Origin of the sequence: Pseudomonas sp. (assembly GCF_030147005.1) — a bacterium.
Classification (GTDB): Bacteria; Pseudomonadota; Gammaproteobacteria; order Pseudomonadales; family Pseudomonadaceae; genus Aquipseudomonas.
This window is the reverse complement of record NZ_JASLAW010000129.1, coordinates 1-50,418: the sequence shown is the minus strand read 5'-3', so window position 1 is coordinate 50,418 and position 50,418 is coordinate 1. Positions and strand designations below refer to the sequence as shown.

Sequence of the window (50,418 nt, the reverse complement as noted above, 5' to 3'; positions counted from 1 at the left end):
GGGGCATCGAACAGAACAGAGGTCGTCAGGTTTAACTGATCGAATGCCATTAAAGAAGGACCACTTTATGAAAAAGTGCGTAGGAACGCTCCTGGTTTTCAGCTTAACAGGCTCAACGGCGCGTCCGTTATAACGATTGGGTGTAAATGCAAAAAGCCGAAACGCCCGCCATACGGACTTTTCGGCTTCCAATGCAGCACCGCGCAGGTCAGACGTTGGTAAATAATCCGCTCACCGGATCGATGTTTCCATTGTAAGGCACACTGGTTCCGGCCGCCTGAGCAATGGTGGCCCAGATCCGCTGCATATCGACCATTTTATTGCCAATGACCGGATTGCCTTCCTGCTGACGGTCACCTTGGGCGGTGATATTGAAATAGCGCCCCGCGCCCTCGCCGCTCTTCAACAACCCACTGGCCCCCCCCATCAGTACCAACGGCATATCCTTCGTATGCTCAGGCGCACCATCGGCCATTTCGCTGGTAAACACGACAAGCGTGTGTTTAAGCAGACTTTCACCCGGCACATCAGGGTCAGCATGGCGTGCCAATTCGTCCATGAAGAGCTTGACTCGTTGGGTGTACCACTGCCGGGATTTTTTCCATACGTCCAGCCCGGCATAACGATGGGCACAATCATGGGGGTTGGTCACCTCACTGACGTCCAGGATATTGAGCGATTCCGCCGAGCGTCCGACTTGAATCGTCGCGACACGCGTGATGCCACACGCCAGCGCCGTGGCAACCACTTGATGATGGTGATGCTGTACCTGGTTACGAAACTGCGCGGATTTGAATGGCACCGTGTCCAGTTCCAAAGGCGAGCATTCACCGATGGGCGGCAGCGTTTGCTCCATGTCCTTCATGGCCTGCTCCACTGAATCAAGCTGCATTTCGAGCTTTTGCCTTTGCGCCCCGGCAAGCCTGCCTCGCAACTCATTGATATCCGCCAGCACCGGATCAAATACATGCGCATTGCGCACTTGTTGCTCGCGTACCTCACGACTGACCGTGCCAAAAACTTTTTCGTACATCAACACCGGGTCCTGCTCGGGCCTGCGCATTGCACCGCCATTCTCCGGCCCCTCCCAGGATACCTGCCAGGCGGTGCCGTCAATGCCCGAATGCGGTCCGGCAAAAAGGCTGCGTTGAGACGGATCAGTCCCCGGCATATGCCGACCCAGCAATACGTCAATCGAAGCCATCACCTTCTCGCGGTCGCGCAACGCCCACGTCCAACCGTTATGGCCTTCATTGCCTGGGCCCAGAATCGTCCCACGCAGGTACAAGGATTGGTTTTTATAGGCCGCAAGCTCCTGGCTGACCTCATTGAGCTGGAAGTCCGACGTATCCAAAGCGTTGGCGGAGGGGTGCCAGAGGCCACGACCATCACTGGAGTAAGCGGTTGCAGAGTCAACCGCCAGGCCGTCAGGCACCACAAAGAAAACCACTTTAAGCTTGGCCTGCTGGCGTTGCCCGGCCAAGGCCATGCGCGCCAGGCCACATTGGGTGAGCGGGCCGAACACCCCTAGCGCAGCCAGGCCGGCCAGAAAGCGACGACGACTTTTCAAGATATCCATGATTAGTCCCTCTGCGTCTTGAATTGGAACGCGTTGGAAGTGCCCAGCGTGCGCAACATTGCTGGTAATGAGCCATTCCCTTTCAATCCGTCGGTCAATGCCTTCACCGTCGCGGAAGTGGACTTGTCGGATTTGTTACCCGAAGCGAAACGGAAATAGCTGTCTGCCATGCAGAACAGAGACGCCGAGTTATGCGCGATCAACTTTGAGATACCTCGCACATCGTCAATTGGCACCGTGCCATCAACCCCGATGAACGGGCCGGACGACTTGATCGGCACTTGCACAGGGAACTGGGCGTAGTTGTAGGCAGGCTCCTGCTGGCGATAGCGCCCGGCGGCATCGTAATGCTCCATCGATGCACCGGTATCGTTCATGTACTGATGGCACTGCCAGCAACGCCCTCCCGAAGCCTGCTCACCATTGACCAGGTCCCAGCGCTCTCGGGTACTGATCGCTCGCGGTGGGTAGGTCGGTTCCGTCGGTTCGGCTTCGACCGGCGCCCCAAACTCCCGGCAAAAAAGCTGCTCGCGAATCGCGATACCGCGCTTGACCAATGACGTGACCTTGTAGTCCGCGGTAGAGGCCTGGAAGAGGCCCAGGTGCAACAGGCCACCACGTTTCTCATCCACGGCGACTTTATGCAGCGTGTCACCGGTTACTCCGCCAATACCGTAGTGTTCGGCCAGTGCCTTATTGAGGAATGTCACGCCCGGATTGAACAACTCGTCCAGCGTCCCTTTGCCGTCGAGCATCACATGACGGGTCAACATGGCCTGTTCCTGGATCATCAACTGGATCATCTGTGCACTCAGCCCAGGCTTTTCCTGCACCCCGCGCTGAGTCCTCATGTAGTAGCCGATGAACCGATTGAACTGCTCAAGCCCCCGTTCAGTGCGCATCATCCGGTCAATTTCTGCAGCGATTTGCTGCGTGGTCTGCAACTCATTGCGCTCAGCCTTGGCCAATAGTTGCGCGTCCGGCGTGGTGCCTTGATAGGTATAGGACAACGCGGCTGCGGTCTCATAAGGGGTCAGTTTGTAGACGTCGGCCTGCCCCACGACAGCCTGACCCAACTCCGAGCGATACAGGAAGTTGGGCGACAACAGCAGCGCAGTGATCAGCGCCCCCTCTCCGTGCTCATCCAGCACAGCCTGATAACGCGACAACTCAGACGGGCTTAAATGACGGCGGAACACTTGATAGCCCAAGGCACTCACCTCGAGGGTACCGGCAGTCGATCTGAAGCGTTTTACGCGTTGGGGTGTCGCCTGCTCGGCGATCGACACAGCCATGCCATACAACTGCTTGATATCTTCTGCCTGCAAAAGGCCTTTGCTGGCCTCACCCGGGAATTTGAAGTCCTTCTCGGATTTATCTGTGGGCAGCTTCTGGGTATCGACCTCCACGCCCAGTATGTCCTTGACGCTAGCCGCGTATTCATCGCGTGTCAGCAAGCGCAACTGCCGATTACCGCGAGCCTCGTTCGGGCTCAGGTAGGGCGCCCACACCACCTCAAACAAATGCTTGCTGATCTCGGTCGCACAGGTGGTGTCGCAATGCCCGGCCACCGGCATGCTCTGGATTTGCCGCACCAACGCATCCTGGCCGGCACTGCTCCATGCCACCGCCATGCGCAGGTTATCGAAGAACTCCACCGCGTGGCATTTGGTACAGGACTCGGCAAGCACCGTCTCGCCCAACTTCGGTTCATGACGGTAACTGATGGGTGTCAATTGCTCGTCCTGGCTTTCCTCGTTTATGCGCAGTGAGACCTGTTCCGGCTGCGGCATTTCCTGTGGGTAAAAGGGGAAGATGACCTCGTAATCCCCGTAGTCCAGAATCTCGGTGACGCTCTCACCCCATGGCACCTGCACCACTTTGGGCTCGGCGCTCGTAGAGCCCTTGAGCTTGAGGGTGTAATGCCAAGTGGAATCCGTCACCGACGCAGGCTTGGGAGGCGCCAACAGTGTGATCTTGACATCCAGCTTGATCGGCCGCAGACGATACTGCATGTACAACTCTCGCTTATTCTCGTCGGCAGACAAGGTGATCGAAGTATTGCGCGTCTGTGGAATCCAATTTTTCACATCGTTGAGTCGAACCTGATAAGTCCCGTAGGGCAAACCCTTGAGGACCAATGCGGCATAACTGTCAGCAGGGTTGAAGGAAGCATGGAACTGCCGGGTATTACCGCCCGGAGAAATCAGCGTGCCACTGACCATCTCGTCCTCCAGCTCATGCGCCGGGGCGAGCGCCGGCCGCAGAGTCAATTCTGTGTCCGGCAAGCCTGTAGGGTCATAACTGGCGCGATAGATCACCCCGGCGACGTCATCGGAGATCAACAGGCTGTTGTCGGGCAATATCAGGAAGTCAGCAGGCCGACCGATGCAGGAGTCATCCAGGCAGTACACGTCGAAACGTTGTGGGTCCTGGATAAACCCATTGATCAACGGGATCTGATTGACCACCCGCTTTCCGTCCTGGATCGAGACGACTCGCACATCCATACCCGGTCGCTCCGCCGTGCCCGCACCATGCACGGCAACCAGCATGTTCTGCGAGTTTGTTTGAGACGGGTAGCCACTCCAGAACTTCAGCCCCAGGGGTGCGGTGTTGGTACCCAGTTCAAAGGCTGCCGGCACGTAGTCTTTCGGGTCGATCTGCTGTTGGGGCTTATCGGAAACAATCGCTCCCTGGACCAGGGGCGGCTGGATCACACCCGGGTTGCCGAACTCTTCATCGGTGAAACCCGGCGTGCCTTTGCCAAACAGGTAGGGCACACCGAAGTGCAGGTCGGGGCCGCTGATGCGGTTGATTTCGTCCGGGTTGGGGTAGCCCTGCCGGTTGTTATCGGTGAACCAGATTTCACCGGTCTGCGGATGCCAGTCGAACCCCACGGAGTTACGCACCCCTTTTGCAAGAATCTGCGCTTTACCGGTCACGGTGTCGTAACGCAGCAATGTACCGTAACGCGGGTCAGGCGGGATCATGCACAAGTTGCAAGGAATGCCAACGGCGGTGTACAGGCCGGTGTCGTCAGGGTCCAGCGGATTGAAATGCAAGGGATGCTTCATATGCCAGAAGCGCGTACTGGAACCGGAAGACAGGGGAGGCAACGGAAACCGCGCATCATCGGCGGGGAATTTGAACACCAGTTCAGGCGAAGGATCCTTGTAATGCGCATCGGCGTCACGCAAACGATAGAGGCCGCCAGTGGTCGAGAAGTACAGATCGCCGTCACGATAGACCACGCCATGAGGCTCCTCCAACCCGCTGGCAATCACGTAGATACCGGTTGGTTTGCCGGCATTGTCCAGGGGCAAGGCGTAGATCATATCGGCGATTTTCCCGTCATAGACGTAGGATGGAATCGCACTGGAGCCTACGTAGAGAACGTTCTTGCCCATCGCCATCTGCCGAGGCTGGATCAGCCCCTGGGCAAACAGTTCAATCTTGACGCCGGGCAGGCCGCTGAGCCTGCTCACCTGCACCGGTGGCCGATACTTCAAGGTGACTGTCTGTTCCTCGCCCTCTTCTCGCTGAAAGGAAACGATACGCGGCGTGTTCAAGGGCACAAACCCACTTGCGGGGTTCATCACCAGTTGGTAGTCGCAGGCCTTCAGATTATCGAGGTGAATGGTTTCGCCCGACTTGGCGCTGATCGGTATTTCCTCGGCTTTGCAGCGCAATACTCCAGTGACCACCTGATCGGCCCGCGCCACGCCCGGCGCTGGCTGGCTGATGGGGCCCCGGCCGCTCAACGTAGTGAAGTTCAAGGTCAGCCGGTTACCCTGGTTGCCACCGCACTCACCGAGGTATTTCCAGGCATCACCCCAAATAACGGCGCCGTTGGAGGCGGGCAAGCCAGGGTTGTAGTCGCTCTGCCGGCACCATTGCCAACTGCCCGGCCCTAACGGCGATTCGTCACTGTCCTTCCAACACTCAAACTGCTTTTTTTGGTTCTGCACCTGATCGCCTTGCTCGTAGAGTGTCCCCGCTTTGTAAGCCGGTGCCGTACAGGCTGCCGCAGACACCTCCACACCCAGCAACGCAAAGAACAAGCCAGGCAAAGCCCAACCACAGTACGAAACAAGCGCACCCCAACCGTTCGACATCCTCATGATCACCAGCCTCAATGGCAGGCCAGGCATATTCCCATCGAAGAAAGACTGCGCAGTTTCACGTTCCCGTCAGAAAGCACCCGGCACGGATTTACACGCCGCGAACGGCTGATGCAACCCGAAGTTCACCCGATTGGAATGTCCTGCACTGCTATTTCGCTGCAAAACTACGACATGGCAAGAAGCCAAAGAAACAGGAAAAATCAGACACTCGACTCAACCATCCGCCTGCCCGCGCACTGCAGCAGTGATGAGTTGCTAATGCTAAGTTCTAGCCCACAGATATCACATCGTCAAACCTGATGACGTACCCGTCGCCATCTGGGTCTCAACTCGCACGACCGCAGCACTGTGCAGCACGTTGCGCATTCATTTCGGCCTGTTGATCAAAGCCGAAGGCTTTCTGTGGCCGACCAGTCAGCGCGGCGCGGCGCTGTTGATATTCATCAAATGACAAGCCCCGACGACTCAGCGCTTCCAGTGCCAGTTGTTTGGTTTCCTGCGCCGTGTAGGGACGCAATTCCGGCGACGGATGGCTCGTACATCCGGCGAGGACGGAGGTGACAAGCAGTAACGAGATAGCGAGTAGTCGATTCATGGGAGCGGTCCTGCCGAAGAGGTTTCGAGTCAATGAACACAGGCTACTCCCGCCCCTTCGCAGCGAAAAATCATCGTCCGTGATAGTCGCTATCAACCGTTACGCAACCTTCAATAGCAACCCCCTAATATTCTAGACAGCCCCCCCTCGGTTGACGGCCACGAATGGCCGGTTGCGCCGGGCGCTGAGGTTATGGACGTACTCGAGCAGCGCTTGGATTTCAGGTGGCCCGTGGCAAGGATCGAGGTCGCGAGGGGGGGCGGCGTTGGCGTTCCTGCAGGGCGGGCGGATGCTGCGCCTATCCATTCAGGCGGCAGTGCAAGGCATCGTCATGGCTGCGCTCAAAACTTCGCAGCACCTGGAACGCATCAAAGATCACAGCCCTGGCCTGGTGCACCCGGATCAGCGTCCAGAAATCCTCGCCGCCCTGCTCCAAGCGCTTGAATGCCGCCTCGCCATCCTCACGGGTTTGCCATCGGAGGTAGTTGAGCACCCGCCGCGCGTCATCGCTGACCGGCACGCTTGCACTCAAAAAGCCGCCATGGTTCCTGGCCGGTCGCTCGCCCTGAACCGCCAAGGCCGCCACCCGGGCCGATTGCTCAGTCAGCGCGGGCCGGGAGCGTAGTTGCTGGAGCCCAGTTGAGTCTTCGCGTCGGGACGCCGCGCTGACCATGATTGACGGTGCGCCCAGCCACGGGTGTTCTCAACGCTTGGGCGGTGTACCCGACACGTCTGGCGTACGCCGGTAAGCCGTACACCCCAGCCATAGGGTCATCACCAACAACGCCGTCAGCGGTAGCCCGTGGAACAGCACGATCACCTGGGCCGGCGTCCAGGTCACGTAAAACGGCCCGACCACCAGCATCCCCACGCCAAAGCCCGCCATCTGAATCAGGGTCAACAAGCTGAACAGCGGCAGACGCAAGCTATCCGGCTCACTTTGCGCACGGGAAACCAACGCAACTTCGGACAGCCCGTCCCCCAGCCCCGCCCACACCACCAACAGCAGCGCCAGCCACAATTCGGTTTGTTGGAACGTCAGGATAAAGCCGCTGGACATCAGCGCCACGCCAAACATGAACAGGCGCTCCATGCCTGGAGTGCCACGGCCCTTCAGCAGCGCACTGGCGATGCGCGCCCCGATAAACTTGCCACAGGCCCAAACCGCCAGCAGATAACCCATCACCGTTTTGGCCGTGTCCGGGGAAATGTACTGGGACAACACCGGCCAGCCGACGTTATGCGCCGCGCTGCCAAGGGTGTCGAGCATGCTGATCAACAACATGGCGGCTAACACCGGCGCGCCTTTCAGCCCTATGGTCAACGCGTGCCATTCGGCCGAGAGCCCGCGATGCGTGGCGACGGCGGCACGGTACAACGCACGCAATGGCAGGACTAGGCAAGCGGCTATCACATAAGTCCCGATATTCACCGCGAATACCGCCTCAAATCCCCCTGTGGCAATCAGCAACCCCGACAGCAAACTGCCGAACACTGCGCCGGTGGCGGCCGCCGAGGTGATCCAGGCGTTGGTGTTCACCCGCTGCTCAAGGGCTACCCAGGTGAGCAACTGACTGTTGAGGCCGATGGCAAACAGCGAATTGCACAGGCCGATACCAAAGGCAATGAACGGCAACAGGCTGAGTTGATGCGCAGGGATGAGCAGCAATAGCGGCGTCAGCAACAGCGCTCGCGCCAAATCCAGCCCCGCCAACGTGCCGCGCCCGGCGAAGCGCCGGAAAAACGGGATGCCGAACAGACTGGCGACAATCCCACCGGTTACGCGGCACGCCAGAAAGATGCTGACGAACACCACGCTTTGGCTGAGCCAATAGACATAGGTGGACAACGCCACCATGTTGAGGAAGGCGCCAAAGTCCGAAACGCCACGAGCAAATATGATCAGCCGCGCGTTACGCGTCGACAAGCGCAACTGTTGATCCTGGCTCATGCGGTCGGCACCTCTTCGTCACAGGGTACGCTGCGCAGGCTGACCAACAGCATATCGCGCCAGGCCGGTGTCGAATCGACCTTCGGCCGTACAGCCCCAGCGCGGTGATAGAGCCCCCGATCATTGATCACGATGGTTTCCAGGAAGCGCTCCATGGGCAAATTCAACACCCGACTGTGCTCCGCTTCACTGGTAAAGACTTCCGAAACCACCGGCATCGTGTTGTGCTCGCCGATAAAATGCATGAATACCCAATCCAGGCCATCCTGATGAATTCCCGACGTGGTCGGACTGCACGCTTGCGCGTCCGCACGTACGCGGAACTGGTGGATGTCGATGGTATAGCTCTGTTCGCCCAAGTGCGGCGCAAGCACCGCCAGGTCGGCGGCCAGCAGCTTGTGCGTCAGCGGATGATCGATAAAACCCTGCTCGCTATAGCTCAAGTGGTTCACCCCCTGGCGATAGTTGACGGCATAGGTGACAGGCGACTCGAACGCGGTGTTCCTGTCGATCTGCAACTGCCGTGAAGGTAATAAACGATAGCGCAAGATACGCCGCTCGCGATGGGTGTACGCCTTGAACGCCTCGTCGCGCACCAGGTTGGCCCAGTACGCCCGGAAGCTTTGCTCCTCCGCGGGCTCGACATTGAGCAATTCGTCAAAGTCACGGCGGTGGCAGTAATGATGCTCGCGCAAATGCGCCGAAATCCGTGGGATGTCCATATCGCTATCCTGCCACTGGGTTGTCGATGATGACGTGCAGATGCTCACTCACCGCATCATGCAGTGCGCGCGCGTGGGCCGCGTCTTCGACCCTGGCCCAGCACTTGAGCAGATAATGCTCCTCGATGTCCGCATCAATCATGTGGCCCGCTTCCTGCTGGGCATACTCGATCACCGCGACGTTGCGGTCGAGAAACCCCACGCCTTCGATGCCCTGGAACCGGCCGCTGTGCTGCGGGTAAATCGCCAGCATCGCGTAGTGTTGCCCGGCCTCATCAACCTTGCGTGCGGCCACCTCCAACTGCGCATTGAGCCCCTGCTCGCCCGTCAACAATGACAGATACAGCTGATAGGGATCGATACCGGCCAGATCACGGAACGCCGCGTTCACATAAAGCCCACCCACGCGCGGGTTGATCTCGATCACCACCGGCCCCTCCTCCGTCATGCGGAACTCGAAATGCACCACGGCGTTGGTCAGGCCGACCGCGTGCAAACACGCCACGGCGTACTCGCGGATCTGTTCGCACTGGCGATCGGTGAAGGTGGTCGGTGGGGAAATCAGCAGGTTTTCGAGGACCGTGCCACTGCGCTCGGTCAACAGCAGCTTTTCGTTGATCAGCAGCGGATGGACGCACTCGCCGACCACCACGCATTCCACACTGCCTTCGATACCGGGAATGTAGCCCTCCAACAAGAGGCTGCGGCCGGGGATGTAGTCATGCCGTTGGCCGTCGTCTGCCAGCAACGTGTGTGCACAGCCATAAAAATCGGCATACGCCGCAGCGGCGTGCCCCCGGACAAAAAGCGCGTAATGGCTGCGCAGTTCTGCCCAATTGGAGCACTTTTTGATAAACGCCGAAGCGCCGCCAAACGGGGGTTTGGCGATCAGCGGGTAACCCACCCGCTCGGCACCCTGCTGGAGTTGCTGTTCGTTATTGCACATCGCAAACGGCACGGAGCGAATGGCGTGCTGTTTAAGTACGCTGCGCATCAGGAATTTGTTGTTGCACGCCGCGATCGCTTCCGGGCAGCTGTACACCAGGCCCAGGCGCCGGGAAGCCCGCGCAACGATGCAGCCCACTTCGCCTTGCGCAGACGGATGACCGGCCTGGCAGAAAATCCCGCGAACCTGATACTGCTCATCGAGCCGGCCAACCAGATCAAGAATGGCTTGCTCGCTGAGCGAATCGAGCAGAAACACAGCATCACTGTCGTCCCGAAGCCGTTGTACATGCCTGCGCCCCGTCACACCCGCCGTCAAGCACGCCAGGCCCTGGGCGCGGGCAGCCGCAAAGTGCGGCTCTCGGTAGTTATAACGAACAGAAGTACCGTCATCGACATCAATAAAAAGAATGGCGTCTTGCTTCATAACCTGTACCGCCTCGGTCCATAAGTTGATTCAGGCATCCTGCCAACTGCACCACTGCCCTTCCCAGTTACGGAAACGGTAATGACGCTGCCCATCGCGAACTTCAAAGTACGGTAAACTTTCAGGCTTTTCAAAGTCCAACAGTGGCACCGTAAACTTGCCTTGTGCGTGGGGCAATACATATTCAGGCAGGGCGATATTAGACACTCGCCGCTTGAGCCGATCCATGATAGCGATGGCCTGGCTGATCGATGCCTTGTATTCCGAAGCACCGGGTGAAAATGGCATGAAGTGATATAAGTAATAAGGTTTTACGCCCAGACGATAAAGATCGATAAACAGTTTATGCAGCGTCGCTTCATCGTCATTGACACCCCGTAACAACGGCATATTGGAAAAGACAATCGGCACGACGCCCTGAATACGTTTGACCGCCACCGCAAAGTCAGGGCTGAGTTCGAGCGGGTGGCACACATGCACGCCGAACGCATTGACCTTGTACTTATCCAACATCGCGATCAATTCGTCGGTCACGCGAAACGGGTTGAAGCTCAAGGCCCGCGAGTGGATGCGGATCAGCAGGTCGTCACTGATGCCGCGCAGTGCGGCCAGGTACTCTTCGAGCTTGCGGTCGGCAAGCATCAGCGGGTCGCCGCCGCTGAGAATCACTTCTTCGATGGCCGGGTTGGCGCGGATGTATTCGACCGACTCCATGAAGGAATCCCGGCTGGCGTTGGCCTTGTCAGTGCCCACCTGCAACGTGCGCAGCGCTTCGAAGCAAAATTGGCAATAGGCATTGCAGGTATTGGTGGTGCGCAGGATGACGCGATTGTCGTACTTGTGCTGGCAGATGGGTGTCTTCATTTCATGGCCCAGCTCCCAGTTTTCGGAAGTGCCATCGTAATCACCCTCGACCTTCTCGCTCCAATAGGGCACCACTTGGCGCCACAGCGGGTGGTCCATAACCTCTGTGCTGGTCAGAGAACGCTTGATCAGATCAATATAATAAGGCGTGATCTGCATCTTGCGCCCTTGCAGGTTGTGTTCGATATGCGCGGTTGTTTCTTCGCCCCAACCACCGCAGGCAGCGCGAAGTGTCGGTTCATCACGCAGGGCATTCTTCTGCTGCCAACGCCAGTCTTGCCACTGTACCGAGCGATGAATTCCTTGATCAAAAATCGACATGAGTAAGTACTCTCTGTTCAGGCATATGAATGCGTGCCCTTCCTTCACGGGAGGAGCGATAGTCGCAACAATGACAATCGACTGGCCAACGGGCCGCGATCAAATGGCGGATTTAAACAGCCCTGCTGGAAAGGTATAAAAACTTGTTATTTCAGGGTACGGAAAATTGACTGGCACGGACATGTAATGACCTCCTTTTTTTTTAAATTATCTGACTTCCAAGCCGACATGTACTTAAGCGGAAGGTCTCCACACCGTCAATACAATAACTTTTGTTTTTTCTAGCTTTAACGCCCGCCTGCGCTCATCTACCCGAAATCAAAGGTATTTCATCGTTCACATTCGTTCATTTAAAAAGTAAATAATACCTAACTGACTTTTATTCCCGCGTTTTTATACTTATACAACTACGTAGCCCAGTGAATCCCACTTCGTCTTGCGCCTGCACCTCGCGGCGACACTCAACCTCGATGGAATCCCGAACGATCATCCCCCGCGCTCACGACGCCCTTGCGAATCTGAAACATTTTCTTTCACTTTCCGCTTGGGGTTTTCTCGTTCTCATCCGTCTTAATTTAGATACAGCCCGTCGCGTCAGCAAAAGCTACGACCGGCCTTTCCGGGCCTCCATCGCCCCTCCGATCAAGACCCTCATCCATATGTCGAAGAAGTCACGCTCAAAACTCTGGTTTCTCGTACACAGCTGGCTGGCGTTGCCCATCTGGTTCTTTGTACTGATCGTTTGCGTCACCGGCACCCTGGCGGTGGTCAGCCAGGAAATCGTCTGGCTGGCCAACCCTGATATCCGCGCAAGCAAGCCGTCGGACGACGCCCAGCCGCTGGGCTTCGACCAGGTGATCGCTGCCATCAAGCGCGACGAACCCCAGGTCATCGTGCGCTCGATCATCCGCCCCGACGAATCGCACTTTGCGTTGATGGTCGGCCTCAGCTATCCGGACGGGCGTTCGGTCGATGCCTATGCCAACCCCTACACGGGCGCCATTCAAGGCATCAGCCCGGCATTCGACTTCCAGCAATTCACCCGCGCCCTGCACGGCTGGTGGCTGGTGCCGTTCACCAATGGCTACAGCTGGGGCTGGTACCTGGTGTCGCTGCTCGGCCTGCCCTTGCTGGCCTCACTGGTCACCGGGCTGGTGGTGTACAAGCGTTTCTGGAAAGGATTTTTCCGCCCCACCCTGCGTATCCGTCATGGCGCGCGCATCTTCTGGGGTGACTTTCACCGCCTGAGCGGTATCTGGTCGATCTGGTTCATCGCCGTCATTTCCATTACCGGCACCTGGTTCCTGATCGAGGCGACCCTGGCTGATAACCAGATTTCCATCTCCAGCGAGCCCATCGTGCCGGTGATAGCACGGGAAAAGGTGCCGCTGTCCGCGCCCGGCGTGCCGGCTCCGATGATCGCCCTGGACGAAGCGATCAAGATTGCCACCCAGCGCATCCCCGGGCTGGAGGCCACGTTTGCGTTCCTGCCGCTCAATGCCTACAGCCACCTGCAGATCGGCGGGCGCGGCTGGTACCCGCTGATGTTCCAGACCGCGCAACTGAATCCCTACAGCGGTGAAATCGCCGTCTCGCACCTGCTGTCCGACCGCACCGCGCTGGAGTTCGTCACCGAGTCCATGCGCCCCCTGCACACCGGGGACTTCGGTGGGTTGTGGATCAAGCTGATCTGGGCCTTCTTCGGCCTGGTACTGAGCATGATGGTATTGAGCGGCTTGCTGATCTGGACCAAGCGTACCGCCCTGGCCACCCTCAACGCCCTCAAACGCGAGGCCAAAACCCAGCGCAAGCCTGTGCCCACCCCAGCCGTGCAGGCTGAAACCTCGGAGACTCACTGATGAGCAAGGTCGCAGCCAAACCCTCTTCACCGCTGCGGGCGTGGTGGTTGAAGTGGCGTTTCCATATAAACATCCTGCTGTTGCTGGTGCCGCTGGGGTTCATGCCCAAGTATTTTGCCGATGCCGCCCTGTTTCGCGGGGACACCGGCATCGGCGAGCGGGTCGCCGGGGAAGTTCAAGTCGGCCCCTGGAGTCTGACCCTCGCTGAGTTTCGCAACGAAGGTCCGCGCCCGGACCCGGCCGGCCCGATGAAAGCCTTTAACGCCGCCCTGTGCGCCACTTGCGCCGAGCAGGTCAAAGCCACTTACCTGCGCATCGGCAAACCCCGCAGCCTGCGGGCCGCCGGGGTAATCTTCTTTGGCACGCCTTATCGCATGGGCGCCATCGTGCCGGTGCCGCAGCGCACGCCGGTCGACGCCGAACTGTGGGTCACCATGGAAGGCTGGGACGGCACCATGCACCAGGGTTCCATCCCGCTAAGCCAGGCCTCGCCTGCCACCATTGCCTGGTTGAACAAGCAAGGAGTTAAACCATGATTTTCAAGCGCCTGACTTACGCCGGTTGCGTGCTGTTGCTCAGTGCCGGTTTCAGTAACGTTGCCCTCGCTCACAACCCAATGTGCGAATGCAAGGAAATCCCCGGCGAGCAGATCCAGTGCAAAGGCGGATTCTCCGACGGCAGCGGCGCTCCGGGCGTGACCCTGGATGTGATCGGCTACGACGAGACCATCCTCGTGCCGGGCAAGCTCGGTGAGGATTCGACCCTGACCTTCAAGAAACCCGCAGCCGAATTCTATGTACTGTTTGATGCCGGCCCCGGTCACGTGGTGGAAATCGACCAAGCGGATATCCAGGCGCAATGAGTACCGTACAAACAGTGCGCCCGGCCGGCGCGGGCCATGAAACCCTGTACGTGCTGCTGCTGTGCCTGATCATCCTTGCGGTGGCGGGAACGGTGGTGGCCTTGCACGGTGAAACCCAAGAGGTTGCAGCGGTGCCCAGCCACCAACTGGACGCCCGACGCGACCTGAGCGCCGCCGAACAGGGCATCTACGCCGACTTGCGGGTGACCCTGGATGAAATCCACCTGCTGCAGCAGGAGCAAAACGCCCTGCCAACGCCGGACCAATTGGCGCAAGAAGGCTTTGCGCCATTCGCCCAGGACGCCAGTTCCGTCAGCCGCGGCAATCATCGCTGGCAGCTGCTCGCCCTCTCGACCTACCTGGGCTTGAGCCAGGCAACGGGCACCAGCGGTTCGCTGTTGATGCGCGTGCAAGGTACCGAGCCGGATATCTGGCTCAACCGTGGCAAAGACCTGGCTGCCCCCTCCGACCTCACTGACCAGGCGCTGATCGCTGCCGGCTGGCAGCAGGTGGTCGCGCAATTCGATGCCGGCGTGACCCGCCAGCACCGCCACTGAACGAGAAGACCGATTGCCCATGTCCATTTCATCTCCCCTGTTGCGCCTGTTGCTGGTTGGCCTGTTCAGCCTGATGCTCGCTCCCCTGGCGAACGCGCTCTCAAGCCCCGAACACGGCAAACGCCTGCGCATCGGCATCACCTTGCATCCTTATTACAGCTACGTGGCCAACATCGTCGGCGACAAGGCCGAAGTAGTGCCGCTGATCCCGGCGGGCTTCAACCCCCATGCCTACGAGCCGCGCGCCGAAGACATCAAGCGTATCGGCACGCTGGACGTGATCGTGCTCAATGGCGTCGGTCATGACGACTTCGCCGACCGCATGATCGCCACCAGCGAGCGCCCGGATATCCCGGTGATCGAAGCCAACGCCAATGTACCCCTGCTGGCCGCCACCGGTAACGCCGCACGCGGTGCGGGCAAGGTGGTCAACCCGCACACATTCCTGTCGATCAGTGCGTCGATTGCCCAGGTCAACAACATCGCCCGCGAGCTGGGCAAGCTCGACCCGGACAACGCCAAGACCTACACCCAGAACGCCCGCGCCTACGGCAAACGTCTACGCCAGATGCGCGCCGACGCCCTGGCCAAGCTGACCAGCGCACCCAACCCGGACCTGCGCGTAGCCACGGTACACGCGGCTTACGACTACCTGCTGCGCGAGTTCGGCCTGGAAGTCACCGCCGTGGTCGAACCGGCCCATGGTATCGAGCCCAGTCCCAGCCAATTGAAGAAAACCATCGATGAGCTGCGCGCCCTGGACGTGAAAGTGATCTTCTCGGAAATGGATTTCCCGTCCACCTATGTCGATACGATCCAGCGTGAATCCGGGGTCAGGTTGTACCCGCTGTCACATATTTCCTACGGCGAGTACAGCGCGCAAAAGTATGAGGTGGAAATGACCGGCAACCTCAACACCGTGGTCCGCGCGATTCAGGAGTCGGGGGCATGACGGCGGCGCAACTATTGAACGTGACCTGCATCGGCCCGACCATCGATTTTACTAAGGTCTCGCTGACCCTGGGCCGCACCGTGATTCTCGATGAGGTGAGCTTGCGGGTACAACCCGGCAGCATCCATGCATTGGTCGGTCCGAATGGCGGCGGCAAAAGCTCGCTGATCAAGACGCTGCTCGGGCAAACACCGCACCAGGGCCGATTGAGCCTGGAGTGGCCGGACACGCCCGGCACCATCGGTTATGTGCCTCAGGCTCTGGAGTTCGATCGGGGTTTGCCGATGACCGTGGATGATTTCATGGCTGCAATGTGCCAGCGGCGGCCTGCGTTTCTCGGCCTGTCCCGGCATTACGCCGGCGCGATTGGCGAGGCGCTGGAACGGGTCGGCATGCAGGATAAGCGCAAGCGCCGTATGGGCGCGCTGTCCGGCGGCGAACGCCAGCGTGTGTTGCTGGCCCAGGGACTGATTCCGGCACCGCAATTGCTGGTGCTGGATGAGCCGATGTCGGCCCTCGATGAAGCCGGTATCCAGGTGTTTGAACGCCTGTTGAACGACTGGCGCCTGGCCGGCATCACCGTGCTGTGGATCGAGCATGACCTTGATGCCGTTGGGCGCCTGGCCGACCGCGTTACCGGCCTGAACCGTCGCGTGCTGTTCGATGCCACACCGAAAGAGGCGCTGACACCGGACCGCCTGCTGACTTTGTTCTCCACCCACCCTCGGAGCGCGGCGCAATGAGTTATGAAGCGTTTCGCTTGATGGTTCAGGGCTGGGCCTCTTCCGGCTATTTGCCGGAGGCGCTCGCCTACGGTTTTGTGGTCAACGCCCTGCTCGCCGGCTTGCTGATCGGCCCGGTGTTGGGCGGGCTGGGCACCCTGGTGGTGGTCAAGCGCTTTGCGTTTTTCTCCGAAGCGGTCGGCCACGCCGCGCTGACCGGCGTCGCCGTAGGCATTCTGCTGGGCGAACCTTATACCGGGCCCTACGGCAGCTTGTTCGGCTACTGCCTGCTATTCGGCATCCTGCTCAATTACCTGCGCAACCGTACCGGCCTGGCGCCGGATACGCTGATCGGCGTGTTCCTGTCGGTGTCCCTGGCGCTGGGCGCAAGCTTGCTGCTGATCCTGGCCGGCAAGATCAATGTGCACATCCTCGAAAACGTGCTGTTCGGTTCGGTGCTGACGGTCAATGGCAACGACCTGCTGGTGCTGGCGGTCGTCGGCTCGCTGGTGATCGCCCTGGCATTGCCGCTGTACAACCGCATCATGCTCGCCAGCTTCAACCCGCAGTTGGCGGCGGTACGCGGGGTGGCGGTGAAGACGCTGGATTATCTGTTCGTGATTCTGGTGACGCTGATCACCGTCGCGGCGGTCAAGGTGATCGGCGCCATCCTGGTCGGTGCCCTGCTGGTGATACCGGCGGCGGCGGCGCGGCTGCTGAGCCAGTCGCTCAAAGGGTTCTTCTGGGTTTCGGTGGTGATCGCCACCGTCAGCACCCTGTGCGGCATCCTGCTGCCGATCATCTTCGACCTGCCTGTTCCGTCCGGCGCCGCGATTATTCTGGTCGCCGGCATCGCTTTCGCCCTTGCCGCCATTGCGCGCGGCACGGTGCCCAGCCTCAAAGGGAATCTTGGATAATGCGCCCTGACTTTCGCCCACTGGCCCTGACCATTGCTTGCTTGATCAGCACCTCGGCGCTTGCCGTCGTGGATGGTTTTCAAACCAAGGACTTCGTCGCCAACCATGGCCTTGGCCATGCCGCGCTGACCAAGAGCAAAACGGTAAAACCGGTCAAGGTGCTGGCCTCGTTGCCGATCACCTACGGCCTTGCCGATGTGCTGCTCAAGGGCTCCGACGTGCTGCTCGAACGCGCGGCACCCGCCAACCTGCCCGGTTCGCGGCAAGTGTCCTATTTCACCGGGCGCGGTGCGCCGGCGCTGAGCCAACTGGCCCAGGCTGCCGATGCCGCCATCGGCTTGCGCTCGCTGTGGGCGGATGACCCGCTCTACCCTGTGGCGCGGCGCAGCAACATCCGCATTGTCGAAGTCGACGCCGCCCGCCCGGTTGACGGCGGCTTACCGGGCATCGCCGTGCAGCCGGGCGTCAGCGATGGCTTGAACAGCCAACCATGGCAGTCGAGCAACAACATGGGGCGCATGGCCGACGTGCTGGCGGCCGACCTGAGCCGCCTGGCTCCGGGCGCCAAACCCCGGATCGACGCCAACCTCGCCACGCTCAAACAGCGCCTGCTCAAACTCGCCGCCGACAGCGAAGCGCGCCTGGCCCAGGCCGATAATCTGAGTGTGGTCAGCTTGAGCGATCACTTTGCCTATTTGATCAGCAGCTTGAATCTGGAAGGGCTCAGTACAGATGCGCGACCAGATGCAGACTGGACGCCTGAAGCGCTGCAAAAGCTCAGTGCTCAGCTGACGGACAATGACGTGGCGGTGGTGCTGCACCACCGCCAGCCGAGTGAGGCAGTGAAAGCTGCGGTCGCTGCTGGTGGTTCTAAACTGCTGGTGTTGAATGTGGACGGCGCAGACCCCGTGATGGAGTTGGAAACCAATGTGGATCGGGTGATCAAGACGCTGATGCCTTAAGCCAAGCTGTGGCGAGGGAGCTTGCTCCCGCTGGGCCGGGTTGGCGTTCCAGCGCGAAGCGTCCCCAAAAGCCGGCGACTGCCGTCGGGCGGGAGCAAGCTCCCTTGCCAAAATCAAACCACGTCCACGCCCACATGAATCGCATCATGCCGCCAGAACTCCAGGTCGCAGTCGATCAATCGCTGGTGCTGGTCATAGTTCACCCGAGCAATCCGCAAGCCCGGGCTGCCCACCGATACACGCAGCGCTGAGGCCGCCTCCACCGGGAGCGATGTCGGCACAATCTCAAAACGCACCCGCCCGTAGTGCAGGTCGTACTTGCGGGCATATAACTCGGTCATCGACTGATTCAGATCGCACGCCAGAATCCCTGGGAAATACTGCGGGTTCAGGTAATGCTCGACGTACAGCACCAGCCGCCCGTCGATCCGCCGCCCCCGGCAAATCTGGATCACGCTGGAGAGCGCCGGCAGCTGTAACCAGGCACACACCGCGGCCGATGCGGGCTGCAGCCGCGCAGAAATCACCTGCGTCGATGCAACCCGCCCCTGGTCGTTGACCATCGCGTGAAAGTGGCTGCGCTGCATCAGGTTGTAGGCCAACCGAGGCGGCGAGACGAACCAGCCTCGACGCTCCTCACGATAGATTTGCCCTTGGGCCTCAAGCTGTAACAAGGCTTCCCGCACCGTAATTCGAGTGGTACCAAACAACTCGCTGAGCTTGCGCTCGGCGGGCAGTTTGCTGGCCGGCGGCAACAGGCCATGGTCGATCTGCTCCTGCAACGCCAGGCCGATGGAGGTTACCGCTTTGATTGCGTCATCACGCATCAACGTTACCTTTCTGGACTAGACCAGCACCATTCAAGTGCACCCAAAGCTGCATAAAACGCCCCACCTCAATGCTGCGACAGCCTAGGCAGTACAGATGACCGACAGATGACAGCCGCGTCCGCCCCTGCGCACCACACTCTGCAATACATCGGCCAAGTCCAGGCGCTACGGGCACCCGGGCATGGTCTACGCTCACTCTGCACCGGACGACATCAGCGTTTCAAAAACGACATCGACATGAAACTGTCATCCATCGCGTCTAGATTGGCTCAGGTATTGCTCTGACCTAGACCAACCACACCGCCTGCATAAAACGCCGCGTTGAAAACGCCCAAAGGAGCTTCGGATGAAACAGCTTTTCCTGGCATCACTGTTAGGCTCGACCATTGCCATGTGCACCGCCGCCATGGCCGCTGATACCGATCTAAAAACCTTGGAAGCCGCCGCCAAGGCCGAGGGCGCCGTGAACAGCGTCGGCATGCCCGATGACTGGGCCAACTGGAAAGGCACCTGGGAAGACCTGGCCAAAATCTATGGCCTCAAGCACATCGACACCGACATGAGTTCGGCCCAGGAAATCGCCAAGTTCAAAGCCGAAAAAGACAATGCCAGCGCCGACATCGGCGACGTGGGCGCGGCCTTCGGTCCCATCGCGGTGAAGCAGGAAGTGACCCAGCCTTACAAACCGTCCACCTGGGCCCAGGTGCCGGATTGGGCAAAAGACAAAGACGGTCACTGGGCCCTGGCCTACACCGGCACCATCGCGTTCATCGTGAACAAGAAGCTGCTGCACGGCTCCGAAGTGCCCACCAGCTGGGCCGACCTGCAAACCGGCAAGTACAAGGTCTCGGTGGGTGACGTGAGCACCGCGGCGCAGGCCTCCAACGCCGTGCTGGCAGCCGCCATCGCCAATAAAGGCGACGAGAAGAACATCGCGCCGGGCCTGCAGTTTTTCACCAAGATCGCCCAGCAAGGTCGCCTCGGCCTGTCCAACCCGACCATCGCCACCCTGGAAAAAGGCGAAGTCGAAGTGGGTATCGTCTGGGACTTCAACGGCCTGAGCTACAAAGCCAAGATGGCCAACCCGGATGATTACGTAGTGCTCATCCCTTCGGACGGCTCGGTGAAATCCGGCTACACCACCATCATCAACAAATACGCCAAACACCCGAACGCCGCCAAGCTGACGCGCGAATACATCTTCAGCGATGCCGGCCAGCTCAACCTGGCCAAGGGCAATGCACGGCCGATCCGCGCCGAAACCGACTTGAAACTGCCAGCCGACATCGCCAAGAACCTGATCCCGGGTGAGCAGTACACCAAGGCCAACCCGCAGCCGATCAAGGATGCCGATGCGTGGGAAGCCACGTCCAAGAAACTGCCGCAGTTGTGGAACGAGCAGGTCATCGTAGAAATGAAGTAAGCCTGTATCCATCTGTAGGAGCGAGCTTGCTCGCGAAAAACCTGAGTGCGCTGCGGGGATCCATACTCCCCGCGTTATCGTTGGCGTTTTTCGCGAGCAAGCTCACTCCTACAGGTCGCCCCCCTTCGAGCCAAGACTAACCTGTTGCGGAGCCCCAGCCCCCATGAAGCACCCTGTCATCCTTGTTGTGCTCGACGGCCTGAACTTCGAGGTTGCCCGGCACGCCATGGGGCACTTGCAGGCCTATGTCGGCGCAGGACGCGCAGCCCTCTACACACTGGAATGTGAACTGCCCGCCCTGTCCCGCCCGCTGTATGAATGCATCCTGACCGGCGTACCGCCGATCCAGAGCGGCATCGTTCACAACAACGTCTCGCGCCTGTCCAACCGGCGCAGCATTTTTCATTACGCCACCAGCGCCGGTTTGACCACTGCGGCGGCGGCTTACCACTGGGTCAGCGAACTGTATAACCGCAGCCCCTTTCTCGCCGCCCGTGATCGTCATACCAACGACGAGGCGCTGGCGATCCAGCATGGGCATTTCTACTGGAATGACCACTACCCCGACTCCCACCTGTTTGCCGACGCCGAAAGCCTGCGCCTCAAGCACGCGCCGGACTTTCTGCTGGTGCACCCGATGAACATCGACGACGCCGGCCACAAGCACGGCCTCGACAGCGCGCAGTACCGCAACAGCGCGCGCTCGGCCGACATCATTCTCGCTGACTACCTGCAAGGCTGGCTCGACGCCGATTACCAGGTGCTGGTCACCGCCGACCACGGCATGAACAACGACCGCTCCCACAACGGCCTGCTGCCGCAAGAGCGCGAAGTGCCGCTGTTCGTGCTTGGCGACGCGTTCAGCCTGAATGCCAACGCGGCGCCGAAACAGACCGATCTGTGCGGCACTGTCTGCGAGCTGCTCGGCGTGCCACATGACAAACCCGTCTGCCGGGAGTTGCTCAAGTGAATGCCATGACTCGCGGCAAATGGCTGGCCTTGCTGTGCCTGGTGCCCTTCGCGCTGTTCTTTATCGTGTTCGAAATCGCCCCGTTGGTCTGGGTGCTGATCAACAGCCTGCAAACCGAAGACACCGGTTGGAGCCTGGAAAACTTCACACGCATCTTCAGTTCGAAGTTCTACCTGCAGGCGATCCAGTTCAGCCTCGAGATCAGCTTCTACTCCAGCGTCTTCGGCATCATCATCGCCACGCTGGGCAGTTACTCGCTGCGCCGGGTGGATTCGCCGCTGCGCAACTTCGTCACGGCCTTCGCCAACATGACCAGCAACTTCGCCGGCGTGCCCCTGGCCTTCGCGTTCATCATCCTGCTGGGATTCAACGGCAGCATCACCATCATGCTCAAGCAGGCGGGAATCATTCAGGACTTCAACCTGTATTCCAAAACCGGGCTGATCATCCTCTACACCTACTTCCAGATTCCCCTCGGCGTGCTGCTGCTATATCCGGCCTTTGACGCGCTGCGCGAAGACTGGCGTGAGTCGGCCGCCCTGCTCGGCGCCAATGGCTGGCAGTTCTGGCGGCATATCGGCTTGCCGGTCCTTGCGCCCGCACTGCTGGGCACATTCGTGATTCTGCTGGCCAACGCCCTGGGCGCCTATGCCACCGTGTACGCCCTCACCACCGGCAACTTCAACGTACTGCCGATCCGCATCGCGGGGCTGGTCTCCGGTGACGTCTCACTGGACCCGAACATGGCCAGCGCCCTGGCCGTGGTGCTGGTGGCGCTGATGACCGTCGTCACGGTGGTCCATCAACTGCTGCTCAAGAGGAGCTACCATGTCTCGCGCTGAAGCCGGCCCGGCGACCCTCTACCATCGTGTGGTGGTGTACCTGCTGTTCCTGATCCTGGTGTTGCCGCTGGCGGGCACCTTTGTCTACTCCATCTCCAGCAGTTGGTCAGCCACCATCCTGCCCGCTGGCTTCAGCCTGAAGTGGTACGTGCAGCTATGGAGCGACCCACGCTTTCTGATGGCTTTCGGGCAATCGTTGCTGGTGTGCGTGGGCGCGCTGATCCTCTCGGTGGTGTTGATTCTGCCGCTGCTGTTCGTGGTGCATTACCACTTCCCCAAACTGGATGCGCTGATGAACATCCTGATCCTGCTGCCGTTCGCCGTGCCGCCGGTGGTGTCGTCGGTGGGGCTGCTGCAACTGTATGGCTCCGGACCGCTGGCGATGGTGGGCACGCCGTGGATTCTGATTGGCTGCTACTTCACCGTGGCGTTGCCGTTCATGTATCGCGCGATCACCAACAACCTGCAGGCGATCAATCTGCGCGACCTCATGGACGCCTCGCAACTGCTCGGCGCCAGTACCTGGCAAGCCGCGATCTTCGTCGTCCTGCCCAATCTGCGCAAAGGCCTGATGGTGGCGTTGCTGCTGTCGTTCTCATTTCTGTTCGGTGAGTTCGTGTTCGCCAACATCCTGGTCGGCACCCGCTACGAAACCCTGCAGGTGTACCTGAACAACATGCGCAACAGCAGCGGCCATTTCACCAGTGCCGTGGTGATCTCCTACTTCTTCTTCGTGCTGGTGCTGACCTGGGCCGCCAATACCTTGAACAAGGACAAAAGCCAATGAGCTTCGTCAGCGTCCAACACCTGCAAAAAAGCTATACCGGCACCCCGGTGTTCAGTGATATCAACTGCGAAATCGCCAAGGGCGAGTTTGTCACCCTGCTCGGCCCGTCCGGTTGCGGCAAGTCGACCTTGCTGCGCTGCATCGCCGGGCTGACCTCGGTGGACAGCGGGAAAATCCTGCTGGATGGCCAGGACATCGTCCCGTTGAGCCCGCAGAAACGTAATATCGGCATGGTGTTCCAGAGCTATGCGCTGTTCCCCAACATGACTGTGGAACAGAACGTCGCCTTCGGCCTGCGCATGCAAAAAGTCAACGCCGACGACAGTCACAAGCGGGTGCAGGACGTACTGCGATTGGTGGAACTCAACGAGCTGGCCGGCCGTTACCCGCATCAAATGTCCGGTGGCCAGTGTCAGCGCGTAGCCCTCGCCCGCTCCCTTGTGACCCGCCCGCGCCTGTTGTTGCTGGATGAACCGCTGTCGGCGCTGGACGCGCGGATTCGCAAGCACCTGCGCGAGCAGATCCGCCAGATCCAGCGCGAGCTGGGGCTGACCACGATTTTTGTCACCCATGACCAGGAAGAAGCCCTGACCATGTCGGACCGTATCTTTCTGATGAACCAGGGCAGGATCGTACAGAGCGGCGATGCCGAGACCCTCTACACGGCGCCGGTGGACGTCTTCGCAGCGGGCTTCATCGGCAACTACAACCTGCTGGATGCCGGCAAGGCCAGCCAATTGCTGCAACGGCCGATCAGCGGGCGCATCGCAATCCGCCCTGAAGCCATCGAACTGAGCCGCAGCGGCGAACTCGATGCGCTGGTGCGTAGCCACAGCCTGCTGGGTAACGTGATTCGCTACCGTATCGAAGCCCGTGGCGTGGAGTTGGTGGTGGATGTGCTTAACCGCAGCGCCGCCGATCTGCATCCGGACGGCCAGCGACTGGCGCTTTTCATCGACCCAAGCGCGCTGTGTGAAGTAGCCTGACGGGCAACGACCGACTGAGAGAGCATAACGGATGGCTTTGGTAATTTTTGATTTGGACGACACCCTGATCCATGGCGACTGCGCCACCCTGTGGAGCGAGCAGATGGGCCGGCTGGGCTGGGTCGACCCTGAATCGTTCATGCGCAGGAACAATGAACTGATGGACGCCTACGGCCAAGGCAAGCTGTTGATGGAAGACTTCATGGACTTCAGCCTGGAGCCGATGATCGGCCGCACCCCGGAAGAAATCGAGCACCTGGTGGAGCCCTGGGTCGAGGACGTGATCGAGCCGCTGATCTACAGCGACGCGACCAGGACCATCGCCCGACACCGCGCGAATGGCGACCGGATCCTGGTGATTTCCGCATCGGGTACGCATCTGGTCAGGCCAATTGCGGCGCGCATTGGTATCGACGAGGTGCTGGGCATCGACCTGGATGTCAGCCACGGGGTGTACAGCGGCCGTACGGTGGGCGTGATGACTTACCGCGAAGGCAAGATCACCCGGTTGCTGGAATGGCTGGAGCGGGAAGGTGAAACATTGGAGGGGGCCTACTTCTATTCGGACTCGCGCAACGATTTGCCGTTGCTGCTGAAGGTCGATCACCCGCAAGTGGTGAACCCTGACCCGGTGTTGCGCGAGCATGCCGAGAAAGCCGGCTGGCCGATCCACCACTGGGTCTGACACTGACTGCCTTGAATTGAAACCCAATCAACTGTGGGAGCGGGCTTGCTCGCGGAAGCGGTGTTTCAGATGAAACATTCTTCACTGATAAACCGCTTTCGCGAGCAAGCCCGCGCACGCATTGACTGCATTCCAAATCGAACTTGCCCTACATCACAGGTATGACTGGATTGCTCTAACCCTTCACATGACTCTCGACGCCTTGCAATGCTTTCACAGTGCCTCCATAGTGAGTACGGACTGAGCCCGTTGCAGTAGCGTCGGGCTTTTTGCATTATGCGACCGGACCATATGGAACCGGCTCCCTCAAAGACGGCCTAATATGCGTTATCAATTGCCCCCGCGTCGAATCAGCATGAAGCATCTGTTCCCCAGCACCGCCCTCGCTTTTTTCATTGGTCTCGGCTTCGCGTCGATGTCGACCAATACGTTCGCAGCCAATAGCTGGGACAAACTTCAGCCTGATCGCGATGAGGTGATTGCCAGCCTTAACGTCGTCGAGTTGCTCAAGCGCCATCACTACAGCAAGCCGCCGCTGGACGACGCGCGCTCGGTGATCATCTACGACAGCTACCTCAAGCTGCTGGACCCGTCGCGCAGCTACTTCCTGGCCGGTGATATCGCTGAGTTTGACAAGTGGAAGACCCAGTTCGACGACTTCCTCAAAAGCGGTGACCTGCAGCCCGGCTTCACCATTTACAAGCGCTACCTGGACCGCGTCAAAGCGCGTCTGGATTTCGCCCTGGGTGAGTTGAACAAAGGCGTCGACAAGCTCGACTTCACCGAGAAGGAAACCCTTCTGGTGGACCGCAAGGACGCCGCCTGGCTGACCAGCCCCGCCGCGCTCGACGACCTGTGGCGCAAACGCGTCAAGGACGAAGTGCTGCGGTTGAAGATCGCCGGTAAAGATTCCAAGGCGATCCAGGAACTGCTGACCAAGCGCTACAAGAATCAACTGGCGCGCCTGGACCAGACCCGTGCCGAAGATATCTTCCAGGCTTACATCAATACCTTCGCGATGTCCTACGACCCGCACACCAATTATCTGTCGCCAGATAACGCGGAAAACTTTGATATCAACATGAGTTTGTCCCTGGAAGGCATCGGTGCCGTCCTGCAGAGCGACAATGACCAGGTCAAGATCGTGCGCCTGGTGCCGGCAGGTCCGGCGGACAAGACCAAGCAGGTCGCCCCGGCCGACAAGATCATCGGCGTCGCCCAGGCTGACAAGGAAATGGTCGATGTGGTCGGCTGGCGCCTGGACGAAGTGGTCAAGCTGATCCGTGGTCCGAAAGGCAGCGTGGTGCGCCTGGAAGTGATTCCGCACACCAATGCACCGAACGACCAGACCAGCAAGATCGTGTCCATCACCCGTGAAGCGGTGAAGCTCGAAGACCAGGCCGTGCAGAAGAAAGTCCTCAACCTCAAGCAGGATGGCAAGGACTACAAGCTGGGCGTGATTGAAATCCCGGCCTTCTATCTCGACTTCAAGGCCTTCCGCGCCGGCGACGCGGACTACAAGTCCACCACCCGCGACGTGAAGAAAATCCTCACGGAACTGCAGAAGGAAAAAGTCGACGGCGTGGTCATCGACCTGCGCAACAACGGCGGCGGTTCCCTGCAGGAAGCCACCGAGCTGACCAGCCTGTTCATCGACAAGGGCCCGACCGTGTTGGTACGCAATGCCGACGGCCGTGTCGACGTGCTGGAAGACGAAAACCCAGGCGCCTTCTACAAAGGGCCGATGGCATTGCTGGTCAACCGCCTCTCGGCCTCGGCCTCGGAGATCTTCGCCGGCGCCATGCAGGATTATCACCGCGCGCTGATTATCGGTGGCCAGACCTTCGGCAAAGGCACCGTGCAGACCATCCAGCCGTTGAACCACGGCGAGCTCAAGCTGACGCTGGCCAAGTTCTACCGGGTTTCCGGGCAGAGCACCCAGCATCAGGGCGTACTGCCGGACATTGACTTCCCGTCGATCATCGACACCAAGGAAATCGGCGAGAGCGCCCTGCCCGAAGCCATGCCGTGGGACACCATCCGTCCTGCGATCAAGTCGGCCTCGGACCCGTTCAAGCCGTTCCTGACGCAATTGAAAGCTGACCACGATACCCGCTCCGCCAAGGACGCCGAGTTCGTATTCATCCGCGACAAGCTGGCCCTGGCCAAGAAGTTGATGGAAGAGAAAACCGTCAGCCTCAATGAAGCGGATCGTCGCAAGCAGCACGCCGACATTGAAAATCAACAGCTCGTGCTGGAAAACGTGCGCCGCAAGGCCAAGGGCGAAGCACCGCTCAAAGAGCTGAAGAAAGAAGATGAAGATGCACTGCCGACCGAGGCGGAAAAAACCAAGCCGGAAGACGACGCCTATCTGGCCGAGACCGGTCGCATCCTGCTGGACTACCTGAAAATCACCAAGCAGGTGGCCAAGCAGTAAATGATGGCAATTTAATGTGATTGCTCCTCGGAGTGTCATCATATAGACATCATTCTGTCGTGAAATAAAGGACCGCAGGTTTCAAGCCTGCGGTCCTTTTTTTTGACCGAGATCGCCATGACCATGACCGAACAGCTGGATGCATTGGGCTCTATTCTGGCTCAAGGCAGTTTGCACAGCCTGTTCCAACCTATCGTTTGTCTGTCTGAACGACGCGTTCTCGGCTACGAGGCCCTCAGCCGTGGCCCGTCCAACAGCCCGCTGCACTCCCCCGTCGCCCTGTTCTCCATCGCCAGCCATGCCGGGCGCCTGAGCGAACTGGAAATGGCCTGCCGTGAGAGCGCATGCCGGCGCTTCAGCGAGCAGAAGCTGCCGGGCAAGCTGTTTCTCAATATCTCGCCGGAATCCTTGGTGGAAACGGCCCACCAACCGGGGCGCACGCTGCAACTGCTGCGCGAGTTCGGCATTCCCCCAAGCCAGGTGGTGATCGAACTCACCGAGCAAACGCCCACCGATGATTTCAAGCTGCTGCAGACCGCGCTGCATCATTACCGCGACATGGGTTTTGCCATTGCCCTGGATGACCTGGGCGCCGGTTACTCCAGCCTGCGGTTGTGGTCGGAGCTACGCCCGGACTATGTGAAGATTGACCGGCACTTTATCGACGGCATTCACCAGGACGCCCTCAAGCGCGAATTTGTCGGTTCGATCCTGCAGATTGCCAAGGCATCCCGCGCCCAAGTGATCGCCGAAGGCATTGAACTGCCGGAAGAGTTGGCGGTGTTGACGGAAATGGGCGTTGATTTCGTCCAGGGCTACCTGCTTTGCCGCCCACAGGAACACCCGCCGCAGGAAGCGCGCTTGATGCTGCCCAAGCCGGATAACGCCAATATCGCTCTTAATGAAGAAAGCAGCGACCTCAGCGCCCTTCTCATTGAACAACCGGCGGTGGATCAAGACACTGCAACTGCCCAAGTGCTCGAATTATTCCGCCGCCAGGCCAATCTCAACTCGCTGGCGGTGCTCAACGGCTGCGGCCAGCCTGTCGGCATTGTGCATCGACACTCGCTCTCCGACGCGCTGCTCAAACCTTTCGCCACCGACCTGTTCGCGCGCAAGCCCATCAGCCGCCTGATGAGCGATGACTTCCTGGCAGTGGAGTTGAGCCAATCCCTGCAACAGGTCAGCCGCTTGCTGACCAGCCGCGCGCGGCAACGCATTGAAGAAGATTTCATCATTACATTGAACGGCGACTATCTGGGCCTCGGCCGGGTCATCGACGTGCTCAAGCTGATCACCGAACTGAAAATCCAGCAGGCGCGCTACGCCAACCCGCTCACTCTGCTACCGGGCAACGTGCCGATCCAACAGTGCCTGACGCGTCTGCTGCAGCAACAGCGTGAGTCGGTGATCTGCTACGTGGATATCGACAGCTTCAAGCCATTCAACGATATCTACGGTTATGGGCGCGGGGATGAAGTGCTGTTGTGCCTGGCGCAGTGCCTGAACGACCGGGTCGATCCCAGCCGCGACTTTGTCGGGCATATCGGTGGCGATGACTTTTTACTGGTGTTGGGCCCGCATGACTGGCGCAAACGGCTCAATCAGCTGCTGGATGACTTTCACACCCAATGCCGGCGCTTCTACCGCGCCGAGCACCTCGACGCCGGCTGCTTCGTCGCGCTCAATCGCCAGGGCGTGCGCCAGGAGTTCGCCTTGCTTTCACTGTCGATTGGTGTGGTGCATTTGTACCCACAGGCCTGTGCACAGCTCGATGCCAGCCAGTTGGCGGAACTGGCGTCACAGGCCAAACATCATGCAAAAGATATAGCCGGCTACAGCATCCATGTGATCGATAGCCTTGACCTGTTGACCGCTTAAGCTTCGGCGGATTCCGGGTACTCGTACTCGAACACCCGCACCACCTCCGAAGCGTGCCAGGACGCGGCGGCCACGCCGTCTGAAGGCCCGCTGAAACGCCCCAGGCGCTCCACGCACTCGAAGAACCCCGTGCGCGGCAGGCGGCTGGCACCCTGACTGATCACCAGGGAACTGCGCAACGGCTGCTCCGCCTTGGCGTCCAGTGCCGCCAGATGCTCGAGGGCGGCGGCCAGGGTCTGCATCGCCGGCGTCGGGAACTGCAGGCGCTCAAGCAGCGCACGGTAGGTCAGCAGATGGCGCTGGCGACGCGCCTGGTCCAGTTCGTTGAGTAACCCATCCCAATGTTGACGGCTGATACGTAGGCTCACGATTCTTCCCTCCAACCTGCAACGCCCAATTCCCAGGCCAGGCTGCGGCGAATGGCGGCATCCGGCTGGCGTTCACCACTTTCAATCAAGCCGAGATATGAGGGGCTGATACCCACCGTGCGCGCCAGGCTTTCGATGGCCAGGCCCTTGGCTTCACGCAGGCCGCGCAAGGCTGCGAGCGGGCGCAGTTCCTGATCGGTGGCAATCGGTGCGGCAGGGGAAGAAGCAAGTGTGGGTTGATGCTGACCGGCTGCTTTTAGTAGCGCTTGGTACTGGTCCCATGGCAACACCGCATACTCGGGTTCGCCATCGCGTGAAATGATCTGAATATCCATGACTGCCCCGTAGGATAAAAGCACTTATCAAGTAAGCTATTTCCTTTGAAGTGTAATCCTAACAGCCGCAGAGGTCGTAGGGGGATCGTCAACGGCACTCGTTTTTTTGCGGATTTTCCTGAGCCAGCAGTTCTGGCGTGGCTGGCAGGCGCTCAACAACCGCCAGCTTTTCCGGGCGCTGCGCATCGCGCCAGGCGCGAAATGCGCTCAGCTCGCCACTCAGGGTTTTCATGACCCATGCCAGCACGGCGATGTCATCGAACATACCGAACATGGGGATAAAATCCGGAATCGCGTCAATCGGGCTGAGGAAGTACATCAGCCCAGCCACTACCGAGATCAGCGCCTTGGGGCTGATGGCCCGATACTCGCCGCGCCAGTAAGCCAGGCACAGGGCCTGGAGCAGCTTGAGATCATCCTTGAGCTGGCCCAACCGATTGCCCTGACTTGAACCTTTGGCTGCGACAGCAAACAGCAGCGTTGGCAAACGGCCACGCCCGAGCAAGCGTGCGGCCATGGGCAGGAAACGGGTGAAATTGAAGGGTGGTTTCATAGGTCACTCCAGTTCCATACGGCAGAAAGGTTATCCACACAAATTGTGGATAACCTTGTGAACAGAGCCTTTTTTCATGGCTGAAAGCCACGGGCTACAAGGCTTGCAGTCAGATCGGGCGTTTTTTGCGCACATCAAAAAAACCCAAGATTTCATTGACTTGGCAAGCGTGTGCGGCTACCCGTGCTCGAGTCTTACATCAGACTACATTGCATAACACGCGTTCGATTGGATTTCTTGTAGGAGCGAGCTTGCTCGCGAAGAGCGTCAACGCCAGCACAGCGCTTCTGGTTTAACGCGGCACCCTCAGGCTCTTCGCGAGCGAGCTCGCGCCTGCATTAAAACCAGCGGAAACGACAACGCCCCGTCGAGACGGGGCGTTGCATGTTCAAGCGCCGATTACTTTTTGGCGGCAGGTGCGGCAGGTGCGGCAGGTGCGTCAGCGGCTTCAGCCTTGGCTGGATCCTTGATGGCCAGCAGCTCCAGGTCGAATACCAGCACGGAGTTGGCTGGAATCGCCGGGCTCGGGCTCTGGGCGCCATAAGCCAGATCGGACGGGATGTACAACTCGACCTTCTCGCCTACGTGCATCAGTTGCAGGCCTTCGACCCAACCCGGGATCACACCGCTGACCGGAAGGTCAATCGGGCTGCCACGGTCTACGGAGCTGTCAAAGGTGGTGCCGTTGGTGAGCTTGCCGGTGTAGTGAACAGTCACTACGTCGGTCGGCTTAGGCTGCGCGCCATCGGCTTTCTTCACGATCTTGTACTGCAGACCGGAAGCGGTGGTGACGACGCCATCTTTCTTGGCGTTATCTTCGAGGAATTTCTTGCCGGCCGCCGCCGACTCTTCGCTCATTTTGGTCATGCGTTCTTCAGCGCGCTTTTGCAATGCGGCAAAGGCTTCAACCAGTTCGTCGTCTTTGAGCTTCTGCTCCTTCTTGCCGACAGCGTCTTCAATGCCTTGGGCTACCGCTTTGGAGTCCAGGTCATCCATGCCTTCTTGAGCAAGGCTTTTGCCCATGTTCAGGCCGATGCCGTAGGAAGCTTTCTGCGCCGGGGTTTTCAGCTCTACGCTGGTCTGCGAATCACAACCCGCAAGTACCAGGCTAACCAGGGCCACCGCCGCCGCCAACCGATGCTGTTTCATGCTATTTCCTTGTTCATGCGCCAAAAGGGCATTTGAATAAAGTCGCGAGCTTATCAGGCGGCCACGACCAATGGCTACCGGCATGTGAGCAGGAAACTTCTGATAAGTTCACGTGTTTAAAAGCAATTTCATTCATGATGGAGGCCCGCGACGGATCGTGGGAGCGACCACTACCAGGCTCATGGCCACTTGCCGCCCCCCTGGCGTAGTGGCATAACAAAGCGACAACTCGACAAGGATAGTTAACTTGCGCATTTTTACCCGTGTTTTACTCCTGATCCTCATAGCACTGGCCCTGATTCTGGCCGTGGTGCTCTACTACACCGTCAACCCCAAGCTGCCGGATTACGTGCCCGTGGAACAGGTGCACTACCAGGACCAATGGAGCGCCGCCGACCGCCAGACCTACTACTTCACGCCCCAGGGCACCCAAGTAAAAGGCCTGCACTACAACTGGTTCACCGCCCTGGAGCTGCCTTTTTCCGAGCGCCGCTTTGCCACGCCGGCCTACCTGGCCCGTTTCGGTTTCCTGGTGGACCCCAAGCAGGTGCCCACCACGCAAAACCCCGGCAACCTGCCCGTGGGGTTTGCCCGGCATAAAAACGCTGGCAGCGACGTTGAGTACCTGGATATCACCTGCGCCGCCTGCCACACCGGCGAACTGCACTTCAAAGGTCAGGCTCTGCGCATCGACGGCGGCTCAGCCCAGCACGTGCTGCCCTCGAGCGTGCCGACCTTGCGCGGTGGCAGTTTCGGCCAAGCCCTGGTCGCCAGCCTTGCGGCAACTTATTACAACCCATGGAAGTTCGAGCGTTTCGCCCGCCAAGTCCTGGGTGACCGCTACGAAGCCGAGCACAGCCAACTGCGTCGGGACTTCAAACAGTCGCTGAACCAGTTCCTCAAGGTTGCCTGGAACGATACCCATCGTGGTCTCTACCCCACCGAAGAAGGGCCGGGCCGCACCGACGCCTTCGGCCGCATCGCCAATGCCAGCTTTGGCGATGCCATTTCGCCGGAGAACTATCGCATCGCCAACGCGCCCGTGGATTACCCGCAGCTGTGGGATATCTGGACCTTTGACTGGGTGCAATGGAACGGCTCGGCCCAGCAACCCATGGCACGCAATATCGGTGAAGCCCTGGGCGTGGGCGCAACTCTGGACTTCTTCGACAATGCCGGCCAGCCCCTGCAGGGTGATGCGCGCTACCCTTCCAGCGTACGCGTGCGCGACCTGAACCTGATCGAAGAGACCTTGCAACGCCTCAAGCCACCCACCTGGCCGGAAGACCTGTTCGGCGCCATCGACAAGCCGCTTGCCGCTCGGGGCCGTGCGCTGTTCGCGCAAAACTGCGCCGGTTGCCACGTGCCCACCGTCACCGCAGAGAATGGTCGAGCGGTGCAGCAATTGAACATGTTTGCGGTGGACGACATCGGCACCGACCCCGGCACCGCCAACAACATTGCCGACCAGCGCTACGACCTCAGCGCCCTGCAATGGGCCCCGACGGAACTGGCCAAGCTCGATGTGCAATTGCACCCCGCGCCAACCCAACCACTGGACATGAAACGCATGTCCGTGGCCCAGGGCCTGGCTTATGTCACCGCGTTCGTCGAAGAGCATGCCTATCGCGCCGCAGGCGTGACCCCAGCCGAGCGCCCCGGCCTGAATGGATTTGGCCTGCCCATCGGCGTGCAGGAATTACGTGCCTACAAAGCACGGCCGCTGGCGGGCGTATGGGCCACCCCGCCGTTCCTGCACAACGGTTCGGTGCCGACGATTTACCAGTTGCTTTCCCCCCAGGATGAACGCAGCAGCACCTTCTATAAAGGCACGTTCAACTACGACCCGCGTCATCTGGGTTTTGAAACTTCTGCATTCAAAAACGCCTTCCTGTTCGACACCCGGATTACCGGCAACCACAACAGCGGCCACGAATTCCGTGCCGGCAAGCGTGGCAACGGTGTCATCGGCCGGGGCTTGTTACCCGAGGAACGTTGGGCACTGCTGGAATACCTCAAAGTCCTGGGCGGGCCGCTGGAGCAACAACTGCCATGATTATCCGATCACAAAACAAGGAACACTCCATGCTCGCGCGTATCTGGCTGCGTCTCGGCGCCATTGTCGGCAAAACATTGCTGTGGCTGGCAGGCCTGGCCTTGCTGGTGTGGCTGGCCGCCAGCCTGTGGTTCGCCTGGCGGCACAGCGGCCCGGTGTCGCCCGACGAACAGATCCCGCCGGGTGAAGCAGCCATGACCCAGGGCATCATTCAAACGGCAGTACGCATCGTCGATCAGCATCGAGAAGGCACGCGCTACCTGCGTGATGCCCACGCCAAGGCGCATGGTTGCGTGAAAGCCGAAGTCAGTGTGCCGGCCGACCTCGACCCGGCCTTGCGCCAGGGCGTGTTCGCTGAACCGGGCAAGACCTGGCAGGCGATGATCCGCCTGTCCAACGGCAACGCCTACCCGCAATTCGACAGCATCCGGGATGCTCGCGGCATGGCCATCAAGCTGCTGGATGTGCCCGGCAAACAGCTGATGGCCGACCAGCAAACACGCACTGAGCAGGACTTCGTGATGTTCAGCCACCCGAACTTCTTCGTCAGCGATGTGGCGGAGTACGCGCAAAACATCGGTGCCCAGGCGGATGGCAAAAAAGCCCTGGCGTTCTTCCCCACGCTTGACCCGCGCAGTTGGCAGGTGCGCCATCTGTTCATCGCCCTGGCGACCCTGGCTCCCGCGCCAGCCAGCCCGACGCAGGCCACGTACTTTTCCGTATCGCCCTACAAGTTCGGAGCAGCGAACGCCAAATTCCGTGTCGCGCCAGACCCGCAAAGCTGCCCGCCATACCAACTGCCGAAGCAGAATCAGGACCTGCCGAACTTCCTGCGCAGCGCGCTCAACCAACAACTGTCCACCGACCGCGTGCCGGCGTGTTTCGTGCTGCAGATCCAGCGACAGAACCCACAGAAATTCATGCCCATCGAAGACACCAGCATTGAGTGGAAGGAAAATGACGCGCCTTATGAAACCGTGGCCAAGGTGCGAATTGCGGCGCAGGATTTCGACACCCCTGCGCTGAATCTCGCGTGCGACAACCAATCGTTCAACCCCTGGTTTGGCGTGGAAGCGCATCGCCCCATCGGCGGCATCAACCGGCTGCGCAAGGCGGTGTACGAAGCGGTCAGTGATTACCGCCACAGCCGCAACGCTCAGTAAGCGCGGCAAATCGCAGACGAGAAAAAGCCCGCTCAATGAGCGGGCTTCCGGTGGCGACCTAATGCCGAATATGTCGGCCAACCCAAGCAGAAGCGAGCTTCATCATTACAACGTGCAGTAACATGTCAGGCGAAGTCGCTGTAAAACACCGCGCTTGCATTCCCCTGCGTCGGCAGGGTGGCTTGCGAAGCATGCAGAGGCCTTTAGGCGTTTGTTGACAGGAATGTGTGCTCGCTAAGGATAGCCAGCGGCGGCGCACCTATTGGGCCTTGCCTTATGAAAAGATTGAAGCTTATTGCTGTATTGGTACTCCTCCCGCTCTGCATGAATTTGCTCGGCGCCTGGGAGTTGCAACGCAGCACGGACCGAAGTCGGGAAATAATCGAAACCCAGGCCGACTTCGAACAGTTCCGCACTTATCTTGAGACATTGGCTGCCAAGCGTGACTCAAGTTCGGCCCCGGTCATGGTCGACATCGGCGGCGGGAAGCGCATGGAACTTCAGGCGGCGTTATCTCGCGTCACTGAACTGCTTGATGACTTGTCGACGCTGCAACCGTTAACCACGGCAATGACTTGGCTGGCCCGCGTCGTCATCGTGCTCGGCTTGCTGGCCGCGCTGGTGGGTGGCCTCGGCATGTTCGGCCTGCAATGGGCTGGCGCCAGGGCGCTTCATTCCAGAGACCAATTACTGCATACCTTTAACCGTGTGAGCAGAGTCCTGCCCTATGTGCTGGTCGGTCACATTATCGTCATGGGCACTGCGGTGTCCGCGGTGCTGGCGTTCGAAGCCCTGGGCATCTGGCACGCAGGGCGTATGTCCGGCGGCGAATTCAAGTTGATGATCATTGCGCTGATCATCATGGGCGGTTTTCTGTATTCGATCTGGCAGATGGGCAAGCAACTGCGCTTTATGCTGCACATGTTCGAATCGTCATCGATGGCGGTGCTGGGTCAGACGGTCTCGGTCGAGCAAGCTCCCGTGCTATGGGCGCATGTGAACGACACGTCCCGACAACTGGGCGCACTGGCGCCTGATCAGATTGTGCTGGGCATGAGTGAAGGCTTTTACGTCACCTCAAGCGATATTGATCTGCTACCTTCCGGTCTCGCGTTGAAGGGGCGTACCTTGCACGTCCCGATCATGTACCTGGGTGTGCTCGACTCGGCAGAAACCACTGCCGTGATTGGTCATGAACTGGCCCACTTCGCCGGCGCCGACACCGAATACAGCCTGCGCTTCTTGCCCATTTACGATGGCATTGGTCGCAGCCTGGGTGTGATCGCCCAGACGATGCTCAGCAGCGACGCACTGCAACGCACGATTCTGCGTCCAGCGTTCATGCTTGGCGTCTTCTTTATGGAGAGTTTCGATCACGCGGTGCATCACTGGAGTCGCGTCCGGGAACTGGAGGCCGATGCCGCAGGCGCCAAGGTGGCGGGCAATCTCGCTGCCGCCTCGGCTCTGGTGCGCATCTCGGCCATCGACCCTGTACTGCAGGATAAAGTGCAGGCACACATTGCACAGGCTGCCAATTTGACTTCGGAGCAGGCCGCTGCCACGGATCTACCGACGGCGGTACTGCATGAATTGGCCGCTCAGCCGTTGAGCCTGCCCGAAGAAGAAATGGCTACGCAGTTGCCGCACCCGTCGGACACTCACCCTTCAAACGGCGAACGTGTTGCGTCGTTGCAGGTCGACGTGGATGACGCAGTACGCAGTGGTACCCGACCATTGGATGCGGCGCAGGCCTGTGCCGCCATGGACCGATATTTTGCAGACCCTCAAGCCGTGCGCACACGTATTACCCAAGACTATCTCGGCTACTACGTAAAACAGGACGCCGCGGCGATTGAAGAGCTGCGCACTCATGCCGGTAATGTGACCGGCGAGGTGATCCTGCACGAAGGCGCACACCTGCGCGGCACGCTCATACTGATTTTCTGCGCGCTGCTGACGCTGGCTGCGATCGTTCTGGCCGCGATGCCATCACTGTCCCGCGTGCTTTTCGTGATTGCCGGCCTGTTGATGCTCGCCGTACTGTGCATCCTCCCATTTGCCTTGCGCATGCGCGCCCGGGCCTTGAAGACGGCTTTGCTGCTGACCCCGGATCACTTTGTTTTCGCCAACCTCAAAGCGCCGCTGCCGATCATGCACATTGCTGATTTTGGCGTGCAAATTGGCAAGGGTTTTACATTGAATATCCTGCTTGAAGACGACGCGCCTCTGCCTGAGGTTAAGTCGCGCTCGTTCTTTGCGCCGGACGCGCGAGTGTTTACAAAGAACCGCTGGGTCCAGTTGGAACTGCTGCAATTCTGCCGCGATAACAAGACGCTCAAGCCCCAGGACCTGGCGGAGCTGATCGGCAATTACATAAATGCCGGCACCGCGCGGCACATGCTGGCGCAGCGTTTCGAGCAGGCATAGAGCGGGGGCTTCAGGCATGTTCCAAGCGATGAAACAAAGACAGGCCGCTGAAATGGAGGCCGCTTTTCAAAAGCTTGCACTCAAGATCGGCATTGAGCTACCGGAACGTTTGTCAGCACTGATCGCCATAGCGCAATCGGACAAAGGGGCCCTGCGCAGTGCTTATGACCTGTTTTGGCTTGATGCCGAAGAGAGCGAGCGCGAAATTGATGAGTGGCTCAATCCGGATGACCAGCAAGGTCGAACGTTCCTGCCTTTCGCAAATAACGGCAGCGGTGAACCGCACTGCTTCGTACGCCTGGAAAATGGGGCGACGGGCATCGCGCAAGCACTGCATTTCGGGCAGACGACAACCCTTGCCCACGCCGACATATCGTCATGGGTGGCGAGCCACTATGTGCGCGTCGCGGCCAACACCTCCCAGTTGACCTATCAAACAGAGGTTGGCGCAGCACTCATCGATGAAGTGCAATTGCTCCATCCAGCATTGCTGCCGGCAGACCGCGCGCTGCTTGCCGACCTTTTTTCCCGACCCTGTGTGACCATGGCATTCAAGGAGGGTCCCAAGAGCCTCTCGAAAACAGTTAACGCCTTCATTTCTCAAGAGGAAGAGCAATCATTGCTTAAAAGACTCGAGCAGCCAGACCCTATCGAATTCGCCGTACTGCGTGACTGGATGCGCTGAGTACGCCTTACATTTGCACAACCACAACGGATTGCCCATGAGCGAAAAACAACCCTGCCGAATTTGCGCAAACTTGATATTGCCAACAACGGCTGCGCGCAACGACGGGATGTGCATGCCCTGCAAGCGCGGCTATCGGGAGCGTATCGAAGAAGGCAAACGCTGGGCCGAAGAGCGCAAGCGTTACATCGCCAGCCCGCAAGCGTTGTATTGGGAGGCGCTGGTCAACCGCGTCTACAACACCCCCGAAGGTTTCTCAGGGCTGGCCTTGGCAGAGCAGCACTATTACGCCGTCAGCGTATTACAGGGTGAGGTCTGCAATGGAGGCTTCGACCAGTACTTCGGCAACTCCTCGGGGGAGCACTGCGCCAACGCTTGCGCGGGCCTCCTCGAACTGGGCGCGACGCAGACGCTGGCGCTGCTCGAAGAGGCCAGGCATTTGCTGTTCGGTACCCAACCCGTGCCAAGCGACCAAGGCTTGCGCCAGTTGAGCATGCCCACCTACGCAGACGAACCGGACCTTGAGTGCGAAGCCGCGCTGGATGCCCTGGACACGCGATTTTATCTGGACACCGAACACCTCAACGAGCGCTTGCTAAAGTACGCCCGCGAACACCGCTTGTTCGAAATGGACGCTGATTGAAAGTGCGAGGACAAGGACAGACAGACAGACAGATGCCAATGAAGGGCACGAACTCGGCAAGGAGGAGGAAGACCGAGGAGGGAGAGACGGAGCAGTCGGCCTGCCGCTTACACGCCGTGGGCGTGATTACCCGTCCTGGATGGCACCTGTAAAGGCAAGGCTAAGGACTATGCTTGCCGCAGATTGGCGAATGGTTTTATGCGAGCTACGTCCATAGCGTTCCGGGTAATCACCACCCTCTTGCACAACATCCAACACGCGTTGGCGTCACGATTGCACAACAATCCGCGCCTGCAGGGTCTCCAGGCCAAGGCCCGCGACGTAACACACCTGCTCATCGGTATCCTGTGTTGCCCGGCGTAGCCCCTCGATTGCCCGAAGCGCGTCGTCGGGCGGCAGGCCACTGTTATTCAATCCACTCACAGCATGACGGCGAATTGCTACGTGGGGCGAAGCCAGGCCGCGCAAGGCTTCGCTGACATCTGCAGGAGTGGTATCGATTTTGCCGCAAGCGCCTTCGAGGGTTTCTTCAACCGCAGCCCGAAGTTCAGGGCGCTGATCAAGCAAACGCTCAAGGGGCCTGTAATTCAGCACCGGTGGCTGCACGCTCCGCCAGCGGAAACCGTCAAAGTTAGCGCAGATACCCGCGACTGCGACATCGGGCGCTTGCTGCATAAGCCAGTCGACATCCTCAAGGTAACCCAGGGCCTTCGCGCACCAGGTGCGTGTCGGCTGCTTACTGGCCTCGATCGCCTGTCGGCGCAGGGCCTGGATGACGGGCTCATCAGCAACGCCGGCCAGCCCGAGAATGCGCGCTGCAGGTGTAGGTTCTTTATGCCCGTTGACCTGCTCGATAAGCGCTGCCTGTGCGGGACGGCCATTGGCAATCAGCCAGCGCTCTGCGTCTTCCCCCGAGATGCCATGGGAACGGTGCAAGCGGCTGACGTAGAACGCGGCCTGCTCGGCGTGCGGTAAGGCAGAGACTTCGCGCAGGGTGTTTTCAATGGCCAGTTCCACAGGGAAATTATCCTCGAACTGCTGGCGGGTCATGCTGCGTTGGGCCAAGGCGATATCGCCAGCAAAATCATGGAAAATCACCACGAAGCCAGGCGTCACCCCAGGGTTCTGACTGAAATGTCGGCCCAGCGCCCTGGCGGCACGGCTAACAGTGACCAGAAAGCGTCGCTCGACCGCTTGCCATTGGCGCGGGCCAAGGCGATTGGCATGGGCTTGCAGCTCACCGTCAAGCGCCGTGAACTGCTCAGCAGCGCAGATTTCCCAATCCCAGCGCCAGTCCGTCGGGTTCCACTTCACCGAACTGAAGCTTTCATCTTTCTCGTCAGGGTGGTCTTCGCTGAGTGCTTGCAAGCTGTTCGCGGCAAAGCTGGGCAGCGACAGCACCGCCTCTTCTTCCCGGTAACTGGCATGAAATGCTGCGGCGTACAAAGGGCTGACGCCTTCATCGAGCAGTGTTTGCAATGCATGTCTGGCAGCATCGAACAGCGCCTGTTCCAGCGTTTTCCAGTTCATCGTTCAGGTCCCTGCTGATAAGTGATTAAAGCCGAGCAAGTCGAGCATGCCCTCAAGGGTGCTTTCCAGACGGGCCAATTCAATGTGCGTGCCGTCGCCATATTCAGCGGTGCGCAGCGCACATTCAATAATCACCGTGAGCCCCAGAGGTGCTCGGTGGCCGGGGTATTTGCGCAGTTTGAGTTCGACCCGGGTCGGGCTCACCCAGGTACTGAGGTCTGCTGACCACAGACGGTCCTCGAAGCCAAACACCAGGTCCCTGTTTTGGGTATCGATGATCTGCGGCGGGAACAGCCAGTGCGTGTTGCCTGCTTCCCACGGGACAGCCTGGACTTGATAGCGACCGTCTGGAGACAAGGACAGTATTTCAATGTCGCTCATGAGTGTGTTCCTGCAACTGTGCCAAGGTGATTGGAATCGCGGCGCCCCAACAAGTAATTGGCGGGCGTTGGCGCCGAGGCCTTACGAGGTAACCGCACCGCGGCTCAAGTATCAGGTTTTAGCCAACGCCCTTTTCGCAGCCTCGGCTTTGAGCGCTTTGGTTTTACCGTGCTCTGCCAGCAGCTCCAGCGTATGTGTGCTGGCCATGGGATGATTGAGCAGGTACTCATGAAGAAGCTTGTCGCCGGCGCGAATGAGCTGCAAAACAACCGCTGGGACGTTGTGATCCTCATCGAAGCGCCTCATCTGGCTTTCCAGCCAGTAGTGTTTTTCCGCCGTTTGTTCGCAAGTGTCCTGAGTGAAAATCTGCACCCGTAACTCATCCTGCTCCAGCACGTGCACAAATAAAAACACGGTGGTGGCAAAGGTCAGGTATTTACGATTGGTCGCGGTTTGCGGGAGGTACACTTGTGAGCAAAACTGAAACAGTTGTCCGTCACAGGTAGGAATGCTGGCCTGCGATGCATTCCATCTAGGTGGGCGACGCAGAAAGAGAATGTCTTTCTTCTTGATCATGTCAACGCAAACAGGCCGCGCGTCTTCCCCTTTGCGGCTATACATCACTTCTTCATTCTGTGAGAGCGGGTGATATATCAGTGCTCCGCTGTTCAGTTGTTTCTCTATGACCAGGTAATGAACTCGCCACAATTCGCCATATTCGGGGTGAACCTCACCGGTATTGACCTTGCAGCCAAACAGATACAGTGCTCGTTCAATCTGGCTGCCCAGAATCACCAGGTCTGTATGGGCGAGTGTGATCCGCTCGATAAATACAGCCTGGTTGCCTTGTATCTTGGGCCAGGGAATATCCAGCATCGGATCCTGGCCCTGCATGTTGATGGCGATCGTCGCTGTTTCAGGCGCCTTATTCACACTATCGACCTTTCCCAATCAGCGGCTGTGCCCCAAGGGCGCTTCTTTTTTGTATCAATGCGCCAGATATTACCTTTACGGGTCAGACCAAACAGTACCTCGTAACGCGACCTCGTACTGGGGGCCTGGCGCGTCATGATCGCAGTCCGGCGAGCCTCAGGCTCAATGCTGACCAGTGCGTCCTCAGGCGTATATTCCGGTGGAAAACCAAAACTGCCGAGGCGCCCGTAAGTGCGTGGCTTTGGCGTACAAAAACGCTCGAATATCTGATTCTGCGCCTGCTGGATCACCACCCAGTCGAGCTCACCATCATCTAGGCGTTGCTGCTGGTTGTAGCAGTCGGTTTCCCAGCGATGCATGGCCAGGATGAAGCCACGCAGGACACTTGCGGGATTGCTGTCATCAACGTCTGATAAGTCCGCAGCGACGCCGGGCCAAGGCATCGAATACTCTTCGGGCGCGATAGGCGCCAGCGCGCCATGTTGCTGCAACAGCGCCACGATCTCTGCGTGGTTGCGTGCGCCCGCCATCGACAGCGCGTTGTCGCCAATACCGGTTTGTACGTGCACATTTGCTCCTGCCGCCAGCAAGGCAGCCACGACATCTGCGTGACCCTCACGGGCAGCGATCATCAAAGGTGTTTGTTGATATTCGTAGGCTGTCAGGTCGACGGCCGCCTGAGCGACCAGTAACGCGTCCACGATTTGAAGATTGCCTTGATCGGCAGCCCAGCCGAGGGCCGTGAAACCGAGGGTCTGGTCAGTCTTGTCCAGGCTCGCGCCGCGGGCGATCAACACGTTGACGGTGTGCGCATGCCCGGCAATTGCCGCTTCAATCAATGCCGTACGGCCTGGCATCTTGTCGACAAAATCGATATCGGCGCCACCGTCCAACAAGCTCAACAACTTTTCGTTCTGCCCAGACGCGGCCGCTTTTAACAGTACCTTGCTCAAGGACATCTCCTGATATTGATTGCCATCCCTATGCCCATCATTGCGATAAGGCCGTTCGCGGCGTGAAGTGGTACTGATTTGCCTGGCCTGAGCGCACATCTTCGCATGCCCTGTCCAGGGCTAAGAAACCGAGTTGTAGTTCTCTGCGCGTATACTTCTTCCCGCCCCAAAAAAATTCCTGCGGGAGCGTAAAACTTACTCATCCCGCTCAATCGTGAAATCCCATTGATGAAAATTGGCCTCATCACGCATAACCGGTAACGACTCGACGGCAGTGATACCCAACTCATATACCCTTCGTGGGAACCCTTCGTTCAATTCGCTGAAGCCAGCGACGCTCAATGCGTAGAGCCCCGGCGAAATATCCAGATAGTCATTATTCTCAAGGCGCTCCGAGAGCCGGGCTTTGTAGTTCAGAAAGAACCCGGGATCCCAATCAGTCAGAGCATGCAAATCAGCAACTATCACCACGCCGCTGATGACGCTCAGCGGGATATCTGTGTGTCTAAAAACCGCTTCGGCGCATCGTTCAGAGGGCAACTCCCGATCATTGCGCAAACGAAATACATAGTGTTCTTCAGGGAGTGGATACAAGGGCACAACCGCCCCACTCTGGACAGCCAACCGTCCTGATTCACTTTGTTCGACGAACACCTCAAAGAGATTGAAATCGTCCAGACACTGCTCTGCGATAAAACGGTTCAACACGAGCGGATCGAAAATAACCACACCTGGGCTGAAAGTTTCTATGTTTGCTTCAGTCTTCATCCATCACCCCTCCGATCAAGCGCGCCAGCATTGAACCATCATTTCAAATGGTAATCTCAAATGGCTATGATCAGCCCTGCAGCTCAAGGAAGAATACCTTCATGAAAGCCCTCAGGCTCATTAACAATAACGCGTCGTCCAGCCAGGGATAGGGAACATATTGATGATTGTCGGAATAGACCTCGGTACCACTAACAGCCTGGTTGCCGTCTGGCATAACGATGCCAGCGTGTTGGTGCCCAATGCACTCGGAAATGTACTGACGCCTTCGGTCGTAGGACTGGACGAGGAAGGCCGGATACTGGTTGGCCAGGCGGCACGCGAGCGCCTGCACACTCATCCAGGCCAGACCGCTGCGTTGTTCAAACGGCACATGGGCAGCGCCAACACGGTTCAGTTGGGGGCACGTTCATTGCGCCCCGAGGAACTGTCGGCGCTGGTCCTGCGCAGTCTCAAGGAAGATGTTGAGCGTGCTTACGGCGAACCGGTGACCGAGGCCGTCATCAGCGTTCCGGCTTACTTCAGTGATGCCCAGCGCAAGGCCACGCGTATAGCGGGTGAATTGGCCGGGTTGAAAGTCGACAAACTGATCAACGAGCCGACCGCTGCCGCATTGGCCTATGGCTTGCCTCAGCGCGACAAAGAGACTTCGTTTCTGGTCTTCGACCTCGGCGGTGGCACCTTTGACGTGTCAATACTGGAACTTTTCGACGGCGTTGTGGAGGTCCGTGCCAGTGCGGGTGATAACTACTTGGGCGGCGAGGATTTCGATCAGTTGCTAGCCGAGCATTTCATTCAGACACAACGCGCCCAGCCTGGCTTTCCCGCCCCCCAATCGATCGTCCAACCGCTGCGCCGCGAAGCCGAACGCGTGCGCCAGGCATTGGGGCAGGACTGCGACAGCGAGTTCGTTTTGCGGGTAGGTGGCAACGAGTGGAAGTACGTTTTCACTCAGGACGATATGAGCACATTGTTCGCCCCCCTGCTGGAGCGCCTGCGCAATCCGATCGAGCGCGCGTTGCGTGATGCCAAAATACGCATCAACGAACTCGACGAAGTGTTGCTGGTGGGCGGCACTACACGCATGCCCCTGGTACGTAAACTTGCCGCTGGCCTGTTCGGCCGGTTTCCCTCGATTCATCTCAACCCTGATGAAGCCGTGGCTCACGGCGCAGCCATACAGGCCGCGTTGAAATCACGCAGCGCTGCCCTGGAGGAAGTGATACTCACAGATGTCTGCTCCTACACGCTGGGCATCGAGATTTCGCAAAAAGTCGGCAGGGAGCGTGAAAACGGCCACTATTTACCGATCATTGAACGCAACAGCACGGTCCCGGTGAGCCGGGTCAAAACCGTGTCGACGGTCGGTGATTTTCAGGAAAGCGTGGTGGTCAGCATTTACCAAGGCGAAAGCCGCCTGGTGCGCGACAACATCGCCTTGGGTGAACTGGACATTCCTGTCCCGCCACAGAAAGGCGCTGTGGATCTTGATGTGCGCTTTACCTACGACAATAACGGCATTCTGGAATGTCAGGTCAGCATTCCCGCGACCGGAGAGCAGCACGTACTGGTCATCGAAAATAACCCGGGTGTACTGACCAGCGAAGAAATTGCCGAGCGCCTGCAAGCGCTTGCCGAACTCAAGGTGCATCCCCGTGACCAGCAGATCAATACGCTGTTGGTTGCCCGTCTGGAACGCATGTATCAGGAGAGTCTGGGCGAACTTCGTGAGGAAATCGACCGCTGTGCAAACCTGTTTCAGCAGGCGCTGGCAAGCCAGGATGAACGCATCATTCGTCAGGCCCGCAATGACCTGAGCGAACGCATCGCACTGCTGGAAAAAGGCGGTCGGTACTAAGCCATGGTATTGACTTTCGATTGCTGGGAAGTACTGGGCCTGCCCGCCGGGTCCGATGAGCGCAGCATCAAGCGCCAATACGCCAGACAGCTCAAGACCACGCGCCCAGACGAGGATCCAGTCGGCTTCCAGCGACTGCGTGAGGCGTATGAGCAAGCCTTGCAGATCATGCGTGATGGAAGTCTGGACGAGAGCGGGCGAACTGCCGCTGACTTCATGGCTCAACCCTTTGCTATCAAAAGCGACCCACAGCAGCCTTTTAACCTGACACGCTCACTCTACGAACAAGCCGTCGATCTGCTGTCCGGGTTTGATGACGCCGACGTGGAACAGTATTGGGCTGAAGCCTCGGCCAAAGGCTGTGAAGCCGAGTTCGAGCGCCTGCTGTTCCAGCGCTGCGCAGACGCCCCTGAAACGCATACTGCGTTATTGGCCTGGGGTGTCGAAAAACGCCAATGGTTGACGCCGTGGCAGCAGATCCTTGGCGGTGAGTTTCAGCAACAACGGCTAGCCCTTGCCCTCACGACAGGGCTTTATCGCAGCCTTGATCAGCAGATCGCCGCAGGCGAAGAAGAAGCTTTTCTGGATTGCCTGGAGCAGCAAAGCCGACAAGGCTGGCTCAGTGATTTTGCACGCCGCCAGGCACTGCAGGTGCACGTCCTGAATCTGTTGCTGAATACTGAAGTCTGGTCACCCGAACTCTTCCGGCGCGTCTGCCATTTGTTCGCCTGGGATGATGAAGCGGCAGTGGTGCCCATTACAGATGAGCAATGGCAGTACCTTCGCCGGCGCTGTGAGCAACACGCCTGGCTCAACGAGCTGCGCAGTCTCATGCGACAGCGGGAACAACAACCGAGTGCGCGCGCCAATGCCGCCAGCCTGTTGCTGCTATCCACCGACCCTGCACAGCAAGCGCAACTGGCTGCTGATTTTGTCGAGGCCGACTGGCAGGCCTGTGAACAACTGTCAGAGACCTTTGCCAGACAGTTCCCTGACCTACTGGGAATATTCCCCAACCACAACCCGTGGTTCTGGAAGGAATTTGTCGTTCCCAAGGCGCCGCCCTACGGACTGAAACGCAGCGCCTGCATAATCACCCTCTGCCTGATACTTGCCAACATGGATCAGCCCGACTTCATGTTCGCGGTTACAGTAATCCTGCTGCCACTCTATATCGCGGGCGGCGTATTGGCGGCTTATACCGGTAAGTGGCTACTGACCCATTGGCTCTCCCTGACGCGATCCCTGTATGACCTGGACTTGCAGCTCAGCGAGTGGTGTGTGCGACACAAGCTGATCGAGGATCGTCGTTACCTGGTGATTCGTAACAGCGGCAGTTTTCTAGCGCTCGGATTTCTAATATGGAAGTTGCTCGGCATACTCGGCCTCGCAACTTATGTACTGACCGCAGCCCTCGGCCTGCTGCGATTTGCCGGTGGCGCGCCTACAGACCGTCAGTACCGCTGGCGAAAGCCGTTGCAGGCGATCTATCGAATTGCCGGACTCAGCCCGTTGCAATGGGTATTTGGCGTTTCGATGTTGTGTGTAATCGGCTATGTGCAACTGCACATGCCCGGCACCCTGCTGACTAAAGGTTGATTGTTGAAGACCGGCCACTGGCAGGACTCAGAGGCTCTGAGCGAACGCGTTGCGGACATCATTATCCTGTCACTGAAGAGCATCTGACCTCCCCTATCACTGGAGCACCACATGAAATACGACGATGCCTCCTGGCACTACCTGGGCACCTTCCCCAAGCATCTGCCAAAGGCTGCTGGTGCCACTCATATCGGCATGTTTCTCGCGTGGATGTTGATCAACAACCTGGCCAGCGAAGCGCTGGAGGAAGATGCCAAGAGCGAACTTGCCCACCTCAAGAATCGCACCCTCACCGGGGCACAGTTTCTAATGACCGTACTGGACGAAAAACTGACCGACCAGGAGTTCTCTGAAACCGGCAATGCATTTGCCGTTGCCTACTACGAAGGTTTGAACAACGACAGTCGTTACGTCGACGACTACCTGCTGGCCTTTGACGTCAGCATTAAAACCCTCTACAGCGTTGAGGACAGCTGGGCCCATTACGATCAACTGTCTGCCGTCATGGATGCACGCTTTGCGGCATGGAATGCAGCCGGGCGACCCAAACATATTATTTGAACGGCCTGGCGCCGCGCAGCACTGGTGGTCGCAGAGCGACACGACTGATTGAACAGCCCGACGTGAGGCCCTATGAAAACTTACAGCATCCGGGAAGTACTGCAGAATATCGCACGCATGCCTGACAATTGGTTCTACTTGCCAGCGACTCAATGGACGCTGGATACCCGCGGCGCGTTTTCACTGGACAGTAAGGATTTCGCTCCCGACTCCACCGACTATCTACCCCCGCAGGTGCTCAGTGACGGTTGGGTGGCAACACTGGAGAAGGCCATGATTGAGGACGTCATCTTCAACGCCGACCAGCAATTGCCTCATCCATCGCTGGAGAGCTACTTCAAGGCCTTTGAATTCTTTTACCAGAACGATGCGTTCTTGGAATTTCAACAAGACCTGCGCTAATACACGATGATCGTTAGCCATACCTCGCCACGAGAACCCATGTTGACTTTAAACGTCGAGCAGTTTCAACGAGATGTCCTGAACGCATCCATGAGCGCTATCGAACAGTTTCGAGAGGAGTTCCCGAATGCACAAGTCTGCGGATTCGCGCTGTATTCGGACGCTGACGCGCGAACACTGGTACCCGCTTTTAACACTCAAGACCATCTGATGCGCATGTACGCTGAATACCCCGATGACTGGCAATACTTCAAGTGGTCTCCCGCCGAATGGAGCCACGAAGCCTACGGCGGGGATTTTTTCAACGATTTATCGAAAACGCTCTGGAACATGGCGGACGCGACCACCGATAACAACTTTGTGGCGCATCGCAGGCAAATATTTGAGCAATGTGTCATTGCCCTGAAAAAGCTGACGGCCACGTTCGACACTGCCATTTATGTATTCTCGGTTTCTGACTTTGAATGCGTGGAAGACCAGGTTGCCTGGATAACCGTTCTCAACACTTCAGACCAGGCCAATGAGTTCAGGACATGGATGGAGTAAGCCTGCGGCTGGAAAGGCGAATATCTGGATATTCAATATGTTTTCAAGGACCTCAATCATGAGCCTCGTCGATACTTATCTTGCCGGTCTGCGTCAGTCGTTATCGGCCGAAGATCTCGAGCAACTGAAACATGCACACGGCGCTTCGGCGGCAGACCTGCAGCGGCTCACCGAACGTTATCCGTTGTGCCCGGCAAGCCTGTTGCAGTTGCTCGGTCAGATTGACGGCACACATTATCGGGAATACCCGAACGGCGAGGTCATGGTGTTGATATTGGGCTCCGACATGCCCGGCTACCCCTACTACCTGAGTTCGGTAGAAGACATACTTGCCGAAGCCAACGGCCCTGATACCGAAAGCATCGAAGAACTCTATGAAGGCTGGTTTGAAAAGGGCTGGCTGGATCAGGAAGTCGAGCTTGTCGGAGAAGGCATCGACCGCACGGTGGGCATGAACGAGCGGTTGTGCTTTTCACACTGCGTCAACAACGGGGGCACTTCGAGGCTGTATATCGACCTCAATCCGGCGCCGGGCGGCACGGCGGGCCAAGTCATGCGCTTCCTGCATGACCCGGATAACTACGAAGTGATTGCGCCGAGCTTCGATCATTACCTGCAACAGCTGATCGACGACGATTACGCGTTCATTCGCCAGGACGCTTGACGCCGGTTTACTGCCAGGGAAACGAGCGATGAGGACGGTCTTTCCGCCAGTCCAAAAGCATCGCGCTTTCGGTACAGCAACCAAACGGCAATCGTGTTTTTTCTGCACACCCATAGTGGGTGACGGCCCTGAGCGATCCCGGGAGGTCATTTATGTGGAGGAAGGAATTCTGGCGAACTGGCCGCGGCGTCTCGGCAAAATAGATAGAGTGGAATTCAGAAACGAAAAAAGCGGCACAAGGCCGCTATTTCCGTGGCTTCCAGGCGCTCAGTTGGCCTTAGCGGAAGCAAATATGGCGCAGCGGACGGGACTCGAACCCGCGACCCCCGGCGTGACAGGCCGGTATTCTAACCGACTGAACTACCGCTGCGCGTAACACTTGAAGCGAATGGTGGGTGATGACGGGATCGAACCGCCGACCCTCTGCTTGTAAGGCAGATGCTCTCCCAGCTGAGCTAATCACCCTTCGTTTCGGTGTGGCGCGCATTCTACGGAGCGCTCCATGGTCTGGCAAGCACTTTCTTAAATCTTTTTTTTCAGCCCTTCCAATGGCTTACGCAGGGTTGGCCTGCGGCGTGATCAAGAGAATAATGCCCCCCTTTGTATAGAGGAGAGACTCACCCCATGTGGTTCAAGAACCTGCTTATCTATCGCCTGACCCAAGATCTGCCTGTTGATGCCGAGGCGTTGGAAGCGGCCATGGCCACCAAGCTGGCGCGCCCTTGTGCAAGCCAGGAACTGACCACTTACGGTTTCGTCGCACCTTTTGGTAAAGGTGAAGACGCTCCCCTGGTCCACGTCAGCGGTGACTTCCTGCTGATCGCCGCGCGCAAGGAAGAACGCATCCTGCCGGGCAGCGTGGTGCGTGACGCGCTCAAAGAGAAAGTCGAAGAGATCGAGGCCGAGCAAATGCGCAAGGTCTACAAGAAGGAACGCGACCAGATCAAGGATGAAATCATCCAGGCCTTCCTGCCCCGCGCCTTTATTCGTCGTTCGTCGACTTTCGCCGCCATCGCGCCGAAACAGGGCCTGATCCTGGTGAACTCGGCCAGCCCGAAACGTGCAGAAGACCTGCTCTCGACCTTGCGCGAAGTGATCGGCACCCTGCCCGTACGCCCACTGACCGTGAAAACCGCACCGACGGCGATCATGACCGACTGGGTCACTACCCAGAAACCGGCCGCCGACTTCTTCGTTCTCGATGAATGCGAACTGCGCGACACCCATGAAGACGGTGGCATCGTGCGCTGCAAGCGCCAGGACCTGACCGGCGAAGAAATCCAGCTGCACCTGACTACCGGCAAAGTCGTGACCCAATTGTCCCTGGCCTGGCAGGACAAGCTGTCGTTCATGCTCGACGACAAAATGACCGTCAAGCGCCTGAAGTTCGAGGACCTGTTGCAAGATCAGGCCGAACAGGACGGCGGCGACGAAGCCCTGGGCCAACTGGACGCCAGCTTTACCCTGATGATGCTGACCTTCGGCGAGTTCCTGCCGGCGTTGGTGGAAGCACTTGGCGGTGAAGAGACACCACAAGGCATCTAAGGCCATGTGAAGATCCGAAATGTGAGCGGGCTTGCTCGCGAAGGCGGTGAATCAGTCATCCTGACCAGTGATTGATACGACGCCTTCGCGAGCAAG

45 protein-coding genes, 2 tRNA genes and 1 pseudogene are annotated in these 50,418 nt (G+C 58.8%); 28 read left to right on the top strand and 20 right to left on the bottom strand.

What is annotated here, in order from left to right; genetic code table 11:
- Positions 1 to 208: 208 nt before the first annotated feature.
- From Q1V60_RS11855 to Q1V60_RS11820, 8 genes and pseudogenes are all read right to left on the bottom strand, one after another.
- Positions 209 to 1,489: a DUF1552 domain-containing protein gene (locus tag Q1V60_RS11855; protein WP_300630455.1), complete on the bottom strand. Its 1,281-nt coding sequence runs from the start codon at positions 1,487 to 1,489 to the stop codon at positions 209 to 211.
- Positions 1,490 to 1,581: 92 nt separating this feature from the next.
- A complete protein-coding gene (locus tag Q1V60_RS11850; RefSeq protein WP_300630454.1) occupies positions 1,582 to 5,550 on the bottom strand; it encodes a DUF1592 domain-containing protein in 3,969 nt (1,322 codons plus the stop codon).
- A gap of 481 nt (positions 5,551 to 6,031) precedes the next feature.
- Positions 6,032 to 6,301 (bottom strand): hypothetical protein, encoded by a 270-nt coding sequence (locus tag Q1V60_RS11845; RefSeq protein WP_300630452.1) that lies wholly within the window; start codon positions 6,299 to 6,301, stop codon positions 6,032 to 6,034.
- A gap of 298 nt (positions 6,302 to 6,599) precedes the next feature.
- Positions 6,600 to 6,902, bottom strand: a pseudogene (locus tag Q1V60_RS11840) (antibiotic biosynthesis monooxygenase); the annotation flags it as partial.
- 102 nt (positions 6,903 to 7,004) lie between these two features.
- Positions 7,005 to 8,252 carry an MFS transporter gene (locus tag Q1V60_RS11835; RefSeq protein ID WP_300630451.1) on the bottom strand — a complete coding sequence of 416 codons (1,248 nt, stop codon included), beginning with the start codon at positions 8,250 to 8,252 and terminating at the stop codon, positions 7,005 to 7,007.
- Positions 8,249 to 8,974: a 2OG-Fe dioxygenase family protein gene (locus Q1V60_RS11830; RefSeq protein WP_300630450.1), complete on the bottom strand. Its 726-nt coding sequence runs from the start codon at positions 8,972 to 8,974 to the stop codon at positions 8,249 to 8,251. The genes Q1V60_RS11835 and Q1V60_RS11830 overlap by 4 nt, the downstream gene beginning before the upstream one ends.
- 4 nt (positions 8,975 to 8,978) lie before the next feature.
- Complete coding sequence (locus tag Q1V60_RS11825; protein ID WP_300630449.1) at positions 8,979 to 10,346, bottom strand: ATP-grasp domain-containing protein; 1,368 nt, start codon at positions 10,344 to 10,346, stop codon at positions 8,979 to 8,981.
- 30 nt (positions 10,347 to 10,376) lie between these two features.
- Positions 10,377 to 11,579 (bottom strand): radical SAM protein, encoded by a 1,203-nt coding sequence (locus tag Q1V60_RS11820; protein ID WP_300630448.1) that lies wholly within the window; start codon positions 11,577 to 11,579, stop codon positions 10,377 to 10,379.
- Between the two features lie 611 nt (positions 11,580 to 12,190).
- Between Q1V60_RS11820 and Q1V60_RS11815 the strand changes: the two genes are divergently transcribed.
- Genes Q1V60_RS11815 through Q1V60_RS11780 form a run of 8 tightly spaced genes read left to right on the top strand, consistent with a single transcriptional unit; the run spans position 12,191 to position 18,362 of the window.
- Positions 12,191 to 13,390 carry a PepSY domain-containing protein gene (locus tag Q1V60_RS11815; protein WP_300630447.1) on the top strand — a complete coding sequence of 400 codons (1,200 nt, stop codon included), beginning with the start codon at positions 12,191 to 12,193 and terminating at the stop codon, positions 13,388 to 13,390.
- On the top strand, positions 13,390 to 13,926 hold the full coding sequence (locus tag Q1V60_RS11810) for a thiamine pyrophosphate-binding protein (protein WP_300630445.1): 537 nt from the start codon (positions 13,390 to 13,392) through the stop codon (positions 13,924 to 13,926). The genes Q1V60_RS11815 and Q1V60_RS11810 overlap by 1 nt, the downstream gene beginning before the upstream one ends.
- Positions 13,923 to 14,252, top strand: a complete 330-nt coding sequence (locus tag Q1V60_RS11805) for a hypothetical protein (RefSeq protein ID WP_300630444.1) — start codon at positions 13,923 to 13,925, stop codon at positions 14,250 to 14,252. The genes Q1V60_RS11810 and Q1V60_RS11805 overlap by 4 nt, the downstream gene beginning before the upstream one ends.
- Positions 14,249 to 14,809: a DUF6162 family protein gene (locus Q1V60_RS11800; protein WP_300630442.1), complete on the top strand. Its 561-nt coding sequence runs from the start codon at positions 14,249 to 14,251 to the stop codon at positions 14,807 to 14,809. The genes Q1V60_RS11805 and Q1V60_RS11800 overlap by 4 nt, the downstream gene beginning before the upstream one ends.
- Before the next feature lie 19 nt (positions 14,810 to 14,828).
- Complete coding sequence (locus Q1V60_RS11795) at positions 14,829 to 15,761, top strand: metal ABC transporter substrate-binding protein (RefSeq protein WP_300630441.1); 933 nt, start codon at positions 14,829 to 14,831, stop codon at positions 15,759 to 15,761.
- Positions 15,758 to 16,504 (top strand): metal ABC transporter ATP-binding protein, encoded by a 747-nt coding sequence (locus Q1V60_RS11790; protein WP_300630440.1) that lies wholly within the window; start codon positions 15,758 to 15,760, stop codon positions 16,502 to 16,504. Before Q1V60_RS11795 ends, Q1V60_RS11790 begins: the two co-directional genes overlap by 4 nt.
- Positions 16,501 to 17,400, top strand: coding sequence for a metal ABC transporter permease (locus Q1V60_RS11785; RefSeq protein ID WP_300630438.1), 900 nt, complete (start codon positions 16,501 to 16,503; stop codon positions 17,398 to 17,400). Before Q1V60_RS11790 ends, Q1V60_RS11785 begins: the two co-directional genes overlap by 4 nt.
- Entirely contained in the window at positions 17,400 to 18,362 is a 963-nt protein-coding gene (locus Q1V60_RS11780; protein WP_300630437.1) for a zinc ABC transporter substrate-binding protein, read from the top strand. Before Q1V60_RS11785 ends, Q1V60_RS11780 begins: the two co-directional genes overlap by 1 nt.
- Before the next feature lie 113 nt (positions 18,363 to 18,475).
- Here the strand turns inward: Q1V60_RS11780 and Q1V60_RS11775 are convergent, their stop codons facing one another.
- Positions 18,476 to 19,189 carry a UTRA domain-containing protein gene (locus Q1V60_RS11775; protein ID WP_300630436.1) on the bottom strand — a complete coding sequence of 238 codons (714 nt, stop codon included), beginning with the start codon at positions 19,187 to 19,189 and terminating at the stop codon, positions 18,476 to 18,478.
- 349 nt (positions 19,190 to 19,538) lie between these two features.
- Here Q1V60_RS11775 and Q1V60_RS11770 point away from each other — a divergent pair, with 349 nt between their 5' ends.
- The 8 genes from Q1V60_RS11770 (at position 19,539) to Q1V60_RS11735 (ending at position 29,203) form a co-directional block, all read left to right on the top strand.
- On the top strand, positions 19,539 to 20,615 hold the full coding sequence (locus tag Q1V60_RS11770; RefSeq protein ID WP_300630435.1) for an ABC transporter substrate-binding protein: 1,077 nt from the start codon (positions 19,539 to 19,541) through the stop codon (positions 20,613 to 20,615).
- A 163-nt stretch (positions 20,616 to 20,778) separates the two neighbouring features.
- Positions 20,779 to 21,585: an alkaline phosphatase family protein gene (locus tag Q1V60_RS11765; protein WP_300630434.1), complete on the top strand. Its 807-nt coding sequence runs from the start codon at positions 20,779 to 20,781 to the stop codon at positions 21,583 to 21,585.
- A gap of 5 nt (positions 21,586 to 21,590) precedes the next feature.
- The gene (locus tag Q1V60_RS11760) at positions 21,591 to 22,427 is read left to right on the top strand and encodes an ABC transporter permease subunit (RefSeq protein WP_300630456.1); all 837 of its coding nucleotides are present in this window, start codon (positions 21,591 to 21,593) and stop codon (positions 22,425 to 22,427) included.
- Positions 22,414 to 23,214, top strand: coding sequence for an ABC transporter permease (locus Q1V60_RS11755; RefSeq protein WP_300630433.1), 801 nt, complete (start codon positions 22,414 to 22,416; stop codon positions 23,212 to 23,214). Before Q1V60_RS11760 ends, Q1V60_RS11755 begins: the two co-directional genes overlap by 14 nt.
- A complete protein-coding gene (locus Q1V60_RS11750; protein WP_300630432.1) occupies positions 23,211 to 24,200 on the top strand; it encodes an ABC transporter ATP-binding protein in 990 nt (329 codons plus the stop codon). The genes Q1V60_RS11755 and Q1V60_RS11750 overlap by 4 nt, the downstream gene beginning before the upstream one ends.
- 31 nt (positions 24,201 to 24,231) lie before the next feature.
- A complete protein-coding gene (locus Q1V60_RS11745) occupies positions 24,232 to 24,885 on the top strand; it encodes an HAD family hydrolase (RefSeq protein ID WP_300630431.1) in 654 nt (217 codons plus the stop codon).
- A gap of 355 nt (positions 24,886 to 25,240) precedes the next feature.
- The gene (locus Q1V60_RS11740) at positions 25,241 to 27,322 is read left to right on the top strand and encodes a carboxy terminal-processing peptidase (protein ID WP_300630429.1); all 2,082 of its coding nucleotides are present in this window, start codon (positions 25,241 to 25,243) and stop codon (positions 27,320 to 27,322) included.
- A 117-nt stretch (positions 27,323 to 27,439) separates the two neighbouring features.
- Positions 27,440 to 29,203 (top strand): bifunctional diguanylate cyclase/phosphodiesterase, encoded by a 1,764-nt coding sequence (locus Q1V60_RS11735; RefSeq protein ID WP_300630427.1) that lies wholly within the window; start codon positions 27,440 to 27,442, stop codon positions 29,201 to 29,203.
- Here Q1V60_RS11735 and Q1V60_RS11730 read toward each other — a convergent pair.
- From Q1V60_RS11730 to Q1V60_RS11715, 4 genes are all read right to left on the bottom strand, one after another.
- Positions 29,200 to 29,571, bottom strand: a complete 372-nt coding sequence (locus Q1V60_RS11730) for a hypothetical protein (protein WP_005786715.1) — start codon at positions 29,569 to 29,571, stop codon at positions 29,200 to 29,202. The two genes, Q1V60_RS11735 and Q1V60_RS11730, sit on opposite strands and share 4 nt — an antisense overlap.
- A complete protein-coding gene (locus Q1V60_RS11725; protein ID WP_300630422.1) occupies positions 29,568 to 29,906 on the bottom strand; it encodes a helix-turn-helix transcriptional regulator in 339 nt (112 codons plus the stop codon). The genes Q1V60_RS11730 and Q1V60_RS11725 overlap by 4 nt, the downstream gene beginning before the upstream one ends.
- A gap of 88 nt (positions 29,907 to 29,994) precedes the next feature.
- Complete coding sequence (locus Q1V60_RS11720) at positions 29,995 to 30,459, bottom strand: YkvA family protein (RefSeq protein WP_300630421.1); 465 nt, start codon at positions 30,457 to 30,459, stop codon at positions 29,995 to 29,997.
- Between the two features lie 399 nt (positions 30,460 to 30,858).
- Positions 30,859 to 31,608 carry an FKBP-type peptidyl-prolyl cis-trans isomerase gene (locus tag Q1V60_RS11715; protein ID WP_300630419.1) on the bottom strand — a complete coding sequence of 250 codons (750 nt, stop codon included), beginning with the start codon at positions 31,606 to 31,608 and terminating at the stop codon, positions 30,859 to 30,861.
- 247 nt (positions 31,609 to 31,855) lie between these two features.
- Between Q1V60_RS11715 and Q1V60_RS11710 the strand changes: the two genes are divergently transcribed.
- From Q1V60_RS11710 to Q1V60_RS11690, 5 genes are all read left to right on the top strand, one after another.
- Positions 31,856 to 33,664: a di-heme-cytochrome C peroxidase gene (locus Q1V60_RS11710; protein WP_300630418.1), complete on the top strand. Its 1,809-nt coding sequence runs from the start codon at positions 31,856 to 31,858 to the stop codon at positions 33,662 to 33,664.
- Positions 33,661 to 34,827 (top strand): catalase family protein, encoded by a 1,167-nt coding sequence (locus tag Q1V60_RS11705; RefSeq protein WP_300630416.1) that lies wholly within the window; start codon positions 33,661 to 33,663, stop codon positions 34,825 to 34,827. The genes Q1V60_RS11710 and Q1V60_RS11705 overlap by 4 nt, the downstream gene beginning before the upstream one ends.
- 276 nt (positions 34,828 to 35,103) lie before the next feature.
- The gene (locus Q1V60_RS11700; RefSeq protein WP_300630415.1) at positions 35,104 to 37,254 is read left to right on the top strand and encodes a M48 family metallopeptidase; all 2,151 of its coding nucleotides are present in this window, start codon (positions 35,104 to 35,106) and stop codon (positions 37,252 to 37,254) included.
- Positions 37,255 to 37,270: 16 nt separating this feature from the next.
- Positions 37,271 to 37,939 carry a hypothetical protein gene (locus Q1V60_RS11695; protein ID WP_300630414.1) on the top strand — a complete coding sequence of 223 codons (669 nt, stop codon included), beginning with the start codon at positions 37,271 to 37,273 and terminating at the stop codon, positions 37,937 to 37,939.
- Between the two features lie 37 nt (positions 37,940 to 37,976).
- Positions 37,977 to 38,582: a DMP19 family protein gene (locus Q1V60_RS11690; RefSeq protein ID WP_300630413.1), complete on the top strand. Its 606-nt coding sequence runs from the start codon at positions 37,977 to 37,979 to the stop codon at positions 38,580 to 38,582.
- 267 nt (positions 38,583 to 38,849) lie between these two features.
- Here Q1V60_RS11690 and Q1V60_RS11685 read toward each other — a convergent pair whose 3' ends face one another.
- The 5 genes from Q1V60_RS11685 to Q1V60_RS11665 form a co-directional block, all read right to left on the bottom strand.
- On the bottom strand, positions 38,850 to 40,112 hold the full coding sequence (locus Q1V60_RS11685) for a DUF4303 domain-containing protein (RefSeq protein WP_300630411.1): 1,263 nt from the start codon (positions 40,110 to 40,112) through the stop codon (positions 38,850 to 38,852).
- Between the two features lie 3 nt (positions 40,113 to 40,115).
- Positions 40,116 to 40,493 carry a hypothetical protein gene (locus Q1V60_RS11680; protein WP_300630410.1) on the bottom strand — a complete coding sequence of 126 codons (378 nt, stop codon included), beginning with the start codon at positions 40,491 to 40,493 and terminating at the stop codon, positions 40,116 to 40,118.
- Between the two features lie 111 nt (positions 40,494 to 40,604).
- Entirely contained in the window at positions 40,605 to 41,426 is an 822-nt protein-coding gene (locus Q1V60_RS11675) for a hypothetical protein (protein ID WP_300630408.1), read from the bottom strand.
- Positions 41,423 to 42,379, bottom strand: coding sequence for an ankyrin repeat domain-containing protein (locus tag Q1V60_RS11670; RefSeq protein ID WP_300630407.1), 957 nt, complete (start codon positions 42,377 to 42,379; stop codon positions 41,423 to 41,425). Before Q1V60_RS11670 ends, Q1V60_RS11675 begins: the two co-directional genes overlap by 4 nt.
- Positions 42,380 to 42,574: 195 nt before the next feature.
- Positions 42,575 to 43,147, bottom strand: a complete 573-nt coding sequence (locus tag Q1V60_RS11665; RefSeq protein ID WP_300630406.1) for a hypothetical protein — start codon at positions 43,145 to 43,147, stop codon at positions 42,575 to 42,577.
- A 163-nt stretch (positions 43,148 to 43,310) separates the two neighbouring features.
- Here Q1V60_RS11665 and Q1V60_RS11660 point away from each other — a divergent pair, with 163 nt between their 5' ends.
- From Q1V60_RS11660 to Q1V60_RS11635, 6 genes are all read left to right on the top strand, one after another.
- On the top strand, positions 43,311 to 45,005 hold the full coding sequence (locus Q1V60_RS11660; RefSeq protein ID WP_300630405.1) for a molecular chaperone HscC: 1,695 nt from the start codon (positions 43,311 to 43,313) through the stop codon (positions 45,003 to 45,005).
- 3 nt (positions 45,006 to 45,008) lie between these two features.
- Positions 45,009 to 46,604, top strand: coding sequence for a J domain-containing protein (locus Q1V60_RS11655; protein WP_300630403.1), 1,596 nt, complete (start codon positions 45,009 to 45,011; stop codon positions 46,602 to 46,604).
- A gap of 111 nt (positions 46,605 to 46,715) precedes the next feature.
- Complete coding sequence (locus tag Q1V60_RS11650) at positions 46,716 to 47,165, top strand: hypothetical protein (RefSeq protein WP_300630401.1); 450 nt, start codon at positions 46,716 to 46,718, stop codon at positions 47,163 to 47,165.
- A 72-nt stretch (positions 47,166 to 47,237) separates the two neighbouring features.
- Complete coding sequence (locus tag Q1V60_RS11645) at positions 47,238 to 47,567, top strand: hypothetical protein (RefSeq protein WP_300630399.1); 330 nt, start codon at positions 47,238 to 47,240, stop codon at positions 47,565 to 47,567.
- A gap of 39 nt (positions 47,568 to 47,606) precedes the next feature.
- Positions 47,607 to 48,113 (top strand): DUF4303 domain-containing protein, encoded by a 507-nt coding sequence (locus tag Q1V60_RS11640; RefSeq protein ID WP_300630397.1) that lies wholly within the window; start codon positions 47,607 to 47,609, stop codon positions 48,111 to 48,113.
- Between the two features lie 58 nt (positions 48,114 to 48,171).
- Positions 48,172 to 48,777 carry an SMI1/KNR4 family protein gene (locus Q1V60_RS11635; protein ID WP_300630395.1) on the top strand — a complete coding sequence of 202 codons (606 nt, stop codon included), beginning with the start codon at positions 48,172 to 48,174 and terminating at the stop codon, positions 48,775 to 48,777.
- Between the two features lie 293 nt (positions 48,778 to 49,070).
- Here Q1V60_RS11635 and Q1V60_RS11630 read toward each other — a convergent pair.
- A tRNA-Asp gene (locus Q1V60_RS11630) sits at positions 49,071 to 49,147 on the bottom strand.
- Between the two features lie 19 nt (positions 49,148 to 49,166).
- Positions 49,167 to 49,242, bottom strand: a tRNA-Val gene (locus Q1V60_RS11625).
- Positions 49,243 to 49,401: 159 nt separating this feature from the next.
- On the opposite strand from Q1V60_RS11625, the gene rdgC reads away from it, so the two are divergent.
- Positions 49,402 to 50,322, top strand: a complete 921-nt coding sequence (rdgC, locus tag Q1V60_RS11620) for a recombination-associated protein RdgC (protein WP_300630393.1) — start codon at positions 49,402 to 49,404, stop codon at positions 50,320 to 50,322.
- Positions 50,323 to 50,418: the final 96 nt, after the last annotated feature.

Bases quoted from the DNA above. Each gene is read 5' to 3' on its own strand.
- Q1V60_RS11845 (WP_300630452.1), bottom strand. From the start codon at position 6,301: ATGAATCGACTACTCGCTATCTCGTTACTGCTTGTCACCTCCGTCCTC.
- Q1V60_RS11655 (WP_300630403.1), top strand. From the start codon at position 45,009: ATGGTATTGACTTTCGATTGCTGGGAAGTACTGGGCCTGCCCGCCGGG.
- Q1V60_RS11685 (WP_300630411.1), bottom strand. From the start codon at position 40,112: ATGAACTGGAAAACGCTGGAACAGGCGCTGTTCGATGCTGCCAGACAT.
- Q1V60_RS11690 (WP_300630413.1), top strand. From the start codon at position 37,977: ATGAGCGAAAAACAACCCTGCCGAATTTGCGCAAACTTGATATTGCCA.
- Q1V60_RS11765 (WP_300630434.1), top strand. From the start codon at position 20,779: ATGAAGCACCCTGTCATCCTTGTTGTGCTCGACGGCCTGAACTTCGAG.
- Q1V60_RS11640 (WP_300630397.1), top strand. From the start codon at position 47,607: ATGTTGACTTTAAACGTCGAGCAGTTTCAACGAGATGTCCTGAACGCA.
- Q1V60_RS11725 (WP_300630422.1), bottom strand. From the start codon at position 29,906: ATGGATATTCAGATCATTTCACGCGATGGCGAACCCGAGTATGCGGTG.
- Q1V60_RS11705 (WP_300630416.1), top strand. From the start codon at position 33,661: ATGATTATCCGATCACAAAACAAGGAACACTCCATGCTCGCGCGTATC.
- Q1V60_RS11650 (WP_300630401.1), top strand. From the start codon at position 46,716: ATGAAATACGACGATGCCTCCTGGCACTACCTGGGCACCTTCCCCAAG.
- Q1V60_RS11795 (WP_300630441.1), top strand. From the start codon at position 14,829: ATGTCCATTTCATCTCCCCTGTTGCGCCTGTTGCTGGTTGGCCTGTTC.
- Q1V60_RS11835 (WP_300630451.1), bottom strand. From the start codon at position 8,252: ATGAGCCAGGATCAACAGTTGCGCTTGTCGACGCGTAACGCGCGGCTG.
- Q1V60_RS11790 (WP_300630440.1), top strand. From the start codon at position 15,758: ATGACGGCGGCGCAACTATTGAACGTGACCTGCATCGGCCCGACCATC.
- Q1V60_RS11695 (WP_300630414.1), top strand. From the start codon at position 37,271: ATGTTCCAAGCGATGAAACAAAGACAGGCCGCTGAAATGGAGGCCGCT.
- rdgC (WP_300630393.1), top strand. From the start codon at position 49,402: ATGTGGTTCAAGAACCTGCTTATCTATCGCCTGACCCAAGATCTGCCT.
- Q1V60_RS11720 (WP_300630421.1), bottom strand. From the start codon at position 30,459: ATGAAACCACCCTTCAATTTCACCCGTTTCCTGCCCATGGCCGCACGC.
- Q1V60_RS11660 (WP_300630405.1), top strand. From the start codon at position 43,311: ATGATTGTCGGAATAGACCTCGGTACCACTAACAGCCTGGTTGCCGTC.
- Q1V60_RS11760 (WP_300630456.1), top strand. From the start codon at position 21,591: ATGACTCGCGGCAAATGGCTGGCCTTGCTGTGCCTGGTGCCCTTCGCG.
- Q1V60_RS11735 (WP_300630427.1), top strand. From the start codon at position 27,440: ATGACCATGACCGAACAGCTGGATGCATTGGGCTCTATTCTGGCTCAA.
- Q1V60_RS11665 (WP_300630406.1), bottom strand. From the start codon at position 43,147: ATGAAGACTGAAGCAAACATAGAAACTTTCAGCCCAGGTGTGGTTATT.
- Q1V60_RS11715 (WP_300630419.1), bottom strand. From the start codon at position 31,608: ATGAAACAGCATCGGTTGGCGGCGGCGGTGGCCCTGGTTAGCCTGGTA.
- Q1V60_RS11755 (WP_300630433.1), top strand. From the start codon at position 22,414: ATGTCTCGCGCTGAAGCCGGCCCGGCGACCCTCTACCATCGTGTGGTG.
- Q1V60_RS11770 (WP_300630435.1), top strand. From the start codon at position 19,539: ATGAAACAGCTTTTCCTGGCATCACTGTTAGGCTCGACCATTGCCATG.
- Q1V60_RS11680 (WP_300630410.1), bottom strand. From the start codon at position 40,493: ATGAGCGACATTGAAATACTGTCCTTGTCTCCAGACGGTCGCTATCAA.
- Q1V60_RS11775 (WP_300630436.1), bottom strand. From the start codon at position 19,189: ATGCGTGATGACGCAATCAAAGCGGTAACCTCCATCGGCCTGGCGTTG.
- Q1V60_RS11750 (WP_300630432.1), top strand. From the start codon at position 23,211: ATGAGCTTCGTCAGCGTCCAACACCTGCAAAAAAGCTATACCGGCACC.
- Q1V60_RS11855 (WP_300630455.1), bottom strand. From the start codon at position 1,489: ATGGCCTTGGCCGGGCAACGCCAGCAGGCCAAGCTTAAAGTGGTTTTC.
- Q1V60_RS11830 (WP_300630450.1), bottom strand. From the start codon at position 8,974: ATGGACATCCCACGGATTTCGGCGCATTTGCGCGAGCATCATTACTGC.
- Q1V60_RS11825 (WP_300630449.1), bottom strand. From the start codon at position 10,346: ATGAAGCAAGACGCCATTCTTTTTATTGATGTCGATGACGGTACTTCT.
- Q1V60_RS11785 (WP_300630438.1), top strand. From the start codon at position 16,501: ATGAGTTATGAAGCGTTTCGCTTGATGGTTCAGGGCTGGGCCTCTTCC.
- Q1V60_RS11810 (WP_300630445.1), top strand. From the start codon at position 13,390: ATGAGCAAGGTCGCAGCCAAACCCTCTTCACCGCTGCGGGCGTGGTGG.
- Q1V60_RS11645 (WP_300630399.1), top strand. From the start codon at position 47,238: ATGAAAACTTACAGCATCCGGGAAGTACTGCAGAATATCGCACGCATG.
- Q1V60_RS11805 (WP_300630444.1), top strand. From the start codon at position 13,923: ATGATTTTCAAGCGCCTGACTTACGCCGGTTGCGTGCTGTTGCTCAGT.
- Q1V60_RS11815 (WP_300630447.1), top strand. From the start codon at position 12,191: ATGTCGAAGAAGTCACGCTCAAAACTCTGGTTTCTCGTACACAGCTGG.
- Q1V60_RS11740 (WP_300630429.1), top strand. From the start codon at position 25,241: ATGAAGCATCTGTTCCCCAGCACCGCCCTCGCTTTTTTCATTGGTCTC.
- Q1V60_RS11635 (WP_300630395.1), top strand. From the start codon at position 48,172: ATGAGCCTCGTCGATACTTATCTTGCCGGTCTGCGTCAGTCGTTATCG.
- Q1V60_RS11780 (WP_300630437.1), top strand. From the start codon at position 17,400: ATGCGCCCTGACTTTCGCCCACTGGCCCTGACCATTGCTTGCTTGATC.
- Q1V60_RS11800 (WP_300630442.1), top strand. From the start codon at position 14,249: ATGAGTACCGTACAAACAGTGCGCCCGGCCGGCGCGGGCCATGAAACC.
- Q1V60_RS11700 (WP_300630415.1), top strand. From the start codon at position 35,104: ATGAAAAGATTGAAGCTTATTGCTGTATTGGTACTCCTCCCGCTCTGC.
- Q1V60_RS11745 (WP_300630431.1), top strand. From the start codon at position 24,232: ATGGCTTTGGTAATTTTTGATTTGGACGACACCCTGATCCATGGCGAC.